Origin of the sequence: Streptomyces sp. NPDC046866 (assembly GCF_040704625.1) — a bacterium.
Taxonomy (GTDB): domain Bacteria; phylum Actinomycetota; class Actinomycetes; order Streptomycetales; family Streptomycetaceae; genus Streptomyces.
The window spans coordinates 1-55,885 of record NZ_JBEYXN010000027.1; the positions used below are offsets into that span (position 1 = coordinate 1).

Sequence of the window (55,885 nt, forward strand, 5' to 3'; positions counted from 1 at the left end):
CCTCCAACACCTCATCGCCACCTGGACCGGCACCTGCCCCACCTGTCGGCAGACCATCCCATGGCAGACCTACGACACCACCTAACAAAGCACTAGTAGTTGGCGGCGCGCCAGTGGGCGTCCAGTTCCGGGATCGGGTACGCGGTCATGTCCGCTCCTCGCTGCGGCGGTCCGGGCGTCTGCCGGCTGACCCGGCACCGACACCCTGCACCCGGTCCGACCCGCGGAGGCAGGGGAGGACCGGCCCTCGCAGAGGGACTGTCGGCCCTTCTTCGGTCCTGCCCCGGGGAGGGAAGGTGAAGCCGGTTGCACCGGTTCCCCCGGCCGGCGCAACACCGGCCCCACCATCCCCATGAAACCGGGAATCCGTGAGAGGACAGATACGTGAATCGCCCCCTGGTCGTCGGAGTCGACGGATCTCCCGAAAGTCTGGACGCCGCAGATTGGGCCGCACGCGAGGCCGTGCGCCGGGACTTGCCACTGCGCCTCGTACACGCCTGGTTGTGGCAGCCGCTCGACCTGCCCGTCACTCAGGACCGGGAGTCCGCGGCACGCCGCGCGCAGGACATCCTCAAGGCGGCCGAGGCCGACCTGGCCGACCGGTACCCTCAGCTGGAGCTGACGGCGGACGTACTGCAGGATGCGGCCGTGCCGGCCCTGCTGCGGGCCGGAAAGGACGCCGGGATGGTGGTCATCGGCTCCCGGGGCCACGGCGCCGTCTTGGGATTCCTGCTCGGATCCTACGGCCGGCAGGTCATCGCCGCCGCGGAGTGCCCCGTCGTCTCGGTGCGCGAGGCGAAGGGAGCGCCGGCTCCCGGCCCCGGGGAGGGTGAAGTCGTCGTCGGCCAGCAGGGCGGCGTGGCGGAGTGCGGCGACGTACTGCGGTTCGCCTTCGAGGCGGCAGCCGCCCGCGACACCACGCTGCGGGCCGTACGTGCTTGGAGTCTGCCCCCGATCTACGCCTACAGCCCGGGATCGATGTGGCTCGCCGACCAGTTCGGCGGCCTGGAGCCGTACGAGAAGGCGGCGCTGGAGCAGGCGCTGGAACCGTGGCGGCAGAAATACCCCGAGGTGGAGGTCGTCGAACACGTTGAGATGGGCAGCGGGGCGGAAGTGCTGCTGTCGGCGGCCTCCCGTGCCGAGCTGCTCGTCGTCGGACGGCAGGTCCGGCAGTCGGCGGTGGGGCCGAGGACCGGCTCCGTGGCCCACGCCGCGCTCCACCACGCACGCTGCCCGGTCGCCGTCGTACCGCATGTCTGAGTCCGTTGGCCGAGGCCATGACGTCTCGGGATTGTGTCGGCGCCGCGCATCTTCTGCGACAGCGCAAGGATCGATCTCTTCCTTCGCCTGCACCGGCGCTGCCTCCACGGGCGGCCGCGGTCACGCCTGACCGGAGTACCTCCGCTGGTGGCCAGGTCCATGTGGGTGCCGAAAGCCGATCGTGTCCTGGTGTGCAGGGGATGACCTGCCGAGGTCAGGAATCCGAGCCTTTCACGGGGACCCTTCGGCCCTGGTGCGCAGGCGCGGGCGCGAGGGAGGCTGGGGCCCACACATGAACGGACCGATCGTCCCGGCGGGAGGTGCGCGAGATGGAACTCGGGGCTATGGGGCGACCGTGCAGCATTGCTGAGGAGCTCACCCAGCACGGCCATCACGTGATCAGCGACGTGCCTGCCCCGGGACGTCCGTGTCGAGCAGACCCTCCATGCTCAGGCGGGGCGGATGGCCGAGCGCGGTCGCCGCCTCGCCGATCGCTCGCGCGGCGCGGGCCCGCAGGCCGGGGGCGGCCTCGCGGTCCTTTGCGCGCAGGCCGAAGATGGTCGAGCGGATGATCTTGATGGTCTCGTCCAGGTCATCCACGGCGCGGCCGACCCGCTCGGCGGCGCCATCGTGCTGGACGAGCCGGACGGCGCTCTGGAGGGTCATACCGGTGGCGAAGAGCCGCTGGATGGCAAGGTCGTGCAGGTCCCGGGCGATCCGGTCGCGCTCCTCCAGCAATATCAGCTGCTCGGCGTCCCGGCGCCGTTCGGCGAGCTCCAGGGCGAGCGCCGCCTGCCCGGCGTACGCGAGGAGCGGCTCCAGCTCGCCCTCGGTGAAGACAGGTTCTCCCACCGGGCGCGCGAGCAGCAGGACGCCCCGGCTCTCCCGGCCCGTCGTCCCCAGCGGTACGGCCACGGCCGGCCCGAATCCCTCGGCAGCCTGCGCGTCGGAGACGTACCGTTCGTCCCCTGACAGGGCGGCCGTGCTGACCGGCTCGGTCAGCACGTGCGCCTCGCCGGACAGCGTCCCGGCCCGTGGGAGGACCAGCCCGCGCCGGGCCCCGTAGTCTCCGCCCAGGGTGAGTTCGAGGACCAGGCTCTCGGCGCAGGGGACGGGCATGGCGATGTCGGCGATTACACGAGGCTGGAACAGGGCCGCGAACGCCACCCTCGGCTCAGGTGGTGACGGCACTCGGCCGCGCCTTGTTGCTGGACGCCGACGCCGTGGCGCATCTGCACCGACTGGCCAGCGCGGCCCCGCCGGTCCGAACACCCCGATCCGAAGCCGTGCCTCCGCCGCCCTGCGGACGCTCATCGCCAGCCATCAGCACGTTCGTCGGTGTACTCGCCCGGAACGCGGACTTCTCCCGGTTGTGGAACACCCACACCGTGCACGGCAAGACCCGAGCAGCCGAACACTTCCACCACCCAGACGTCGGCCCGCTCCATCTCACCTACCACGCCTTCGACGTGCGAGAGGCTCCCGGCCGGCAACTGATCGTCTACCACGCCGAACCAGACAGCCCCAGTGCCGGGGCCCTGGCCCTCCTCGGCTCCCTCCACGCCACACCCACACACGCCGCCACAGCACACTGACAGCTGCCCGTGGTGGCTTCAGTTCGGCGCGCGGCGGTCAGCGACAGAGGAGCGCCAGGACCTGCACTCGACGGGCAGTCCTGGCTGACACCGCTTATCGTCTGCGGGTGGCGCGGCTGCCCGGCTTCACTTCAGGTGCCGGGCGAAGAAACGGGCCCCGGCGTCCAGTTCGTGCTGCGGGACGCCGGTGTGCCCGCCCATGTTGGCGTGCAGGGTCTTCTCCTTGGAGCCGAAGGCGTCGAATAGGTCCAAAGCCGCCTGCCGATCGTTCCCCTCGTCGTCCCACTGCAGTAGGACCTGCAGCGGAACGGTGACCTTGCGGGCCTCCTCGAACATGGCGGCGGGCACGAAGCTCCCCGCGAAGAGACCGGCGGCCGCGATGCGCGGCTCGACCGCCGCCAGCCGGACACCGATTGAGATGACGCCCCCCTCGTACCCGACCGGGCCGCCGATCTCGGGCAGCGCAAGGAGGGCGTCCAGGGTGGCCTGCCATTCCGGGACGGCCTTCTCGACCAACGGGAGGATGAGGGCGTCGACGATCTCGCCGCTGACCGGCTCACCGGCCTCCATCATCCGGCGCAGGTCGGCGCGGGCCTGGTCGAGGACGGCCAGACGGGGCCGGTCACCGCTGCCCGGAAGCTCGACGGTGGCCACGGCGAAGTCGTACTCCGCCGCGTAGTACCGGGCCCGCCCTGCGAGCCGAGGGTACATCTTGCCCAGCCCGAGCGGCGGCGGGCTGATCAGTATCAGCGACGCCGGTTCGGAGGCGGACGCGGACTCGGGCGTCCACAGCAGGCCGGGGATCTCGCCGACGGTGAATTCGCGCTCGAGGACACCGTCGTCGAAGCGCTGCTCAGAAGTGAATCGCATGGTCGTGCCTTTCGGGAGTGCTCTTGAACGGCGCTCCCGGACGACCTATCGCCCGACCGTGACCCTGGAGGGGAGCACCCATGTCGATACTGCGTTCACGGGTACCACCTCCTTGTTCTCTCGCACGGCCTCGCGAAACCTAGCAGTGATCTTCGTGGTCCGCCAAACGGTTTCTTGCATGGCTCCGTGGGCGGATGCCCGGTGCTGCGTGGACGCCGAGTGACGACTGAGGCTCCGATCAGGCTCTGGGACGTAGTCTGAACTGACCAGGGCCAATCTTGGTGTGGTCGACAGTGCGGCGTCTCTCGCCCAGTCGCCCTCGCCGCCCGGGCTGTCGCCCGCATGGCACGGGCCCTCTCAGTGTCCATCAGCCGCAGCGCGGTGTTTCGGCTGCTCGATGCGTGGCCCGAACCCGAAGTCCAGTCCCCGCGAGTGGTTGGTGTAGATGAATGCGCCACGCCTCGAGGAGTACAAGCACTACCTGGACGAACGTTGGGACGAGGGCTGCACCAAAGTCAGCTACCCGGGTGAATGGGGCGCGACGAAGAAGCGTTGGCGTCTGGCCGTCGACCTGGCCGAGCGCGAGGCCCTGCCGTGCTACGCCGTGGACTGTCCGAACACCCCCCGGCCTACATGCCGGCCCACGCGTACGGCCCCTGTCACCCCCTCCGCCGTCCGGTGGGGCGGGCCCGGCGGCCCACCCCCTGGGGTGTCGCCCCGGGGTGAAGTAACCCCTACAGGAGGAACTGTCATGCCAGAGACGATCAGCAAGATCACCTTGACGCTTCAGACGGCGACGCAGGAGCGAGGGGAGCGAAACTTCAAACGGCGGGTCGGGGTGGAGGGCAACAGCAAGGTCTACCTCGGCATCGCCAGCCGGGAGTCCTCCTGCCGCCTGGCCGGCAACAGGGCGCCCATCCAGCCCGGCGACAGCAACACCATGGTGCGCTCTGGTTCGGGCATGCCCGCGGCGGCCGGCTGACCGGTCTGCAAAACCGTGTGCGAGCGACTGGGACGGGCTCTTACCCTCCGGGCATGGATCTTCGCGAAGAACTTCCGAGCGACAGAGAGTCTGTGCGGGACATCCACCTGCGGGCGTTCGGTGACCACGGGCTTGTCGTGGCTGACCTGGTCGATACCCTGCGGGGCACAATCACGCCCGCGGACGGTCTCTCACTGGTTGCTGAACTCGACGGGCAGACCGTCGGGCACGTCATGTTCACCCGCAGTCTGCTCGATGCCCCCCGGCGACTGGTTGAGGTGCAGGTGCTCAGCCCGTTGGCCGTCCTGCCCGAGCATCACAAACGCGGTATCGGCTCGGCCCTGGTCCGACACGGGCTGAAGACCCTCGCTGAGCGTGCCGTCCCCCTGGTCTTCCTGGAGGGCGATCCGGGCTACTACTCTCGCTTCGGTTTCGTGCCCGGTGGCGACCAAGGCTTTCGAAAGCCATCCCTGCGCATTCCAGATGGCGCATTCCAGGCCCTCAGGCTCCCGGAGTACGAGCCATGGATGACAGGGACACTGGTCTATGCAGAGCCGTTCTGGCGGCACGACGCAGTCGGCCTCCGCGACCCCAGCGCATAGTGCCCCGCGACCCTCGCCCCCAGTCGGGGGTGAGGCGCCGTGCGGATGCCGTTCACCGCCCTGCGCTACTTCGCACTGGACGGCACATACCATGCCGGCCACAAGGAGCAGGGCAGCATGAGCCGCCGCTACATCACCCGGCGGAACAAGCACGCCGCCGACACACGCCTACGCGAGGTAGTCGGCGGGGCGAACGTTGGCCTGATGCGGCACTAGGACACCGTCGCCCTGACTTGCAACGTCACGAACCCGAGCGTCCCACCGTATCCGCGCAGCCACTTCACAGCGCCCCGACCCGCGCGTGTGCACCGCCGGCGACCGTGTAGCCAATCTCCAAGTCGCCCCGGACCGGCCCGGCGGGAGACCGACACCTACCTCGAGCAGTACTGCAACAGGTTCACGTCTCTACGGACACGACGACAGTGCGCCAGAGAACGCCCCGCCGCCCGCCTCACCGCACCTGTGCGCCCTGGGGCGTAGTGGTCGGCGCACCGCGAGGGGTATTTCTGCCCTGTCAGGGCACACGAGGTCGGGCAGGGCGCGGGCGACGTCTGCCTGCCCGACGATTGGCGCCGCAGCGGCCGCGCCATCTGCCCGCTTCTTCTGTCGCGGCCGGGTCAGTTGGTCAGTTGCGTGATCGGTCCGCTCAGATCGCCGGTGACGACAAGGGCGAAGTCCTGCGGTCCGGCCAGCAGGTTGCGGGCGAAGACCTGGATGAGGTAGGTGCCGGCGGGAGGGGTATCGATGCGGACGACCTCTACGTTGTTGGTGCAGTCACTGCCGATCAGCGGGTTGGGCAGTCCCGTGTTCCCGGCGAGTTTGGTGCCGTCGGGGGCCTGGATGATCACGCTGATGTCGTTCTGGAGGCCGCGGCCGGGCAGGTCCGTGTACGCGAGGCAGAGCCGGAAGGGGGTGGCTGGTCCCGCGGTTACGTTGAAGCGCTTGCGTTCCCCGGTGCGCTGGAACTGCTTGGCCGGCTTCTGCCACGTGTCGACGAACTCGAGGTCGAAGTCCGCCGCCCCGTCGTGGGGGAGGGTGGTGGGCATGTGGATGGCGCCGAAGCCCTGGTGGTAGTGCGGGTCTTTGGCCGTCGAGTCAGGCCCTGACAGCCTGCGTGTGCCGTTGATCAGGGTGGCCTTGACGAGGGCTGCGCTGGGCTCGGTACTGCGCCGGTCGACGTAGTACTGGCGTACGAGTGCGGCGCAGCCCGAGACGAGCGGGGTGGCCATGCTGGTCCCGCCCATGTAGGCGTACCGGGGGTTCTGGGGGTGAAGCCCCCAGAAGTGCTTCGAGGGGGCGAGGGAGGACCGGGTGGACAGGATGTCGGTTCCGGGGGCCATGAGGTCCGGCTTGATGCGGAAGTCGTCACAGGGGCCGCGGCTGCTGAAGGCGGCAAGGGATTCGGGGTCGCCGGACACGCGTTCGGCGCCGATGGGCGGGTCGGGGTAGTCTCCCGGCCACAGGCTGTTGTAGGTGGCCTGGGAGAAGCCGCCGCTGGTGCGGTCGCTGCGGCTGGCTCCTACGGTGAGGGCGTTCTTGCAGGAGCCGGGTGAGCCGATGGATGCCCAGTCGACGAAGCCCTTGGGTGAGTTCAGGCGTACGCCGGCGGTTCCCTCGTTGCCGGCGGCGATGACGACGAGCATGTCGCGGCGTTGGTGGACGTAGGAGTCGACGTCGTCGGAGTCGATGGTGTACGCGGATCGGGTGGCGGCGCCCCAGCTGTTGCTGTGGATGCGGGCGCCGGCCTGGTAGGCGGGTTCGAAGAGATCGGCGAGGGAGAGGGGCAGTCCGCCGAGGTTTCCCGCCGCATCCATGATTGATTGGAAGTACAGCTTCGCTTCGGGAGCAGCGCCGCGGATCTGGCCCTGGGAGGCGGAGCCGTCTCCCAGCACGGAGCCTGCGACATGGGTGCCGTGCCCGTCCGGGTCGTCGCTGTCGCCGGGGCGGCCGAGCGCGACAACGCCGACGATGCGGCCCTGGAAATCGGGGTGGGTTTGGTCGAGGCCGGTGTCGGCGACCGCCACGGTCTGCCCCTTGCCGGTGAACGGGACACCGCTGCTGCCCGCCCCGTCGGGGACGATTCCCATCAGCCGGACGGCGAGGTCGTTGCACAGCTTCGGCGGGACGTACTCGACCATGTCCAGCACATCGGCGAGTTGGGGAATCTCCGTCTCCAGCGGGGACCCCTCGGGAAGCTTGAGCCGGATGCGGTGCGAGGCGGAGGCGATGAGGCGCAGGCCGGAAGAGGCCTCGTGCTCCTCGAGCCATGCCATGACCAACTCGCGGGCGCCGGGCGTCTCTGCCAGCCGCAGATCCCAGACGCGCCCGCCGGTGGCCGTCTTCGGCTCGCCTGCAGTGGGCGGGGCCGGCGATTCGGCCGCCCGCAGCCGGACGGGGGCGCCCACTCGGGGACCGTAGCGGTCGACGGAGACCACGAAGTCGAGGTTGGCCAGTTGGCCGGCCTGGGATTCGGTGGCGGCCGCGATGTAGGCGTTGACCGGGACGCTGCGCTGTAGCTCGACGCCGGTGGAGGCGATCTCGTCCCGGTACTGTTCGACGAGCGGTTCTCCGAGCTGGACGATCCACGAGGCGCGGTCGCCGGGGCCGACGGCCAGGACCTCCGCGTCGCCCTCCGCTTCGGGGGCGGCGGATCCGCCGGTCAGACGCCCGCGGGCCATGGCGGACGTCTCGCTGCGGACGTCGTCCAGTCTGCCGACGGTGAGTCCGGCGCTCTCCAGCTCAGGAATGTCACTCTCGGCAATATCTCCGACGACGTAGCTCTCGGTGGCGGTGGGGTTGCCGAGGATATTGAGCGCGGCCTGTTCCTCATGCTCGTGCATGAAGTATGCGATTACCCGCATGGCGGTTCCGTTTCCTGGGCGCGTTCGCGCGCCCGAGCAGGGAGGTGGGGTGCAGGGGAACGATCGCGGATCCACGCGGCGGACGCCGCGGCTGCCCCGGGCACCGGACGTCGGAGCCCAACTTAACTGCGGAGAGTGACGACGTGTGGGGAGGACACGCCTCCATCCGACGATTCGGGCGCAGGAGGCCGGAGGTATCGATTCAGCAACCGGCCGGACACGGTCGAACTCTCGAGCTCCCGCGGGCGAGCAGGCGGCACAGGGCCTCACGGGACTGCGGTCGGTGGTCGGGGGACAAGCCCGTCCCCAACCTCGCCTACCAAGCCGCCTGGCGTAGAGACCACACGTCCGCCGCCAGCCTGCTCCCACACGCCCTGACTGTTCTGCTCCGGCAGGTTGTGGACGGGTGATGCAGGTCTCGGCTGAGGGATCTTGAAATGGGTGAGGGCCTTCTGGCCTGGTGTGGATTGCGACATCTGCACCGGCCACCGGAAAGGCCCTCGTGCCCCACCGTAATGCCCCCTGACCGAGACCGGACGCCTGCGCCTGGCCCGCTGTGTGGTCGAGGACGCCTGGCCGCTTCGGCGGGCCGCCGAACGCTTCCCAGGCCGCGGCGCTGCTGCTGACGCCCCGATCATGCTGGGCTTCCCCGGCATCGGCTCCCAGATCGGCGCACGGTTCCTCGCGGAGATCGGCGATGACCGCACCCGGTTCGCCACCGTTGGCGGCTCGGCCGGCGCCGGCTGAAGATATCGACCGGCGTGAGCGCCAGCTGACGGCGATCTCCCGCCGTGTCACGTCCGAAGAGGCGGCCGCCCTGGCCACCTGCTTCGGCCCCGACGACTGCTACGGCGTCGCCTGGACGCTCGTGCACCTGATCGAGACGGCTCCCCATCCGGTGCCGCCGTGGGAGCATCCGGGTCCGGAAGCTGGCGACCGGGCCGAGGTTCTGCGCGGGCGATGGGGCGGCGGACCCCCTGCCGCTTGACGGCTCAACTCCATGAGGTGTCTTTCCACGCCATAGCCGGGGAAGAGGTCTGGCCTGTATCCGGGAGGCGGCGGCGTCGCCAGGGGTACATCCGCGGATTTGGCTGCCGAGCAAGAAGACAGGCAGGTGGAATCGAGCCCGGGCGTCGCTCGTAATCATGGGATGGGAAAGGGATGGACGGGCGCTGTTGCGGAGGCTGATCGACGGCGTGCTCCTCACGCTGTACATTCCCCGTCAAGATCATGATGTTCCGGTTCGGCCTTGGAACATCGATACACCCGTTGGCGCTGAGATTGATCATGGTTTGGGGTCCTGCTCGGCCTGCGGGCGCAGTTCGGTGTTGCGGCTGGGGCCGTGCCATTCCAGGCAGAGGACGGTGGCGTCATCGTCGAGCCGGCCGCCGTGGTGGTCCAGGACGGCGCGCATGAGACGGCGCAGGGTTTCGGGGACGGCCAGGCCGTCGGCGTGGTGGCGGATGATGAAGTCGGTGAACTGGTGCAGGCCGAACTCGCGGCCGCGGGCATCACGGGCTTCGATGACGCCGTCGGTGTAGAGCAGGACGCGGTCGCCGGGTTCGAGCTGTTCGCGGCACAAGGTGGCGGTGAGGCCCAGCTGGGTGCCGAGCGGGTGCGCCGGCGGGCAGGGCAGGGCGGCGGTCCAGCGTCCGCCGCGGATCAGGATCGGCGGATGGTGACCGCGGTTGATCCAGCTGAGCAGCCCGGTGACGGCGTTGAGGTCGGCCAGGATGGCGGTGGCGTAGCTGTTGTGGCCGAAGTGGTCGACCAGGACCTGCTCGACGCGCTCGCCGGTGGCGACCAGGTCGGTACCCTGACGGCGATGGTTGCGACAGGCCGCCACCGCCAGGTTCGCGGTCAGCCCGGCGTGGCTGTTGTGTCCCATGGCGTCGAATACGGCCACGTGCACCTGTTCGCCGGCGACCGCGTAGTCGAAGGCATCACCGCCGATCTCGTAGGCCGGTTCCATCGCGGCGGAGATCACCACGTCACGGTTGGCGAAGGAACGCGGCGGCATCAGATTCCACTGCAGCTCCGCGGCCACGTTCATCCGCCCGGTCCGCGCCAGGCGGGCGGCCGCGTCACTGCTGGGGCGCTTGCTGACCACCAGCATGCCCACCAGGGAAGCCACCGTCTGCAGATGCTCGACTCCCGCACCGCCGGTGAGGTCGGCCCGCAGGACGCCAAGTCGTTCGGTGCCGTCCAGCACGGGCACCCACCAGCGGCCGCGCTCTCCGCCGGACCCCCGCTGCGGCCGGTTGGAGACGAAGGCCCGGCCGGGCAGGGTGCCCTCCACCTCGAAAACCTCGCCGCCTTCAGCCGCGTCCAGTCCTCGGCCGGTCACTTCCCGCAGGATCTGCTCACGCAGGTCGGTCAGGTAGATCCGCGCATCTGCCATGCCGGCTTCCCCGGCGTGCCGGGCCACGAGCTCCGGCACCTGATCGAAGCCGGCCAGATGCCCCTCGGTGAGCATTCCAGTGAGCGCCTTCAGCACGCGTTCCGTGTTCACGCCGCTCACCTGATTTCCGCCTGGAAGGTTGTCCCCCTCCAGCATCCCAGGCTTCAGCTCAGGAAAGGGGGCACACACACCGCTGCCGAGGTAGCGCCCGGCGGATGCCGCCCCAGCGGCCCGGGGAAAGACGGCCGGGAGGGGCGCAGGCCGCTGGCCGCTGGCCGGTCAGGCGTGGAACGACGCCGTTGCGGGGCGGCGGGACCGGTTCATTGGAGTGCTCTGCCTGGACATGCGCAGGATCGTCGCAGTGCCGGCCGAGGAAGCGGAACAGCTGATCCAGGACCAGGTGTGGGAGGTTCGCCGGGTGACTGCGCACTCGCTCGGGAGGCCGAGGCCGGACTGCGTGAGGTTGTCGGCCCGCCGGACGTTCAGGAGGCGTTGTCGCAGATCAAGAGACTCGAACGCCCGCGTGAAACGCTCGCCGTGATGCCGCCGACGGTGGGGGCACCTTCGGCACTGTCCTCGCGAGCTCGGAGGCATACAGGGAGGCGGAAGATGCCGTCCGCCGACTTCAAGTCGTCCTTGCCCAGATCAGCCGCGCCAGTCCGGCAGTCGGCTGATCACGCTTCGATGACTGGTCTGCCGATCGCAGGGTGGACAGCTGGCAGGCAGTCCCCTGGGGGAGCCTAAATGGTGGAGCGGGCCTGGATCGGCAGTCGCCTGCGCTGTGCCGCAGTGTGGCGGCCGCGTGGCGGGCAGGGCTCCCTGGGAAGCCGGAGGGGGGTGACTGCCCAGGGAGGGCGCCGCTCGACTGCGGGGGAGCGGTGTGCATGCCGCTGCGACGTCTCATTGAACGATTCGCCAGTGCTCCGGTCACGGCTCGTGCCCCTCGGTGTGGTTGGCTCCCGTGCGCGCGCTGCGCCGGCGCTCGGTCGGCACGCAAACCTGCTCCCCCGGGTGCCACCATTGCGCTGCTGGGTTGAGAGTGGACGGACGCTTCCGGGGGAATGGTGGCGATCATGATCCTGAACCAAGGTGCTGACCGCGGTGATGACGTCGCCGAGGTCCTTGGCTTGTATCTGCAGATGGCGCGGGCACGCCTGGCCCGGCCCATTTCGAGTCTGTGGTCCGCGCGGCCCAGGCCACTTGCGGGCTCCTCACCGACGGGCACGAAGCCGTGGTGGCCGGCCCGGAGGGTGAGGATTTCACTGCCGATCTGCAGCGTGAGTACCTCACCCTGCCGGCAGTGATGATCACCGGGAGCCGCAACCACCGCGTGGTCGAGATGGCCGGCCCAGCAGGCAGCACTGGCTGGGCCGTCCTTCACCACACGGCCTGCCGGCAGCCGGCTGCGTCCACGACTGGCTTGGCACAAGCCTGGATCGACGAACGGCTCAGCGGCATCCTCCGCGCCGCATCCTGAGCCCGTGGGAGACGTGTACGCCTGGAAAAGCGGCCCTACGGATCGGATCGGGCTTGAGCACGCCCAGCCACGCCCAGCTTCGCGAGCGAGGCGAGCTGGTCGGCGGTGAGCTTGTCGCGCCTGCTCTTGGTGTTGGAGACGCATACGCCGAGCTTGACGGTCACCGGCTCCGCCTCGCCCTCGATCGAGACTTCTTCACCGTGGCGGCGCGGCACCCGCCGGTGGGCGCCTTCCCGCGTCCCACTGGTCAGGGCGCACCTACCACCGGGGAATCACCGCCAGGGTCTACGGCCAGGCGGTGCCCGTCGCCGTCACCGCCCTGGAGCAGCTCCAGGAGCACGGCGCCGACGGGGCGGTGTGGCGGCGGTTGGGACGGACCGGCGAGCAGATGTTGACGGCCGCGCTCGACAACCCCAACGGTGATGCCCCCTACCGCCCCGTCGGTGAACTTCTGCCCGCACCGCCTGCACACTGGCCGCTGCCTGCGCGTGCCGCCCGCTCCTCGGCGCGGGCGACGTGGTCGCGCCGGGAGGAGAGCACCGCGTGCGGCGGCGCCGGTACGGCCAGGGACCGCACCGTGTGCGGCATCTGCCACGCCGACGACGTCGCCCGCGAGGAAGCCGTCCGCCGCCAGGCCACCGCGCCGCCGCCCACGCAGGGCGACCAGGAGCCGGGATGGCCCACCCGAGGCCTCTTCCGCCGCGGAACCTGACCGCGACGCACGCTGGGGTAAGCCCAAGGGGAGCCTGGGCAAGCCGCCCCGAACACCAGCTTGCCCACCCCGGCCGGGGGCTTGTCGGCAGGGCAGCATCGGTCACGGTCCGCGGGGGCTTCCCGGCGAGGCCGGGGCGGTGACCGCGAGATCCGAGGTGCCGACTACGGGCGGTCTATACGGTGCTTGTGACGGTGACCGTGACGGTGACAGGTGCGGCCGTGCCGTGCCGCGCCAGGTAGGTCGTGACGGCGGTCCGCACGTCCTCGCGGAGTTGTCGGGCGACATCGACGACGCGGCGGTCCGCGTGGAGGATGCAGCGGACTTCCACGTTCCAACCGCCGTCCGCAGTGGGTTCGCAGCGGATGCCGGCGGCCTCGCGGTGCGGGGTGGTTCCTGGGGCCATGGCCCGGTGCACGGGGAAAGCTGCCAGCGCCAGCCGGTCGGCGAGGGTGGGCTGGAGCGCGGCCACGCCCGGAACCTCGAGGGCGGCCCTCGCTGCGGCTCGGTGGATGTTCTCGCGGTGGGGGGTGGTCATGGTCGGTTCAGCTCCGCCCGTGCGCCGCCGGTACGCGGGAGGGTTCCAGCACAGCGTTGATCTCCAGGTCCACGGTGGTGACGGCGAGGCCGAGGACGTGCTCGGCCGCGTGGAGGACGGCTCGGCGTACTTCCTGCGCTCGTCCTTGCAACGGCTGGTCGAGTGTGGCTGCCAACGTGATGGTGACGGCGTGGCTGCCCTTCGCGGGGGTCATGCGGCAGCTGGCGGCGCGGATGCCGGGCACTGTGTCGGCAGCGCGGCGCAGGACTTTCGCGGCGGCGCGCTCGGAGATGCGCAGGTCGTGGTCGGGGTCGTCCAGGAGCAGCAGGCTGCCCAGCCGAGCCTCGGCGCGGACCGCGTTGATGATCCGGGTGGCGAGGTTGTGGCTGTCGGACTGTTCCTCGGCGCGCAGAGCGCTGGTCGCCCGGTCCAGGGCTGTCAGTCCTTCGATGGCGTCGCGGCAGTAGGGGCAGCGGCTGCTGTGTGGATCTGCGGCGTCGGTCGCGTCGCGGGCCTGTTTCCAGGCACGGCCGAGAGGGCGTCCGCAGGGCAGCAGCTCGCCGCCGGCCAGCGCCTCGGCGTCGGAGCGCGGAGGCGCTTCGGCCCGGAGGGCACCGACCGTTTCGGGCGCGTCGCCGGAGGTGGGGTGCGGGTCGTCTAGCGCCATGGGCGCATCGCCTCCATCAGAGCGCGTCGTGCGCGAAAGAGTCTGCCGCGCACCGTTTGTTCGCTGCAGCCCACGATGTGGGCGATCTCGTCGTAGTGCAGGCCGTGCAGTTCCCGCAGGACCCAGCACACCCTCAGTTCGGGGCGCAATCCCAGGAGCGCTTTTGTCAGGGCGGCCGCCGCAGCGCCTGTTTCGGCGACTTGGGGCGGTGAACTCTCCGCGGCAGCGGGTTCGGGGAGGGTCTCCAGGGCCAGTGGGTGAGGTGGGTGGCGCAGTGTGTTGAGGCAGCGGTTCGTCACGATCCGGTACATCCAGGTACCGAAGGAGGCGCTGTGCCGGAATTCCGGCAGTCTCCTCCAGGCGCTGAGGAAGGCGTCCTGGACCGCGTCCTCGGCGTCCGTCCGATTGCCGAGGAGATGCTGGGCGAGGGCGAGCAGTCGGCCGCTGTGGCGGCGGACAAGGACGGCGAAGGCGTCTTCATCGCCTTCCGAGGCCCTCACCGCCAGCACGCCGTCGTCCAGGGTGTCGGCAAAGCCCTGCTCTGCGGCGACATCGGCGGACGGCGGCTTCGGCGGCCCCGTGGGGGGGCCTGCGCCGAGCGGGGGTGGGGCATCGCTCCGGTCACGCATCCGCCACTCGCTTCCTGCTGAAGACCTGCTGGAGACGCTGGTCGCGGCTTGCGTACGTACTCCTCGATGGTAGGCGGTGCGCGCCGCTCGAGCTGTGTGAGGAATGACGGTGCGAGGTGTCTTAAGGAATGAGCGCCGTACCGGCGCCCGGATGGACCTTCTGGGGAGGTATTCATGTCGGACACCACCAGCCCCGCCGGGGGCGGGAGTGAGTCACCTGCTGTGAGCAGCGCCCTCACGGGCCGCACCGGCGCAGGAACAGCCCCCGAGACGCGGGGCCGGACGACCATCGCCGACAGCGTGGTCGAAAAGATCGCGGGAATGGCCGCCCGCGAGGTACCGGGCATTCACAGCCTCGGCGCGGGTATGGCGCGCACGCTCGGGGCGGTGAGCGACAAAGTCGCCGGCGGCCGTCCCAGCGTCTCCCGCGGCGTGAAGGTCGAGGTGGGCGAACGGCAGGCCGCCGTGGATCTCGACGTGGTCGTGGAGTACGGGGTCGCCATCGCGGACATCGCCGCCGACGTCCGCACCAGCGTCATCACGGCCGTGGAACGCATGACCGGCCTCGAGGTCGTGGAAGTGAACATTGCGGTCGACGACGTCCACCTGTCCGGTGACGAGGACGAGGACGCAGGCGAGGGGCGCGTTCAGTGACCCTCGCATCCCGGACTCGCCGGGCGGAGAAACAACCGACGCGAAATTCAGGTGAGTGAAATGAGCGCAGCAACCGTGGGCCTGGTGGCCGGCATGGCCTTGGGCTTCGCCGCATTCTTCGGCGGCTTCTGGGCGTTTCTGCTCGTGGCGTTCCTGGGCTTGGTGGGCCTGATCGTCGGCCGCGTGCTGCAGGGTGACCTGGAGATGTCCGACTTCACGCGTTCCCGGAACCGGTTGTGAGCCCGCAACCTGCCCCCGCTGCGGCCGGGGAAGGTTCAGGCCCCTCCCGGCCGGTCCTGCCCGCGGCCGAACGCGGGGCCACGCTGATCCCGGACAAGGTGGTGGCGCGGATCGCGGTCCGCGCCGCACAGGAGGCACTGGCCACACAGACGGACACCTCAGCCGTTCACGCGAAACTGGCCGCTCCGCACGCGTCGGTCAGGACCGGCAGTGGCACGGCGCGGCTGGGAATGACGCTGGAGATGCCCTACCCGATGGACCTGGCCACTTCGTCCCGCCAGGTGCGGCAGTACGTCAGCGAGAGGGTCGCCCATTTGACCGGGATGCGCATCACCGAAGTCACTCTCGCCATCGAGCGTCTGGTCCCGGCCGAGGGCCTGAAACAGCGGCGCGTGGAGTGAACAGGTCTGTATCCCCCGGAAGGAGAGCCCGGCATGGAACGAGACCGAGACTGCCCGGTCGACGACCGGCAGCAACCCTCAGCGACCGACCGCCGGCAGTCCGCCTCGACCGAAGGGGAGCAGCCCACCTCGGCCGACGAGGTCACCTCCCGCACGGTGGGGCAGCTGGCCGAGCGGCCTTCCGCCGGCCCGCTGCCGACTGCCAGGCGCCCGTGGTCCGTACGCCGCATACCCGCCGCCCTGACGGCCCTGCTCGTCGCAGCTGCGGCCGGGACCCTCTTGTTCGACATCGTCCGGGTCCGGGTCGGCCAGCCGGCCGCAGCGTGGCGCACGCGCCTGGCCGGCGAACTGGCCACCCGCCCGCTGGATGACGTCTCGATACGGATCGGCGCGGCCGTCGTCGCCGTCCTCGGCCTCTGGCTGATCCTCCTGGCACTCACCCCCGGCCTGCGCAACCAACTTCCCCTGAAGCCTCCGGACGCCCGGATGCGTGCCGTACTGGACCGCGACGCGGCGGCACTCCTGCTGCGGGACGCCGCGATGCGCGTCCCCGGCGTCAGCGCTGCCAGGATCCGGGTCTTCCAGCACCGTGTCCGGGCGCGCGCCAGCGTGCGTTTCCGCCCCGCCGCCGAGGTCAAGAGCGATCTCGTGGTGGCGCTGCGGGAGGAACTCGACCGATGCGCCCTCGCTCACGCTCCCCGGCTCAAGGTGCGGGTCCGAGCCCGACCGAAATGATCTGAACCGACCTGCAATGTCCGTCCGCGGACGGACGCCGGCGAGCGTGGACAGGAGTGGATCCCATGAAGACGAAATCCGCCGTCAACCGAGTCCTGCTGTTCCTGGTCGGCATCGTCCTGTTCGCCACCGGCCTGCTGATACTGGCGGGCAGCTTCGACCTGTACCGGCGTCGGCACCTGACACCACCCGACGGCTGGCCCCTGACCACGCCCGGCGGAGTCCTGCTCGACGATGCCGAGCGCACCCGCTGGACGGACGAAGGATGGTGGTGGCCCGCCGTCATCGCCGTCCTGGCCGTCGTCCTCCTGCTCGCCCTGTGGTGGCTGCTGGCGCAACTGCGCCGCACCCGACGCGGCCACACCCCTGTAGGCGGTCCCCCTGTGGATGGGGTGGAACTGCGGGAGCGTGCCCTGCGCGACGCTCTCGCAGCCGACGCCCGGCACCTGCCCGGCGTGCACCGGGCCCGTGCCCGCATGGTCGGCCCGCCGAGCCGACCAGAAGCCCACCTCGACCTCACCCTCACCCCCGACAGCGACCCCGGCCCCGTGCTGAAGGCGCTGAGCGACGGGCCGCTGGAACGCGCCCGCCAGTCAACCGGTCGGACGCTTCCCGCGAAGACGCAGCTGCGGGTGACCCCGCACAAGGCCCACCGCGCCGAATAGCGTTCTCATCGGCCGGACCCGCTGAGAAGGCCCGACACCGGCTGCAAAAGACGGGCTCTGCCAGTGGACTACCCGCCCTGGCGGACCGTGTGGGGGCTCATGGCCCGCTGGGCCGCCTGCGGTGTCGTCGGCCAGGTCCGCGACGCGCGCTCTCCCACGGGATCGTGGGCGGACTCCGCCTATGCGGGCAAGGTCGTCATCTGGGCAGCCAGCACCCTTATGACCAGGCGGATCACCCGCAGCGGCCCCGGCACGTCGTCGTAGAGCCGCTGCGGACCTCTGAAGCACGGGGACATCGCGATCGCCGCCAGACGCGGGCAGGAGCCGCCTGATCTCCGGATCCTCACCGGCCTTCACCGCCGAGACGATCTGCTCGATCAGCCACCCGCCGTCCACGGACGCGTGAGATGGGCGGGACGGGGCCCAATCACGGTCGTCCGGCCCGTCCGGATCCACCCACTCAGAAGGCATCCCACATCCCCAACAGCCCCAGCCACTCAACCGTCACGCCTCCGGACCGGCCGCCTCACCCGCCACCAACCAGAGCAGGAAGCGAGTTGCCGCGGCCAGCCACCGCTCGACGCCGCCGCGCCGGCCGGCCGCGTCGCGGCCCCGGGGCGCCGTGCTCCGACGTCCGCGACGTTTCGACCTGCTCGTCGATGTCCACCAGAACTCCAGGGCCCGGGGCGGTGTGGTGTTGCTCGGGCTGGTGAGGTCGTACGGTCGGAAGGCGGGGCCGGCGGACGCCGGCCCGAGTTCGGATCGGGAGGCGCGTGTGGAGTCGCCGAGGGTGGCGCTGAGGGCGGAGCCGGACGGCGTGTGGGTGGTCGTCTGCTCCGGCGAGTTCGACCAGGACACGACGGGGAAGGTGGCAGCCGCCTGTGGGGGTGAGGCCGCCGACGCCCGGCTCCTCGTCCTCGACGTCACCGGCGTGACCTTCGCGGACTCTTCCTTCCTCAACGTCCTCATCCGGCTGCGCAATGCCCGCCCCGTGGTCTTGGCCGGGCCGTTGCCGCGCCAGTTGGAGCGGCTGTTGGAGATGACGGGCGTGCTGGCGCTGTTCACGATCCGTGACGGTCAGCCACCGGCGGCCTGACCACCTGGCCCCTGTCGGGAGATGTGGGCTGCTGGGTCGAGGAGGGCCCAGCCATGGGTCGTCCCGCACTTCCACGGGCAGGCCGGTCGTGTGGAGTGCTGCCGCCGTGGCGAGCGCGGTGGCGTGCTGCAGCCCCGGCAGCTCAGCGGGGGTGGGCCGGCGGCCGCGGCGGGGGCCCCGGCGGCGGAACGGGTGATCTCGAGCCGCGGTCCGGGGCGAGGAGCCGGGGCGGCAGCGCAGGGGTGTGCCGGATCAGGTGTGGATGCGGCTGTTGGGGCCTTCTCGGCCGTCGGCCTTCTCGTCGTTGAACCAGTAGTCGCCGGCGGCGAGGTAGCGGAAGGAGTGGGCGCTGTGGGCGGGCAGGGCGACGGTGGCAATGCGGGTGCCGTCGCCCTGTGGCCGGAGGGGGTGGGCGGCGGGATTCCAGTGGTTGAAGTCCCCGACCACGCTCACCGGCCCTCGGGGGGTGTCCTCGGGCAGGACGAAGGTCACCTGGGTCCGGCCCTTGAGCTGCTTGCGTTCCAGCACGGGAGTCTCCATCGAAGAAGGTGTCGAGGGGCTCGGGCATCCTCACCCTGGGCGGCGGCCGGCCTCGGCGGGCCGTGCCTCGCGCGACAGGCAGGTCACCCGCCCGGACCGCCGTGCCCGCGCCCGGGGAAGTACGCCGGTCCGGGGCTGGAAGTCCGCAGCGGGCCCGGCCGGGGTGGCTGTCGACCGGCCGGGCCCGCCATGCATGGACCTCTTGTCGCCCTGCCACCGTGACACGGGCACGCCGGCTCTGCCCGGGGGAATGGGCCAGCCGGGGTATGTGCCCCGCCATCACCTGGCGGCCCACTCGAAGCCGAGCGCGGCGAGCGACCTGCAGCCTGCGCGGGTGCAGGTCATGAGACGGAAGGGCGGCTGGTGTGGGTGGGGAGGCTGGCGATGATGGTTTTGCCGCCGCGGTGGAAGCGGACGAAGGTGGTAGGGGCGAGGGTTGTGACCACTCGCCAGCCGAATCCTCCGGGCGTGTGCGGGGAGGGCGGCCGGAGGTGGGGCTGGCGGGCAGAGCCGTCGGAAACCTCCACGACGACATGGCCGTCCGCGACAGTAACGGCGAAGCCGGTAAGGCCTCCTGCGTGCCGCAGCGCGTTGGAGACGAGTTCGCTCACCACCGTCAGGACATCGTCGACGAGCGCCGCTGGTATGCCGTGCTCGGCCATGACGAGACGGGCGCTGTCCCGTGCCTGCGCGCAGTTCATCCCGACCGGCACGCTTGTGATGTCTGGCGGCTGCTGCATGCAAGGCGCCTGCCCGGGGTCGTCGGGGAGATTCCGGCTGGTTTCCACGGGCGGTTCAGCGGGCGGGGTGGCGGATGGCGAAGAGGGCCAGTGCACCCGTCATCTCCATCAAACGGTGGAGCTGGTCCGGCAGCGGGCCCTGAAGAGCTACCGGGCGGTCGTTGCGGAGCCGGATCAGGGCGTTGAGGAAGCTGGAGTCGGCGAAGGTCACCTGCGTGACATCTACGACCATGGGTTCGCCCGGCGCGGCCTTGCCGCCGGCTTCGGCCAGCAGATTCGTGGTGTCCATGTCGAAGTCGCCGGAGCAGACGACCACCGGCACGCCGCCGGCCTCGCTCTTCACCGTTACCTTCGGTGTGATCACGCTGCCTCCCGGAACACGAATGGATCCAGGCGGCGATCTTACGGAACGTTCCGGAGGCGGCGGTACCCCGCCCAGCCCCCTGCTCCAACAGGACAAGACGGTGTTCTGCCCGGGTGCCGGCGGTGACCTCCGTATCGGGCGCGGGGCGCCGGCTGCCGTCATGGGCCCAAGCCGTGCTGGTCTCAGTAGCTGTTGTCGTACCGAGAGGTTCGCTTGGCGGTCGAACGAGGGTTCCCGGTCGGGTGTCAGTGGCACCACGTATGTTCAGCCACGCCGGTTATTGATGGAGATGCAGGGGTGCGCCATGGCGTGGGTGGGGAATGCACGGTTGATGGCAGGGCCGGAGGAGGCAGGGTTCCTGGAGTCGGTCTTCGTGCCGGGCGCACGTCTTGGGGCGCGTGCCGACGCCCCGCTGACCTTTGTCGAGGTGGTCGAGGTGGAGGAAGTCACCACGATCCGTGTCCCCAGCGGTCGGTTCATCGTCGACTCTCCATGGTCCGAGGACCATGGGCGCGAGATTATGGCCCGCATTCCCCCGGGCACCTACCGCGTCGAGGCGGCTTGGACGGAGGCGCCGTACGAGCATGGCGGCGAGTACTTCGACGGACGGGAATGTGCTGCCACCCGCTTGCGCGTCAGTGACGACCCGGTGGTCGTCTGGGAGGCGGGTGTAGGGGTGAACGACGACATCGGGGATGTGGACATCGCGGCAGCTGGGTTCCACTCTGACAGCGATGCCACGGGAGCCATCGCCGACGCCGAGGCTTGGGAAGGGCTAACAGCGCCATTCCACCACTTCCGACGTGTCACAGCCTCGTGGGGAACGACGCCCGCCCCGGACCGAGACACCGAGAACCTTTGCGACGGCTGGTTCGAGAAGAGCAGCAACGAGGGGTTCAAGGCCGACCTCATCGCGTTCGACGTCCCCGAAGGAGGGGCCCCGGTCTGGATCGGGCGTACTCGGACCGGCACCGTGGCCTCGATCATCGTGCCAGGCCAAATGGCCACGACCCCCCTGGCCTGAGCTTGGCGTTAAGTAGCCGTTGCCGCACCGAGAGGTTCGCTTGGCGGTCGAACGAGGGTTCCGGTCGGGTGGTGGGTCTTCGGGTGGCACGGGCGTGAAAGCAGAGCCTCCTGCAAGCTCGTGGGCCACCGAACCCGAAACCTCACCCGGCCGCCCGCCGCGGCGTGAACACCCCGGGACGCTCCTCGGCCAGCCAGCCCCGCTCCACCAGCCGCTTCACCTTTGACCGCACCCCCTAGACCTTCGCCGGTACTACCTCCAGGCCCAGCCTCCCGGCCAACGCCCCTGCCCGTAGCCCAGTCCCGCCCGCCTCCGCCTCCGCCTCCAGTACACCCACCAGTCGCTGGTAGTCCGGCGAGAGTGCCTCCACCGTCAGGCCCTCCTGCCAGTGCGGCACCACCGATCCCGCCACCGGGGCCCGGGCCACGGCAGGCGCCGCCTCCGGCGGCTGTTCGGCCTCCGGCTCCGGCGCGGCCAGAGCCTCGGCCAGCTCCATGCGGGCGATGGCCCGCCGCTCCAGCACCGCCTCCGCTTCCGCGAGTTCGGCCAGCACCCGCTCCGCCTGCTCGCGGAGCTCTTCGAGCCGAACCTGCGCGGCCGTCTCGCGTGCTTCCAGCAAGCCCATGACCGAAACCATCGACGACCCCCGGCATCCCCGACAACGTGACGGTCCTATCCTCCCTCACTGCCGCGGAGTTCATGCCTGACCAGGGGAAACCCACCGATCACGTCCGGAAAAACAACGGCTACTCAGCGGAGACCGGTCATCCGACGCGCTGGGTTGTCTCTCCGGCCTGTGCGGGTACGGCGGGCAGGGCGACCGTGCAGGAGGCGCAGCGTCGGGCCTGGGCGGGTACGGGGCTGAGGCATTCGGGGCAGTCCCGTTTCGGGGCCTGGACGTCCTGGTGCGGGGCGAGGCGTTCGTGCAGCTTGTTGATCGGCAGCACGACCAGGAAGTACAGCGCGCTGGCGATGAGGAGGAAGCTGATCGCGGCGTTGATGAAGGCGCCGTAAGGGAACGTGGTGGCGCCGACGGTGAAGGTCTTGCGGCTCATGTCGCCGGTGGCCCCGGTGGCCAGGCCGACCAACGGGGTCAGGAAGGCGCTGACGAATCCGTTCACCACGGCGGTGAACGCTGCTCCGATGACGATGCCGACAGCCAGGTCGACCACGTTGCCGCGCAGGATGAAGCTGCGGAAGCCCTTCACCTTTTCACCCCTTCATGGTCTTGACGTCGACGGGCGCACTGAGCGCGGTGAGCCCGCCTTGACCTCTGCTGCCCTGACACACCTCACACATGCCCCCTGGACGCGCCTCCCGGCAGCTGGCCCGCGCCGGCGCTCATGGATTCCTCTTCATGGAAATGTGCACGGTGTGCTCCAGCGCCTTGACCCGCGCCCGAACCTGGCGGTCACCCCCGCTGAGAGGTGGGGTCATCCCAGGTGCCGGACGAGGACGCGGGGTGCCGCCCGGACCAGGGCGGCTGCGGCCAGGCCGATAGCGGCGCCGGCCGCGACGTCGGAGGGGTAGTGGGCGCCGCTGTGGACCCGCTCGATCGCGACCAGCGTCATGGGGACGGCGCAGACGGCACCGGCCCGGGGCCAGGAAGGCGTGACGGCGGCGGTGAAGGCCACCGCGGCGGCGGTGTGGCCGGAGGGGAAGGAGGAGCTGTCTGGCCGGTCCTCGACGTCGTTGTGCGGGATCCACTCTTTGGGCGGTCGGCGCCGCTGGATGAGTTGCTTGGCCACCGCGTTGGCGAGCAGTTCCGCCACCGCCATGCCCGTGACACCGGCGGTCGCTGCCTTGCGGCCCTTCCAGCCGCCCGCGGCCGCCATGGCGAGCGCGGCCGCCCACCACAGCTTCGTGTGCTCGGCCGCTTCCTCGACCGGCGGCAGCAACGTGCGGGCCCAGGCCGACTCCCAGGCAGCCATCCGCCGGGTCAACCGGTGATCACCGTTTCGCAGCGATGCCAGAATCCTCATGCTGGGCCGCTTCCCCGCACGGGCCCGGCCTACGCAGTGCTGTACTCAGGTGGGGCGGTGGCAGTCTTCATCCGTCCACTTACGTGTGTCCCGGGGCGCGACATAGGGCTCCTCGTCCTCAACGGACCGCCCGCGATAGCGCGGTGGCAGCCCATCTCGGCGCAGAACTCCAGGCCGAGCAGAAAGATGATCACGCTGGCGAGGCTGCCGTAGGGAGGAGCAGCGTCGGTGACCGGCTCGGAGCGAACCGGCGGGCGGTGGTGGCGGCCTTATCGCCGCACCCGAGCCACCTCCGTGCGCCACTGCTCGTGCGCCTGGACTCACCGCTGCCGCTCGGCGGCGCGTTCGGACAGGTAGCCGGCGTGCAGGCGCAGAGCGGTGGCCGTGTGTCGGCCTCGGCGTCGGTCAGCAGGTCGTCCGGGTGCGGCTCCGTGGGCAGGACGGCACGGGGGATTGGGACGGGTGCGCGTCGACCTGTGCGGCGTCGTGGAGCAGGGGCCGGGTGGAGCCTGGGGCTGCGCGGCGGCGATGAAGGCGGCGTGGGGCTGGCGGCGCCAGGTGGAGGGAGACACCCCGGCGCGGCGATGTCGTGGATGTCGAGGCGGGGCGGCCGTGGGGGATCACATACGTCTCCTGGGCGGTGCGCGGCCGTTTCGCGGCCGGCGGGCGGCGTGTGGAGTTACCGGCGACGGGCGGGGAGTCCGGGCGGGAGGCGGTCGGACCCGCCGGGGAGCCGACCCGGCGGCGCCGCCGACCCACTGGGCGCCGGCTCCTGGGCCGGGCGGGCGTGATCCTCGCGGCAGTGGCGACCCAGGCCGTGGTGTCCACCCGGGCGCCTACCGCCGCGGTCCGACGCTGTGCACGCACCGAAGCCCGGTTTCGCGCTCGGCGACAGGAAACATATGGGCGGGCTACGCCGGGCGCCGGTCGCAGATGCACACGAATCCGCGGCGGCTCATCCGCGCCGTTGCGACGCGCTTCGACAAACGGGCCTACGTCTTCTACGGGACAGTCAGCGTTGCGTCGATCCGGCTCTGGCTCTGGTGAGTAGATCAAGTATCCCAAGATCCGGACGGGTCTGTCACCGTCCTCCGGGATGAGATTTTTTCGTGATTTCCACACCTAAGGTTGCGGATGACCAGCGAGAACCTCGATCTGACGTGGAGTCGGGATGGCATCTGACATTGCCGGAGTGGCTGCGGAGCTCAACAGGATGGTTGCGGCGGATCACCAGGCCGCGCGCAAGGCGAACAGTGAAGACCCGGCGGAGCAGTTGGCCTGGCGGCGCTTGACCGCGCAGCACGCGGACCGTCTCAGCGAGATCATGGACGCGCACGGATGGCCGACCGCGGAGCTGCTCGGTGAGGACGCGGCCCGGGCCGCGTGGCTGATCGCGCAGCACGCCGACCGGCAGCTCGACGTTCAGCGGCGCGCGCTGCGGCTGATGGAGCAGGCGGTGGCCGACGGCGCCGCCAGCCCGCGGGATCTTGCCTTCCTGCGGGATCGCACCCTTGTGAACGAAGGGAGGAAGCAGATCTACGGCACGCAGATCGCCGGCGTGCAGGACGGTGCGCCGATCCCGTGGCCCTGCGAGGAACCCGAGCGCATGGACGAGCGTCGCGCAGAAGTCGGGATCCCGCCGTTCGCCGAGTACATCGCTCAGTTCTCCCTCGCCTGAGTCAACCCGGCATCCGGCGGATCCCGCTCACGCCTCATCCGAGACCCTGGCCAGCGGTGGTGGGGACGAACGCGGCGTGGTCGTGGAGCCGGTGGTCAGGGGCGCAGGCCAGCATGCCTGAGCGCCACCCGGGACAGGTCCTCGATGACCTGCTCGTCCCCCCGGCGCCAGGCATCGGCGAGGCCCCCCGGCGGAAGGGGGATCTCGGCGAGGGCTTTCACCGGCCCGGTCAGAGCACGCAGGGCGAGCAGGTCGGCACCGCCGGGAACGTCGAGGAGGCCTTGGAGCAGAGCGCTGCGCCGGATCCAGCGCACCCGTGGTAGGAGCCACACCACCAGCACGAACAGCACGGAGGTGACGATCAGGGCGAACGCGGTGAGGTTGGCGATCCGTCCTACGGCGTCCTGCATGGACTGCCCGGCATCGGAGAGTCCGTTGCTGGCCTCGGCTGCGGACTGGAGCGGCTTCTTGAGGATGCCCCCGACCAGCGGAACGTTCGAGGCCGCATCCCCTGCATCTCCCAGGCCGGAAGCCAGACTGCCGCCCGCGTCCTCCACCTGCCGCCCCGGCTCGGCCAGCAGCATGATCCCGTCGTGGACGGCCAGCGCGAACCGCACCGCGGTCGCCAACAGGACCACAGCGATGAGATCGGCGAGGATCTGCCGGAAGCGACGTGCTCGAGTCTGGGCGTAAAGGCGCATCAGGGCGCTCCTGTTCCGGCGGCATCGAAGGACAAGACCGGTCTCCAACCGGCTGGGGCATCCATCCCGGACGGCAAGCCACAACCGCCACCCGACCGTACGCGGCACCCGCCCCATCCAGAACCTGTGGCACACCGGCGCGACTTAACTGGCCCGTAGCCGGACTTCGGCGGTTCTCCGGCCCGGTACGGGTGGGACGGCCGCTGTGGGCAGGCAGGCGCGCCTGGGCTTTCCGCTGTGTTTCCCTGCTGCCTGCGCCTGTCGCTCGGCGTCGCCGACGGCAGCGCCAAGACTCGTGCCTCACCAGGGTCCGCCGCGCTGGCAGCCTGGCGGCGAGGCGTTTGCGGGTTTCGAGGTAGGCCTTGGGCGGCGAGCCGGCCCGGACGCAGTGAAGTGCGGGCTGCTGGGCGCATTCGCGGTCCTGCTGCGCGGGGCGCGGCTGCTGGGCGGGGCTGGGGCGCTGGGGGCTGGGCCGGGCCTCGGGCACTGGGTCGGCGTGGTGGAGGTCCGGTCCCGCTGGGCGACCGCTGGTGCAGCGCTCATGGCAGTCTCCCGCTTCTCGGCAGGGCCCGGAGCCAGCGGCTCCGGGCCGTCTCGTCATCCATCGCCGACCCACTCGGCTCCCCGCGCGGCAGCACCCGCGCAGGCCTTCGCCGCTGAGAGGCGGCGGAGGTGCCCGGGCAGGCCGGGCGGCAGGAGGCAGGGGGGCAAGGGCGCAAGGGCGCAAGGGGGCAAGGGGGCAAGGGGGCAAGGGAAGACGGTAGTGCCGGGGCCATCCCGCAGAGGTCAGACCTGCCGTCACTGGCCGACGGTGAGCCGGTTGGAGGGGGCCGGAGATGCAGCAGCATTCATCGCCGCGGGTCTCGACGGCGAACCCGGCCGCCCCGAACACGGCGGCACCGTCGGCCCGATCCGCGGGTTTCCCGGTTCGCCGGCGCCGGACCGGCGCCGGCTGGCGTGGGGCGGCGGACAGGGGGCCCTGCTGCCGGGCTGCCTGCCCGGCGCCGGTGCCTCAGTACACGTATGGCGACGGAGGGGTCTTGGCCTTGCACGGCGTGGGAGAGAGCCGGCCGATTCAGGTGGAGGCAAGAACAGAATCGTCGAGGACGCGAGCTCCCGGGAGGCGGTGGCGCGCGGAGAACAGGGCCGCGTGCACGTCAGCGGTGCCGGTGGCTACGCAGAGGGCGCGCTCGGCGTCTTCGAGCTCCTTTCGCACGGGCGACTCGTCGTCGGCCGCTGCATCCAGTACAGCCAGCGCCCAGTATCGATCGACGAGACCGGGAAGCACGGCCGGGTGCGCCATCAGCATGGTGGGTTCCTTCCGTCGGGTTCGATCATGTGGCCGTCGCCTACCCCACTCGTCGGCTTCAAATCCCGGCCCCTGCGGAGCGCGCGCTCACAAAGGTGAACGCCGGCATCGGGGCGCTGTGTGATGTCCGCGGTGTTCATCCCGCCCCCGGTGTGGACGTTCGGCGCGGTGGGCGCTGCGGCGGCGCTGCTCAATCTTGCGCCGCGGGCCGCGCTCGATAGCCCAGTGGGCAGCGGTCGGCTATCGGCATCTGGGGGAGATGGAGCTGTGCGGGTGGATGCTTCATCAGCGGGTCGGGGTGTGTCCGGGCCGGGCCGGGGCCGGTGCCGGGGCACCTGTTATGTGGAGCTGGTGGGTGGTCCGCTGGATGGCCTGCTGCTCATGTGACCGGTGGGATCCGCAGGACGTCGTGGACGGTGGGGTGCTGATGTCGGAGCACGGCCAGTTCAGGCTTGGCCGGTCTCGCTGTCAGACGACCCGGCCGCCGGTCAGGCGGCCGGGTTGCCCAGCCGTGCGGATCTCTCCGCACCCAGTGCTGGAAGTACCGGGCAGCGCCCACCGCAGTGGTCCGGTCGAACGTACCGTCGGCGACATCCTCGCGACCCGCACCGGCACCACCGACCATCCCGCCGCCGATGACACCGCCGTGCCGTACGAGACGTACGCAATCCGACACCCGACGAGCGAGTGCCAGGCAGTCATGCCAAAGCGGCGCTTGTTGCAAATTCAATGGCTTTGTGAACTCCCGCCCGCCAGATGTCCCCGGTAGTCGTCACCCTTTCTGCCAGCCGGTCATACTCGGCCAAGGCATTCGCTATTTCGGCAGGCGCCTGTCTTCTGCGCGTGCGGATCCGCGGGTACCGCTCGCGCCAGGCTCGGATTGCTTCGATCGCGTCCGCGGAGGTGTACCAGCAGGCCGCACGGACTTGGTTTTCCAAGGCCACCGGCAATCGGAGGCTGACCCGCTCAGGGAAGTCTCGGTCGCGAGAGCCGGGCCAGCGGCCAGGGAAGCGTGCCGTCTCTGGATAGGCCGGCCAAAGGCGGTTCCAGCCCCGATCCTCGAGTTCCCGCCGTACCCCCAGCGTCGCGAGCGTGTCGAGCGTGTCGAGCAGGTCGCCACGGGCTCGTATGTCCGCCAGAACGCGCAGTTGTGTGGTCCGCGCCTCGGAGGCTGTCTCCCGGCGGCTCGGTTCCCCGTCGAGCCATCGGCCGCCCGACATGAGGCGATTACGGCGCTGTCGTTCCCTTGTCAGAAGATCACATAGCTTTCGGCGGGTGCCGAACGGCATGCACGCCGTCACTGGAACAGTACCGGCTCTTTCCATGGCTGCGATTATTGCCGAAGAAACTTGCAAGTTTCAGCTACTCAATTTATTGAATCCTGGGCCATTTTGAAAAGGTGCGGCACGCAAGTGAGGGGAGCATCCTGGCTGTTGAGTCGGTCGTACCGACCGCCCCACCTGCCACTCAAGTCACAAGAGGAGGCTGTTATGGGTGCTCAAGAAAACCCGACAGTGACGAACGAAAGGCTCAGCATTCACAACGAGGCCGACGCAGCCGCACTGTGGGACGAACTGGCGGCACGCCATGAAGAACTGCCCACACTGCTCAAGGGCCTGCAGAGTCGCCTGGGCCTCGCCAACCCCGAGGCTCTCGACGCCCTTGCCGGAGGAGTCGTCGGCTACAGCGGGGAGATGACCCTGAGCGGCAACGTACACCCGCCGGCGAGTCTTCCGACCACGGAACAAGACATGCAGGTGAACAAGGTCACCGCCACCCTCGTCGCCAAAACCTACGAGGGCGCCGGCAATCAACAGGTGGCGGCCTGTGCCACCGTCCTGCGGGGCGACCCGGCTGGGAAAGAGGAGGTCGACGCTTTCGTCCTCATCGGGCAGAAGGGCTCCCTTCTCGACACCGCCGACGAACTCGTAGCCGGTCCAGCAGGGACCCTGGTTCCCCGGGACGGCTGGTGGGACGCGCTCACGAAGTGCCTCGGAGGTTGTGGCTCCACGTGCCTCAGCGCCGCAGTGGGCTGTCCCAAGGCGACGTGGCAGATATTCCTGATCTGCCTCGCCGGCCGCTGCGGACTCTGCGTGGTCAAATGCGCCGCCTGTGCGACGTGCGACTGCACCTGGTGGTGCCGGATCGCCGCTGGATGCTGCCACCGCTGACAGAGGAGGTCTCGGCATGAACACGGTTCACTGGCTGCAAGTCCCGACGCTCCCGCCAGAGAGTGGGAGCGGCACACCCAGCCCCAAGTACGAGGTCGGTAGTGCGGTGGTGGTGTACGGCGAAGGCTCGGCGTATGTCGGCTTGGCCGACGAGGCCCTGGCCTCGGTGCTCCTGGCCCAAGAGGATGTGCATCTCCTCACCGCCGAGCGCAGAAGTCAGATACAGCCTGTACCAGGTCTCCCCATGACCTGGGAGCAGCTGGAGGACCAGGTATCCGCTCTGGGCGCCGGCCACCATCTGCACCGTCGCTCGATCGGGCTTGGCGACCTTATCGCGGCGATCACCAGACAGGTACGCATTTCCGAATGCGGAAGCTGCGCTCGGCGCCGCCATGGGTTGAACCGCATTAGGGTATGGGGCTGGTGGCGCGACCGCCCGGCCCAGGCCACCGCATAGGCAACGTTCCTTCCCCTGGAGGCCGTGACCGTCAACAGGCCCGCGCCTCCGCACCAGGGTGGTCCGGCCACGCGCCGGGCCATCCTGGTGCATGAGCGGCCAAACTGAGGTTGTTCCTGTTTGGCGAACAAGTCGATGTGTTGTTCAGGCTGCTGTGTACTCGGCTGGGCTTTGGTAGCCGAGGCTGCTGTGGAGTCGGCGGCTGTTGTACCAACCTTCGATGTACTCGAAGCGAGCGCTTCTGGCGGCAACGTGGGTGTGGCAGTTGTGTCGGCTGACCAGTTCGTTCTTCACGGTGGCGAAGAAGGACTCCGGCGCCGGCGTTGTCGGTGCCCGGCGGGCCTGGTACTGCGCACATCTGCCACTACGCGCTGACCGGTCACCGGCCTACGCGCCCAGCGGAAGTCGCGATCCGGCCCTGGATGAAGTGGACGACGCGGTGGACCAGTGGCAGACGTCGTCCAGCACCGAGCAGCGTGATCGCAATGCCTCTGGAAGCCACGACCGAGCTTGAGACCTCGTTGGCCAAAGGGCCGTGGCGCAACTCCTCGGAGTTAACAGAACAACCCCAAGCCAACGCGGCTGCTTGGCAGGGAAGGGGGTCGCTCACCCCTCGACGTACAGGAACTCCGGGCCGTAGGTTTTCGTGCTGCCGTCGGGCAGTTCCATCTGCACAAGCTTCCGCGCCTCTGCACGCATCTTGCGCATGTGGTTGATCGCCACGGGCAGCATGCCCGAGTCACCCGTCTGCCAAGCTGCCTGCAGTGTCCGCAGCATTGTGCTGAAGTGCGTGTTGAACGCGCCGAGCACTTGCTGAACTTCGGGCGTGGGCGCGTTCGGCCCGCTGTTGGCCCACCCGCCCTCGGGAACTCTGGCCATGGGGAAGGCCGGGGGCAACAGGATGTCGTCGCCTTTGAAGTCCCACATGACCGGGTCATCCGACACCTTGATCAGTTTCTTGCCGCGGAACATCTCCCGGAAGACGTAGAAGTGCGACAGCTCCCCGGGCTTGCCGGGGAAGGGGTTCTCGGGTGAGGCGGAGGTGCCCTCGCCCTGCTCCTTGATGATCTCGATGGCCTCTCGGACCTTCTCGATGGTGTCGAGCGGAACGATCTTGTTGCCCTGGCCGTGGCTCTCCAGGGAGAATTCGATCTGCCGGTCGCCGCTGATCAGATGCTGCTGATTTTCGAACGCCTCCGCGATTGCGGTGTAGAAGGCTCCGATGGTCGCGGAGCCGCCGGACCGGGCGACCGGATGCTCCGGGCGTTCGATTTCGGAGAACATCTCGACCGATTGCTTGGACAGGCCTTCGAGAAAGACGATGAGATCGGGACGCACGCCGCCCGGCAGCGCATGCTCGTACTTCGGCACCACCTTTGGATCAGCGAGGATCGGCGTTCCTCCGATGGTGGTGAGCATGTTGCACACGAGTCCCATATGGGTCATCTCGTCGAAGATGACCTCCCGGATGGCCTTGGCAATCGCCGCGCTGGGCTCCTTGACCGACCACAGGGCGCTCGCGTACGGACCGATGGTCGCGATCTCCACCATGATCGCCTGCTGAAGGGAGTCCTTCAGCCACTCCGCATCGCGCTCCGCGGGGAGGGTTCCCATCAGCTCGACGATGGCATTGCTCTCATACTCCAGGACCTGGGCCACGCCACGCCTCTCTCTTCTGTATGCAGACAGCAAGAAAGCCGTATCCGATCAGCGATTCGGTCAGGGGGTGTGTGCGCGAAACGCCTTGGCGGTTCACCCGATCGCGGCATCGCACTGCGCGTATGCCCCTTCATCCAGACACGCCGCAGATGTGGCGCACGCTATGGCGCTCCTGCTGGTACGTATAGGCAGAGTCAACTTGGAGGTGGTGCTGTGGTGAGTGCCGAGTGGGCATCAACTCCCGGCGTCCGGGAGAGCTGAGCGACTACGTCCAGGCGCTCGACCCTCTGCGCGCACGTCCGGCCGCCGATGCGGCGACCTGACCGGCTACGACTCCCAGGCCCAGGCCGCGCCGCACAGCGACGGCTCCGACGACCCGTGCGCATACGACAGCGGCCAGATCACCCTGGTGACACTCAGTACATGCCCTCCCCACGCCACGGGCGAGCCACGACAAACACCCGAGCTGATCGGGAATATCACGCTGAACAGCATCCTGACGGAGGTGTACGGCCAGCATGCGCACGCCCGTGTTCGAGCTCCATATCCGGCCCATGTTCCGCGCCACCGACAAGGCCCATATGGGGTTCGCAGTCGACCTGTGGGAATACGACGATGTCGTCGCAAACGCCGACGACATCCTGGAGCGGCTGCAGAGCGACATGCCGCCCACAGGAACCGGCGGACTGTGGCCGGAGGAGTGGATCACGCTCTTCAAGCGCTGGAAGGACGGTGCCCGCAAGCGCCTGGACCTCGGCACTGCCGCCTTCACCCTCCAGCAGACCGCCGCGAAGACCACCATCACCGCGACCGGCACCTTTCCGGCCGCCGACGTCGAGGGCTGGCTCCAGCTGGAGAGCGAGACGGATACCTCGAAGACGTACGTCCTGTACTTCGAGGCCCCGGACACCCCCGTCGGCGGCACACCCCAGCTCTTCACCCTGAAGGAGAGCTACCCCTCTACCGACACCCGGTCCGTCTTCATCCACAGCAGCTCCGGCACCCAGCAACTGCACTGACTGCGCCCCACCCCGACTCAGGCCCTGGGTGTAGGAGCGGAGATCTCGCCGTGGATCGAGGAACCCGAGGGCTGTGATACCCGCAAGAAAGTCATTTTGGCCGAGGCTGTTGAGGCACCGCTGGTTACGGCGGGCTGCAAGCTGACCGGGGGCAGCAGGCGCAGCCCGTACGACGACGTGGTCGTCACCGACGCCACCCGCCTCGACGTCGACCACTTCGTCCCGTTCGCCGAAGTCCACGACAGCGGGGCGGCGGCGTGGATGCCGGCACGCCGCGAGGCATATGCCACCGATCAGGGGCCGCGAATTCGCTGATCGCAGTCTCGTGCAGTTCGAACCGCTCGAAGGCAGACAAGGACCCAGCGGACTGACTGCCGGGGCGGAATCAGTGCAAGTACGCCGCCGACTGGGTCGCCGACAAGCTGCGCCGGCAGCCGGCCGCGGATGCCGGCGAACCGGACTCGCTGACTCGTCTCGCCGAGGCCACCGTCAGCTACGAGCAGGCTCCCTAGCTGCTACCTCTGCCGCCCTACCAGGCCGCCGCCGTGTAGCCGCGCCAACCGCCTATCACCACGGTGCGGTCAGGCGGAGGGCTCCTCGCGGTGGATCCCACCGACGGGACGTCGCCGTGGTCGGTCGAAGCGGATCGACGGATGGTGGTCGACCCGCTGCCGTACGCCGACGGCCTCCGGGTGGGGGACGACACTGGCGGCATCAGGCAGTTGGGGCTCGACGGGCGAACCGTGGAGGGATGTTCCCTGCCGGGTCGGCGCGTGGACGCACTGGCCGCGGCCAGCGACGGGGGCTGTTCTTCGCGGCGAAGGGCACCTTCGGCTCCTTCACCTCGAAAGCCTGTACAGCGTACCGATCGGCACAGACATGCCATACGCCTGACGACGCCCAGCAGGCCACGGGTTGATCATGGCCCGTCCGGCCACCGCTCGGGCCCTGGTGAAGGAGGCAGCGGGCCTCTGACCGGCAGGGCCACGACATGAGGGAATCCGGCTTCATGGCGTGCCTGTATGCCCGGCGGAGCCAGTTTCCGATACCGGGCACGGCCCGGCGCTCTCAGGGTTCGCCGTTTTCGCCCTCGTTTTCCTGGCTGTGATCGTCCTGGCGATTCCGGCGATCGCGGTCGGCTTCGTCGAGCTCTCGCATGCGGCGCTCGATGCGTTCCTTCAGGCTTTCCTGCTCCGGAGACTCGGGCTCGGTCTCGGGCTGCTGGATCCTGTCGCGCAGGCGATCCGCGCGCTCCTTGCGTTGCTGGGCGTCCTCGCTCACGACAGCCTCTCTGGCAGGTGGGACGAGGGTCGTCCGGGAACGATCGTCCTCACTTCGCCTTCTTCCCCTTGGCCTTGGTCTTGAAGGCCTTGGCCGCCGGGTTTGCCCCCTTCAGCCGCTCGATCTGGGCGCGCCATTTGTCGGCCTGGGCGCCGGTGGAGTCCTTGACGCGTGCGGTGAGGGTCCGCGCGGCCAGGTAGGGCTTGGAGGAGGGGCCGGTGGCGGCCAGGCGGCTGACGGTCTTGGTCTGGGCGTCGATGGCTTCGCGGATGCTGCCGCTGCCCGACAGTTTGCCGAGTCTGCGGAACGTCGGCTCCTTGCCCGAGAACCAGGTCTGCTGCCACCACTCGCCGGTGGCCGTGTCCTCCCAGCTGATGTATCCGCCGCGCAGGATCGTCCGGGGCGCCGTGATGTGGCCGCCGAAGCTGTAGCGCGTGCCCGGGACGGTGACCGGGTCGTAGAAGCGCGGGGTGAAGAAGTCGGAGACGAGCAGCCCGTTGACGGTGTAGCCGAACTCCTCGGCCTCCGAGGGGTCGGCGACCTCGACGAGGAACCGGGCCTGTCCCTGCTCGGGGTGGGGAGACTTGCCGGACACCAGGCGGTTCCCGAACGGGTCGGCCAGCATCTCCAGCATCTCGTGGCTTGCGGTCAGCGACCAGCTTTCGCTGAACTCGATCAGGGAGAAGGGCTGGCCGTTCTCGTCCGTGTGGTACCCCGCGGCGTCGGGAACGTCGTCAACCACGATCAGCGGCCAGTACCCGACGGGAACGTCCTCCAGCCTGTCGAAGGCGTCCACCGTCGCGTTCACTTGCCACAGCGGTGCGAAGTCACGAGTCGCCTGTTTCTGGAGCGCGGCGGCGACCCGGGTGATCTGCGAGGGGTTGATCTTGTTGATCTTGGTCTCGGAGACGAGGGCGAGCTGGTTGATGAGCATGGTCGCGGCTGACCTTCCGTTTCGGGGCAGCGGCGGCTTGGAACCACTCCGGCTCCCCACGCCGCCAGACCCGCCGAGCTTCACAGAACGCCGGCCCGATGATGCGCGCACACGTCCGAACGCGGGGAGATTTCAGTCGCATGGCGGTTTACGAAAAGCGGTCTGCTCTCGCGGGCGAGCCCGCTCCGGTGCCGACACCACCGCCCTCTTTGTCTGACCTGGGGCGATGCCGGGTGGCTCGTCGGTGCGCCGAACGCCGGCACCGACCGAGAGCAGCTTCCAGCCGTCGCGGCGGGGTCCGCTGCACAGCGCTGACTAAGAGGCAGCAAGCGCGTGCCGCGCCTGATCGTGACCTGCCGCGCGGCCGGGGAGTGCCGGGTTCAGATGGGTTGTGGTGCTTCCTTCGTATGGCGGACGCTGTGGCGCGGTGTGGGCGGGCGTGTTGGATGCTGGCTGCGATCCCTGGTGAGCGCGCGCGAGCAACGGAGGAGGCGGTCGTGGCACCTCTGACCCGGATCCGTCTGGAGGGCGGGGGCGGTGTGCTGGTGGAGGGGGCGGCCGGCCTTGAGGGGCCGGTGAAGGCCGGGCGGGCCGGGGATATCGTCCGTGAGCTCCCGGGCACGTTCCAAGATGCTCTGGAGCCGGTCACCCGGGCGGCGCAGACGGCCCTCGAGCAGCTGCGCAAGGCGCGGCCCGATGAGATCACGATCGAGTTCGGGGTGGACCTCGCGGTCGAGGCCAGCGCGGTGATCACCAAGGGCACGGCCACCTGCCATCTACAGGTGACCATGTCCTGGCGGAGCGGCCATGACTAGCGCAGGACGACGGGCGGAGCAGGAGACTCCGTCGGAGCTGCCCACGGCGGTGGCGCAGATCCTCGGGCCGGACGGGAGCGTGGCCGGGGCGGGCTTCATGGTGGCCGAGGACGTCCTGGTCACCTGTGCGCACGTCGTTCTGGCCGCCGGGAGCGGGCCGGGGGACCGGGTGCCGCTGGCTTTCCCCCGTGTGACCGGGGCGGACGGCCTGGAGGGGGAGGTCCTCCCCGAACAGTGGCGCGCGCCGGAGGACGAGGACGTCGCCTTCGTCCGGCTGCTCGGTACACCGGCAGGCATCAGGGTGCTGCCGCTGGGCTCTGCGGAGGGCTGCCGCGGCCATAAGATGCGGTCGTTCGGCTTTCCGGCCCAGGCGCCGCATGCGGGGCACCTGGGCTTCGGGACGGTGGGCGATCTGCTCGCGCCCTCGGGGCGCGACGGGGAGCGGCTCCAGCTGACCGATGCCAACGACCTCACCACCGGCTTCAGCGGCGGTCCCGTCCTTGACGAGGTGACGGGCCTGGTCATCGGCATGCTGACCGAGATCACGGCACCCGACATGTTCGACAAGGGGCAGAACATCGCCTATGTGACGCCGTCGCAGGTGCTGCGGAGCATCATGCCGGAGCTGGTCCCGCAGGATGTGTGCCCGTACCGGGGGTTGGAGCCGTTCACCGCGGAGCACGCCCGCTGGTTCCAGGGGCGAGAGGAGGCGGTGGGCCAGGTCCTGGCCGGCCTCGGCCTTCAGCAGCGGCTGACGCTGCTGCTCGGGCCGTCCGGGTCGGGTAAGTCTTCGCTGATCCAGGCGGGGGTACTGCCGGCGTTGGCGCGGGGAGAGGTGCCGGGAAGCGACCGGTGGCTGCCGGTGCTGGCCCGGCCCCGGCAGGACCTGCTGGCGGAGATCGAGCGGGCTGGCCTGCCCGGGGCCCGGCGTGACGGGATCACGGCGGCCGTCGGCCGGCGGCTGCGAAGCGAGCCCGATCACCACCGGGTTCTGCTGGTCGTCGATCAGTTCGAGGAGCTGCTGCTGCAGGGCGCCGATGCCGGGCTGGAGGAGTTCCTGGGCGCCATCGACGACATCACCCAGGCCGCCGACACGTTCACCGAGCTCAGCGTGATCCTGACCATGCGCGACGACTTCTATCCCCAACTGGCCGCACAGGCTCCACGGTTGCTGGAGGCCGCCACCCCCGGCCTCCTCAACGTGCCGGGCACGCTGAGCCGGAGGGAGCTCCACGACATCATCGTGCTGCCCGCCGAGAATGTGGGACTCCGCTTTCAGCCCGGGCTGCCCGAGCAGATCATCAGCGACGTCCTGGCGAGCAGCCCGGAACCGGCGGCCACCCTCCGGGCACCGGTCACCGTACTGCCTCTGCTTGAGATGACACTCAAACAGCTGTGGCTGCGCCGGCACGACGGCTACCTCACCCACGAGGCGTACCGGCAGATCGGAGCAGTCAGCGGAAGCCTTACCACATGGTGCGACAGCGCCCTCAACGAGCTGCCCCCCCGCCGGCAGCGCATCGCGAAGCGCATCCTCACCTCTCTGGTGCACCCCGCGGACCGCAGCCGCCGCACCCCTGCCGTCCGCACACAGGTCCCCCTTGACGAGTTGCGCGAGCTGACGGTCAGCTCTGACGGTGAATCTAAGGCAGACTTCGACGCTGTCATCGCAGCTCTCACCCACCATCGCCTCATCATCACGCATACGCTCCGCGACCCGGATCGGCCCGATGCCCCTTTGGGCGAGCCGGTGGCGGAGCTGATCCATGACGCGCTCATCCGCGACTGGAGTGCGCTACGGAAGTGGGTCCGTGAGGACCACCAGTTCCAGGAGTGGCTCAACCTTACCCGGGAACGGCAGCTCCGCTGGGTTGACAAGAAGGACCCGGGCGACCTGCTCGCAGGGACGGCACTCGCAGAAGGCGCCGAGTGGTCACGGGAGCGCGGCCTGCCGGAGGATATCGAGGCCTTTGTCTCCGCGAGCCGAAAACGCCAGAAGGCCATCGGTCGGCGGCGCAGGCATCTCATCGTCGTCCTTGCCAGCTTGCTGGGGCTCGCGCTGATTGCCGCCGGGATCGCGGTGCTGCAGTGGCGCACGGCGGTCGACGAGCGGCAAGCAGCCCTGTCACGACAGCTTGCGGCCCAGTCCGAGAGTCTCATCAGCCAGAATCCCGAACTAGCCTCACTGCTCGGCGTCCAGGCATACCGCATCAGCCCTACACCCGAGTCCGCGAAAAGTATACAAACCGCTGCAGGGCTCCCGTTCAATAAGCGCTTGTCTGGTTATCCTGACTCCGTTCTTTCGGTCGTATTCAGTCCCGACGGCCGCACTCTTGCAACCGCCAGCGGAAAGATAGTGCGTCTTTGGGACCTGACTGCCGAAAAAGTCCGCAGAACCCTGACCGGACACACTGACTGTGTGAATTCGGTCGCGTACAGTCCGGACGGCAAAATTATCGCCACCGGGAGCTGCGATAAGACAGCGCGCCTTTGGGAGGCGGATACCGGAAGAACCCTAAGGACTCTGCAAGGACACACCGGACCGGTGCTCGGTGTGGCGCTTAGCCCGGACGGTAAAACTCTCGTTACCTGCAGCGAAGACAAGACGGCACGCCTTTGGGACCTGGCTACCGGAAAAACCCGAACAACCCTGACTGGACACACGGACTGGGTGGAAGCGGTGGCGTTCAGCCCCGATGGAAAAACTGTTGTTACGGGCAGCGACGACAATACAGTGCGGCTGTGGGACGTGGCTACAGGGAAAACTAGCAGGGCCTCGACGACCGGCCACACTGCTGGGGTGTTCGGGGTGGCGTTCAGCCCCGACGGTAAAATCCTCGCCACAGGAAGCGAGGACAAGACAATACACCTGTGGGACCTGACCACTGGAAAAACCCGCAGAATCCTGATCGGGCACAATAACTCGGTGAATTCAGTGGCTTTCAGTCCCGATGGTAAAACTCTCGCGACCGCAAGTGGGGACCACACAGTAAGGCTCTGGGACGTGGCCACTGGCGTGACCCTCGCAACGCTGATCGGACACACCGACTTGCTGTATGCCGTGGCTTTCAGTCCTGACGGCCGCACTGTGGCTACCGGCAGCGACGACAAGACTGCAAGGATCTGGAGTGTGCCGACCGGAAATACCCTACTCGGTCACACCGGTTCGGTGATTGAGGTCGCGTTCAGCCCCGATGGCAAGACTGTCGCCACCGGCAGCTCCGACAAGACAGCCCGGCTGTGGAACGCAGCCACCGGAAGAACCATGAGAACCCTGACTGGATACACCGACCCGGTGACTGGGGTGGCCTTCAGTCTCGACGGTAAAATCCTCGCCACTGGAGGTTATGGTAATGCAGTAAAACTATGGGACGTGGCAACCGGAAAACTCCTCAGGACTCTCATCGGGGGCATAGGTGCCGTGAATGCTGTTGTGTTCAGCCCGGACGGAAAGGCCCTCGTCATCGGTAGCGACGACGCGACGCTATACCTTATGGATGTGGCTACAGGAAAAAAGCGTAGAACCCTGGCCGGACCCACTGATTCGGTACTTGAGGTGGCGTTCAGCCCCGACGGAAAGACTGTCGCCGCAGGTATCTCTGATAAGATAGTGCGCCTGTGGGATGCGAGCACCGGGCAAATGCTCAAAACCCTTAACGGGCACGTAGATCTCGTTAATTCGGTGGCGTTCAGCCCTGACGGCAAGACCCTCGCCACCGGTAGTTTCGACCGGACTGTGCGGCTGTGGGACGTGGCCACTGGAAAAACGCGAAAAACCCTTATCGGGCATAATAACTCGGTGAATTCGGTGGCGTTCAGCCCTGACGGCAAGACCCTCGCCACTGGTAGTTTCGACCGCACCGTGCGGCTGTGGGATTCAGCGACTGGAATAACCCGCAGAACCCTGACCGGACATGCCGGACCGGTCATTTCAGTGGCGTTCAGCCCCGATGGCAAGACCCTCGCCACCGGCAGCTCCGACAACACAGCACGGCTGTGGAATGTTGTACTCCCCCAACTTCCCGCAGCGATCCAGAAAATCTGTGGCGCCGTCCACCGCAACCTCTCCCCACTGGAACGCACGGCATACCTGCCAGGCCAGTCCGTAGGCCCCGCCTGCCCGACCGAACATTAATGGTCGCGCAGACGCAGGGTCCTGTTCACGACCAGCTCGGCGCGTACGTCACCGGTCTGCTGGGCCGCTGCACCACCGCGTGCGACATCAGACCCACCCTGACCGAGGACCGCGACCACCCCGACCGGCACGGCCTGACCGGGGGCGGCGTGATCGAGGACGGTGCGCGCCTCGCTGGCACGGTCACCGTCCAGCCCGGCGCCTGCATCGAGTCCGGCGCCCGCGTCGTGGATCGATCCGGGTCTGCGGGACGCAGTCATAGCCGCCGGCGCCTTCGTCCGCGAGTCACCGCGCATGACAAGGCCGCCGAGATGGCCCAGGAGGACGAGCACTTCCTCCGCCTCACCGAGGCCGGAGCCCTCCGGCCCAACTACCGCGTCGACGCCGGGGCTTGGGCCGGAGGTCGGTGGCTCGCGGTCGGCTGGGTCGACGGCGTCCCGCTCTGGAGGGCGCTCGCCGTGGCCCGCGGCCCGGAAGGCGACCGCCCGCCGGTCTGGCCCTGGCTCCAGCTGATTGCACACCTAGGTGCAGATCCGGCAGGCTCGCGGCCTCGGCCGCTGAGAGGTGAAGCACGTCGGGGCCTGAGACTAGCAGCCCGCCCGGGAGCAGTGCGACCAGGGCCAGGCTGCCCTGGCCGACTAGCGGGCCGCCGAGCAGGGGCAAGCCAAGAGGAAGGCCGCAGCGGCGCAGCGGAGGGCTTAAACCACTAGGACGAGAACCCTGGACCGGTCACCCGTTTGGCGCTCACGATGCGCAGGTCTATCGGTGTGCGAAGAGAATCGTTCTGGTGGCTGCGGCTCCGAATCCTGCTCCACTCACATGGAGGGTACATGCGGTACCTCAACCACCCTCTTCTAGCGTGCGCCATGACAGCAATCGCGCTCCTGACGGCCTGCGGCAGCCAGGAAGGCGGAGCACTGGCAGGAGCAGCGGCACAGCCGACAGGTAGCGGATGGATCGAGTCCTGGACGAACCAGGTCAAGCAGAACCCGGCTCAGGACGTGGGAGCCCAAGACCTCCCCACCCCGTCGTTCCAGGAGCTGATCGCTGACTGGCGTACCCAACAGGTGGTAGAAGCCGCACTCGCCGAGGATTTCCGCAATGCCGCGCCCCCGCTCGTCGCCGGCTCGCGCATCAAGGGCTGGATTTTCTTCAACGCAAGCGACCTGGACACCTTCGCCAGTGGTGCCTGCTCGGACGCGAAAGGAGCCGCTATAGCGCTGGCCCGGAAGCTGCCCGGCCTGTCCGCAGAGCACGCTCCCCTCATCGATCGGACCATGCAACTGATCCCCCACCACTGCGGGAGGCTAGATCCAAGCGTGCTGGATGCGGCAAGTAACGTCTTCTTCACGACCATGGTCCACAATGAGCAGATATCAAGTACTGAACGGCAGACGAGCGCGACGCCGGCCCCAGCGCCGTCAAGCACGGCAGACCAAGTCCGCTACCAGGCTGTGTGCGCAATGGGGCAAGCGCTGGGCCAATACCTCAACGGGCGTGCCAAGGATGAGAGAGCCAAGGCATTCGGGGTCGTGGCCCTCGCCGCAGCTGGGGTGTATTGCCGTGATGCACTGAAGGGGCTGTTCGACTAACGAGCTCGTGCATGGTTGGCGTGGCGGTGGCCAGGCCACGTCGTTGGTCTCTTCGTGGTGGGGAATCCTGCTCCAACGCCGAGGGCTGGGCTGATTGAACGGCTCGGCCTGGGAGTGGTGCCGAACTCCAGCGTCGTTGATCGCCCTCACGGAATGTGTGCCAGAACCCACAACCGTGCATAAAACCAGTTGTGGACAGCACCCACTGCGGCGCCACGATTCCGGCGTGCGCACGGTGCTGGGTGGGGTGTTCGGGGATCACTGAGGCAGCGACGGGCGCGGCGTCTTCGGCAGGGAGCTTGAGCCAGCCCTGGCCGCGATCGACGCCGAGAACCAGGCGGTGGTGGCGGATACGTCACGGTGGCGCTGATGACGCCGCTGACCAAGGACGGCAAGAGCCTGACGGGGGACCGTGCGGTGCCTCAGGTCGAGAGGGCCTTCATCGTCCAGCACGAGGCGAACAAGGACAAGGCGTATCCCAGGATCCGGCTGGTGGGGGCCAACTGGACAACAACGAATCGGACTAGCAGGCACGTGAGAGCGGCCTCCCCTTGGAGGATGAGGGGAGGCCGATCTGTACAAGCGGTATGCGCGGCGGCTGGTTCAGATGACCCTGGACGTGGTGGCGCGCTGGGTCCAGGTTCGGGGGTTGTCAGTACTCTCCGTGCTGCTCGCCCTTGTAGTGGCCGTCCTTGAGGCCGCCGTCGTTGATGCAGGTGTTGCCGAAGGCGGGGTTGAGGAGCCCGACGATGTTGACGGTGTTGCCGCAGATGTTGATCGGAATGTGGATGGGGACCTGGACGACGTTGCCGGACAGGACACCGGGGGAGCCGATGGCAGCACCCTCAGCGGTGGCGTCGGCGGCGGCCATGCCGGCCCCGCCTGCCAGGAGGGCGCCAGCGGCGGCGGTAACGGCTACGGCCTTGGCGATACGCGACATCGAAATCTCCTTGAACACGCGATTTGCTGGGGATACAACAGCACGACGTCCCCCACAACCGCCCCCGTCGCCTGGCCGTCACGGGCATTGGGCCGAATCAGGGACCTGCCACCGGTGCGGCTGTCGAACCGCCCGCTCTCGCACGTCTCCGCTCACTGCCTGTTGGCTGCGTAAGATCCAGGGCTGGTTCGGGGCGGCCAGCGGCGAGCCGGGTACGGGTAGGCGTTGGCCCGATTGTCGGGGCGTGGCTGCAACTCGACGTCTCGCATGTGCTGCGGCGTGCGCTACCCCGCAGCCCCAGGGCCCGTTCGGCCCGACTCCCGAGCAGAGGAAACCCGAGCTCACCGCTTGATCGCCGGGCCTGTGCCGGGGCTTCCGTTGTGGGCAATCCGGCAGTCGCTGATCGTGTCGTCATCGCCGGGGCTACGGGCGCGGCTAGGGTCTGTTGCGAAAGTGGATCTTGTTCGTTGATGATCACCTGTCGTGGGACGTGGTGATCTGACGAATGGCCAGTGGGCCCCCGGCTTGAGCCGTTGCTGCCGACGGGCATCAAGCCGGGCCGTCCGCAGGTATGGACGCGGCGGCAGTTGATAGACGGCATACGGTGGCGGACCCGGACCGGTGCTCCGTGGCGGGACGTGCCCGAACGCTACGGGCCATGGGACCGGGTCTACGACCTGTTCCGGCGCTGGCAGCGAGACGGGACGTGGGCCCGGATCCTCACCCAGTTCCAGGCCGAAGCTGACGCCAAGGGTCTGATCACCTGGGACGTGAACGTTGACTCCACCGTCTGCCGGGCCCACCAGCACGCCGCCGGAGCTGCGAAAAGGGGGACCTGCAGAAGGAGCCGCCCGGCGGCGTCTTCGTCGAGCCCGCCGACCACGGTCTCGGACGCTCCCGCGGCGGACTGACCAGCAAGATTCACCTCGCGGTCGAGCAGGGACAAAAGCCGCTGTCGGTGGTGATCACGGCAGGGCAGCGGGGTGACTCCCCGCAGTTCGAACCCGTCCTGGAGGCGATCCGGGTGCCCCGGGCCGGGCGCGGAAGGCCGCGCAAGCGGCCGGACCGTGTGCGGGCCGACAAGGCGTACGACTCCCGGAGCAACCGCTCCTACCTGCGCAGACGCGGAATCAAGCCAACGATTCCGGTCCCTGCGGACCGGGTCCGCAACCGGCTGAAGCGTGGCTCGCGCGGCGGCCGCCCGCCGAAGTTCGACAAGGACGACTACAAGCAGCGGCACGCGGTCGAGTGCGGGATCAACCGCCTCAAAACGCCACCGGGCTGTCGCCACCAGGTACGACAAACTCGCCGTCCGCTACGAAGCGACCGTGCTGGTCGAGTGACGTCGGGCGGCAGAACATAGACGATCAGCCCCCGTACTGCGTCCGCCGCGCCGCCCGCCTTGCAGGACGCCCCCAGAGGCGACGCGCCCACCCCGTAACGGCAGGTGGCGGCGTGGCTTCTCTGCACTTTCCTCGGATGCGTCTGGATCAGATGAAGCCTCGCGTGTTCCACCGAGTGGTGGCCGCTGGTCGCTGAGCCGCGGGAAGCAGCGTAGAGAGGAGGTGAGCGGTTTGCGCCGTTCCCCGGTGGCGATCCCGGGCACGTGAGCGACGAAGCACAGGAGGGGCCATGTCCAGTTCCGAGACCGAGTGCCGCGGTCCTGGCGGCGCTGCGGTGCACGAGCGGGGAAGCGCGTCGAGCGGGCCGTTCGACCGGACCACTGCGGTGGGCGCTGCCCGGTACTTCCAGCACTGCGTGCGTTCCGGTGATTTGGATGCCGCGATGGACTGTTTCGACGCCGATTCCATCTACGTCACAGGCGCCGGGGCGTACGTGCGGGGGTTGGAGGAGATCCGCAGGGCGGTCTCGGTGTACGTGAGCGCACGGCCGGATCTGCGGGCGCATCGCTGGGCCGGTCTTGCCACCGGGGACATCGTCGCTTGGGTGGATGAGTGGACCATCAGGGCGACCTTGCCCGACGGCACGGCGCTCGACATGAGCGGCGTGTCGTCCGACGTGCTGCGCCGCCGCCCCGACGGCACTTACATCTACCTGGTCGACAACCCCTACGGCCACCGGTACCTCGACGCCTGACATGCTTGCGGCCGGCAGTACTGTCGGCCGCGCCGACCCACCGTTCACCGGCTCCTCCACAACCACCGGCATGTGCACCGGCCCGTGGCCCGCGGCGCGCTCCGCACGGCGTCTGCGCCACCCGATGGTCTTCCGGGCGCCCCAGAGGAGCAGTGCCAAGAGGATCCCCGATACGACATTCTCGACGATGTTCATGCATCCACCCTCCCAATGCCCAACCGCCGAAATAGACAGACAGCCGCGATGGACGAAAGTCTCCGGAGGCCCGGCCGGTTCGCCCGCAGACGGCAGCGCCATGCCCCGGGGCCGCCCGCCAGCCGGGTACTGGTTCACCCTCGAATGCGTCGTCATCCTCGAAGCCGGCCAACCAAAAGCGTATGGAGCGGCACTGCTGTCCTCGTTTGGCGCACTCGCCCGCTTCGCCCGTGCCGACCTGCGCCCCTTCGGCCTCGCCGACCTCGTCCGTCTTCCCCATCCGGGCGCCGGCTGTCAGTCCGTCCTGTTTACCGTCGACTCCCCGGCTCGCCTCGCCGAAAGGTTAGGGTGCGGGTAGCCCGTGCCGATGTGGCGTGTGCGGGCGAGGCCCGGCGCCCAGTTCGATGGGGGCAGTACCGCCGGGCCGTCCCGCTCTCTCGGCTTTGTCCGTCTGCCCGCGTTTTCTTCCTCGCCGCCGTCATTGGCTTTAAGGCACCTTCAGGCGGGGTGCCCGTCACTCATCTCGCTGACTGCGACGGCGACGACCTCACGTCCCAGCAGCGGACCGGCCGCAGCAGCGCAGCGCCCCGGCTCACGGCATGCGGCGCTGCGCCTTGTCTCGGCCAGTACGCCGCAGCCGACGACCCGGGGCGAGGCAGAGTTGCTGGCAGGCCTTCCGCGGGCGACCCGGGTACCGGCCACTGGCACGGCGGTGAGGAGCTCATCGGCACGCGGCCACCAGTGGACGTTCCTGACCAACCACGCACGGGTGCTGCTGTGGCTCGCGCGGGACCCGGAAGTCCGGCTGCGGGATGTCGCCGCCGGCAGCGGCATTACCGAGCGGGCGGTGCAGATCATCATCGCGGACCTGGAGGCGGCCGGATACATCACCCGGACCCGGGTCGGGCGCCGCAACTGCTACACCATCGACCCGACCGTCGCGCTGCGCCACCCGGCCGAGGCCGACCATCGCGTCGGTGACCTCCTGGGCGCCCTCCTCCAACGCGAGGACACCGCGGACCCCGTCCCGTCGAGGCGGAGGCGGCGACGCGGTGACCCAGGAGACGCTGCCGCCCAGGGTGCGCGAGGCCATCGCGGGCGTCGTCGAGGCGGTGAGCGCCGGGGACGACGCCCGGATCGACCGGCTGCTGGAGCAACTCGTCCGCGTCGCTCCCCCCAATGTGCTCTACGAGCTGCGAAGGCAGCTCGCCAGGGGTTCAGGGCCGCCGTAGAGGGCGGCATGCGGGGCTCGCTGCCCGATCTTTGCCGTCCACGTCGTGCAGCACGAAGTAGACGGGGCCGGCGGAGGAGTTAAGGCGGAGTTGTCCGCCGCGGCGAAAGCCGCCGCTGGCCGCACGGCCGAGCTGCTAGACGCCGCACCGGTGCCGCAGGAGGATTCGGCGCCGCTGGTGAACGAGTGGCGGCGATGGGCGGCCAAGTACCTTCAGGGCGCGATCGCCGCCGAGGAGGGCATGAGCAAGCATGGCGAGCGGAACCCGGTGTTCGGGCGGGTGACGGCCGCCGCGGCGAGGCTGCTGCGGACGAAGGAGACCGAGGGCCTGACCACCGTCTGCCTGCCCCTGGGCGCCACCGACGAGACGGACCGACCATCGGCGCGCTGTCCGCGACAGCCCCCGGAACCCTCATCGACATGGCCATGCAGAACGGCTTCGGTCCCGACAAGGCGATGGCCCTGAGCCTGTTCGTCGCCAAGGTCCACGGCCTGGCCGTCGCCGAACACGCCCGCGGCCAGGGCATCGCCGGCGCGCTGCTCAAGCGGGCCTGGCAGGTCTACCAGCAGCTGGGCTACTACTTGGTGTACGGCTCGTACGAGGCCGATCGCGATCGCGGCGCCTTCTACACCCGACACGGATGGACCGTCCACGCCCCCGGAGAGCCTTCTCCCTCGACCCATCGCCCTACCGTTCCGACTCCGGGGGCGACGACCAGTGCATGTTCACCCGCTGGCGCCCCCCGCCGCTGACGAGCGGGCCGGTGGGTGACCCGGACGGCTAGGACGGCGTTGAAGAAGGCGTGACCACGACGATGCGGCTCCCACCCGCCACCGGCGCCCAGCGCACCGGGAGCGAAACGGTTCCGCGCCCCGAGGAGCCGATCTTCACCGCGCTCGCCGCCCGGTGGGAGACCGAGGCCCGCACTCGTGCCCGGCCGGGCGGATGAGGAGTGGACGGTCCTCGCCCGCCGCTACCCCTGGCCCATACGCTGACCGCGCGGTGGGGGCACGGCTCCCACCGCCACCCGCACGCACCCCCAAAGGAGCCCGCCGGCGGCCGTACGGCGCCATGCGCTCCCGGGCTGCCGGACCATCACCGTGGTTGGGCCCCGGTCCGGCAGCCCCACCAGTCCACCATCCCCGCCGGGGTCGGACGCAACGACGCCCGACAGCAGGAGGGCCCTGACCGCTCGGGGATGATCAGGACCTTCGTGACGGGGAAGCTAACCGAGACCCCCCCGGTCCAGCCCGGCCGCCTTAGCGGCGACGTGGGGGCGGACCGACCAACCGCTGCCGCCGTTCTGCTGATGCGCTTTCCTCTTCGGGGTGGGCGACGGCTCCTCCACATCCGCCGGGGAGCCCGCGCGGCCGAGCCCTGCATCGCCGAGCACGCACGGAAACTGATGGTCCCAACCACGGGATCCCGCAGGCGCTTCACCCCGAACCGCCTGCGGCCCGACCTGTCCCTCACGATGCTCAGTCGATGCCAGGGTGGGCGAGGGCTGCGAGTTGTTGAGGGGTGAGTCGGTCGTCGGCGTTGTTTCCGGTTGACGATCCACACCCCAGTGCTCGCCCGGGGAGGCCGCCGCCTTCCCGGGCGATGTATTGCGTGAGGGCCTGGGGCTTCCGAGCCCCGTCGGGACGTGGCGTTCGGGCCCGGCTCCACGGCGGCCGTACGGGCCCGTAGGGCCGCCGTGGGCTTCACCCGAGCGAGGCCAGTCGGCGTTGCTGCTCCTCGGCGGTGTCGTCGTTGAACCAGTAGTCGCCGGCGGCCAGGTAGCGGAAGTGGTGGGTGCTGTGGGCGGGGAGGGTGACGGTGACTGCGCGGGTTCCGTCGCCGCGCGCGGTGAGAGGGTGGGCGGCGGGGTTCCAGTGGTTGAAGTCGCCGACGACGCTGACCGGACCGGCCGGGCTGTCTTCGGGACCGCCTTCGGAAGCCCGCCCTGTGGATCAGTAGGCGTCGTACTCGCCGAACCAGTCGACGATGTAGTGGACCTCCCGGCTGCTCTGGTTCCAGAGGTCGATGACACCGTGAGGGCCGGTCTTGGCCTGGACCAGGTTGGAGACGTCCTTTCCCGCCGTCCAGTTCAGCGCGGAGGTGGTGGGGCGGGGCGGTTTGACCGCGTACCCGTACTGGTATGCGTGGGCCGAGTTCGGGTCGGGGGCGACGGAGAGGTGTCCCGCTCCGGTCGTGGTGGTGACGGTGAGGTTCGTGACGTGGGCCTCGATGGGGAGGTCGTCGCGGTTCCCCGAGTTCAGGTGCAGGGCGTAGTAGCCGCCGGAGAGACAGGGCCAGGTGTTGGGAGGCAGGCTCCTGGAGTCGAGGTGACGGAACGGGCCTCCTTCCGGCGGGAGGCCGCGCCTCCACGTGGCGAAGGCCGCCTTGCTGCCGGCACCGTAGTAGCCGACGACGTCGATGATCACGTCGGTTCCGGCCCAGGCGCCGTTGCGGACGTTGATCTTTCCGTCGGTGCTGACCGGGACGATGACGGAGTTGGCGACGGTCTGTGAGGCAGTGAAGTTCAAACTGGAGGTGGACGGGGCGGGCTGACCGCTCGGAAAGACCGTCAGGTGCCCCGCCTCCCGGGGGTTGGTGACCGTCACGTTGAGCGCCACGGCGGTCGCCCCGGCGGGGATGCCGTTCCGGCCGGTGATCTGGACTCCGAGGGTGTCCTGTCCGGCGACCTGCCCGCGCGCCGCGCCGAGGCCTTCGCGGGTGTCGACGAAACGGACCGGGTTCAGCGCGGTGTAGCCGTCGGCAGCCGCACGGTCGAAGTAGCCGGTGACGTCCGCGATCAGGTCCACGGCGTTCCAGCCGCCGTTGTACAGCTCGATGTACCCGTCCTTGCCGACCGGCACGATCACTTGGTTCGGGACGGTCTGGCCTGCGGTGTAGTTCACGTTCGAGGTCTTCGGCCTGTCTCTGCCCGAGGGATATACGCTGACGTGCCCCCCGGCGGTGGCATTGGTCGCCGTGACGTTGAGGACGACCGCGGTGACCCCCGCGGGCACGTTCGCGTTGCCCGCGATCTTCAGCCGTACCGGCGTGTACGCACCGACCTTCGCCTTGGCCGAGCCGATTCCGGCCCGGGTGTCGAGCAGCCGGGTGGGAGCATGCGCTGCGAAGAAGGAACCCGGCGTCGCGAACGGGAGCCGGTTGACCGCCTGGACGTTGTTCACAGTGTCCGTGGCCGTCACGGTCACGGTGTACTCGCCCGGCCGGGGGTAGGTGTGCCTAACGTCGTACAGAATCTCACCGCCGGTGACGGTGGCCGTGTGCGTCGTGCCGTCCCCCCAGGCAATGACGACCTCGTGGGGGACGGGCGCCCCTTGGTAGAGGTTGACGCCGACGGAGATGCTGCGCGCAGTCCTGGCTTCGCCCCACATGTAAAGTTCAAGGTTCGAGGCACCGGCGGAGGCCTGTGCTGACCCGCCCCGCGCGGTGTCGGAGGGCAGGACCGTACGGACCGTGTTCTCGCCCGGGCTGCGGAAAGTCCCGGCGTCATCGGCGGCAGCAGCCCCGTCGGGAGCAGCTTCAGGGGGCGGTGCGGAAACCCCGGGCGCTGCAGGGCCGGTGGCCTGCGCCACGCCCGGTATGAGACCCACGCCGACTGCGAAAGCGGCAGCTGGGACAACGAGTCGGCGACTGCGCACCGGCCCCCCAATTTCGTTGTTGATCGAACGAGCTCGAAAGCCTGTACAGCGTACCGATCGTCACGGACACGCCATACGCCTGCCCGACACCCAGCAGGCCACGGTTTGATCACGCCGCGTCCGGCCGCCGCTCGGGCCGGGCTGGACGCCGAGGACGGCCTGCCCCGCGACGGGCGGGGCTGGGAACACACCTTCGACGCCAACGAGCGGATCGAAGCCCCCGGCCTGAAACTCCGACTGCTCCACCCCCATGCTCCGGCACTCCTTCCCGCCGAAGTGGTACGCGATCGGCCGACTGCTCTTCGCCACTCCGCGCGGTCACCTCAGCGAGGACGAGCAGCCCGACTTCCGCGAGCAGTTCGGCAGCGTCTCGCATCTGGTCCAGACGATGCTGGGGCACCGTCGGGTGGAGACCACGAAGAACGTGTATCCCGAGCCGTTTCGGACACTGGAGGTCGAACCTCTGCTGCCCCCTGGCCGCCGGCGCGGAGGACGATGGAGTCATGGGCGAGCACGACGAGGACCAGGACGCCGTCGCCGAACCGGCGCGGCCGCCGCTGCCCAGGCCCGGGAGGCGTCGGCGGGCTGCGCGGCTCGCTGGAGGCAGCGGGGCGAGATACGTCGGCTTGTCGCGGTCGTTGTCATGGTCCTTGCTAATACGTGCTGCACGGTGCGCTACAAAGCGTGGGTCGTAGGCGGGATACCGCCGCGGCGCCCCGAGCGGTCAGTGGCGCGGCCAGGTCTGACCCGCACACCACCCCTCCTGCCGAGCCGGGGCCGCGCCACAGGTAGCGGCCCGGGCCCGGCACGTCTCACGCCTGCGAAACCTCCGCACGGCTCGCGAGCGGTACGGAGCGCCGCTGGCCGTGCCGGTCCGGACGTGGTCGTTGGCCGGTGTGGCGGTCGGCGGACTGTCCGAGCGGTGGGGTAAGCCTGCTGCTGCCCGCGCCCCGCGCCCCGCGGCCGATGCCGATGCCGATGCCGATACCGGCGGCTATGAAGAGGATCAGCGCGGTGCGCTGCGACAAGAGCGCCGGCTTCACGGCGGGGGCGGGCGGAGCGGGGACCTGGTCGCCGTCTGCTCGCGCGGCCCTGCAGGTCAGGAGCAGGGTCTGCGACTGGCCGCGGGCCCGTTCGATGTCGTATGACAGCTGCCCGGCGGCAGCGTCCGGCGTGCCCGGCGCCGGGGTGGCGTGCAGGCGCACCGTGAAGTCGACGGGGGTCAGGCCAGCCCGTCCGTCACGGCCCGGGCCGGTATGTGGTCCAGGCTGTGGCCGGACTTGACCCTCTCCTCGACCTCGGCGCGCGGCCGGTTGCGGCGTCCACGGTGAGCCGGAAGCAGACCGGCCATGCGCCGGCGTGGCGACCTCAGGGGTCCCTTCCAGGCGGCGGGAACCCGCAAAGCCGCCCGACATGCCGTGGCCACGAGTTCGTAACGAGCCATTGACAGTGGCTTCGGCTGGAGGCAGTCTCATCTTCACACGGTTGGCTAAACGATTAGGCAAGCCGTTATCGACCAATTTGAGAAGGTTCAAGGATGCGCCGGATCGGAATCAAGGACGTGGCTGCGGCGGCAGGTGTGTCGACCGCGACCGTCTCGCATGTCCTGAACCGGGTCGAGGGCAAGCGGATCAGCGAAGAGACGCGTCAGCGCGTCTGGAAGGCTGCCGATGAGCTCGGGTACGCGCCCAACGGACTGGCTCGCGGGCTGAGGACGCAGCGGTCGCAGACCATCGGCTTCGTCAGCGACCAGATCGCCACCACCCCCCACGCGGGCCGGATGATCCTGGGAGCCCAGGAGGCCGCCGCGGCCGAGGGTGTGGTTCTGCTGCTGGTCAACACCGGCGGGGATGCCGAACTGGAACGCACAAGCATCGAGATGCTGCTCCAGCGGCAGGTGGACGGGGTGGTGTACGCGGCCATGTACCACCGCATCGTGGAACTGCCCGGCGCCCTGCACGCCACGCCGACCGTGCTGCTCGACGCGGGCTCGGCCGATCCTGCCGTCCCCTCGGTGGTACCCGATGAGGTCCAGGGTGGCTACGCGGCGGTGCGCGAGCTGACCGATCACGGCCATCGCCGGATCGGAGTGACCGTGCAGACCGTCGACCTTCCCGCCCGACGGGGCCGCCTGGAGGGCTACCGCAAGGCGCTGGCGGAAGTCGGCGTCGCCTACGACCCGTCGCTGGTCGCTGCCGAGACGGCGGTGCTGTTCAACACGGTCGGCGGTGACGTGGAGGCGGGCTACCGGGCCGCGCGGCGGCTGCTGACGGCGGAGCACCGCCCCACGGCGTTGTTCTGCTTCAACGACCGGATGGCTGCCGGTGCTTACCGAGCTGCTGCCGAGCTGGGGCTGTCCATCCCCGGTGACCTGTCGGTCATCGGGTTCGACAACCAGGAGCTGGTCTGTGAGTCGGTTTACCCGCAGCTGAGCACGGTTCAGCTGCCGCACTACGAGATGGGGGCACGGGCTGTGGCTCGGTTGTTCGCTCTCACCAAGTCTCCGGGCCGGCCACCGGGTCCGGACATGAAGGAATTGCTGCCTTGCCCGCTGGTGGCGCGGGCATCGGTCGCTTCGCCGCCCCGACTCTGACCCCAGGACGGCGAAGCACTTCACACCGTGACAGGCGACCGTTGCGACCGGTCGTCGGTCCTGTCAGTACATGGAACACAGTGAGGGTACACAGATGTCGCCCGAGATTTTCGATGAGCGCTCCAGGCGGCATTCCCGCCTGATGTCCGACAGCGCCTCGGAGTACTGAGCCGCGCTCTTCCCGCCGTCCCTGTGCCGGCACTTCAGACCGCCTTAGCACCCTTAGCCGTCGGCATCACGCCGTGCCGGCCCTCCCATGCTCTGCCGTGAGGGCTGGCAGCGGTTGCCGGGGGCAGGCGTTTTCACCGAGTCCCCGAGGGGATCGTGGCCGGCTGCGTCCGGCGCCCGTCGTCCTCGCATGCTCTGCTGCACATACCGAAAGGCACGCGTGTGTCCACCGCGCCCTGCGATCCGTACCGGCCGATCGCGCATCTGCGCCCGCCCCGGAACTGGATCAACGACCCCAACGGGCTGGTCTTCCATGACGGCCACTATCACGTCTTCTACCAGTACAACCCCTCTGGCGCGACGCACGCGAACATGCACTGGGGTCACTTCCGCAGCCCCGACCTGCTGAGCTGGGAACCGCTGCCGATCGCCCTCGCCCCGGCCCCCGGCGGCGTGGACGCGGACGGGTGCTTCTCCGGCAACGCCGTCTCCGACGGCGACCGCCTCGTCGTCTTCTACTCCGCGAACCGCTGGGAGCGCTCGCCCCAGCACCAGCCGGTCGCCACCGCGACCTCCCTGGACGGCGGCCGGACCTTCACCCCACACAACGACCTGGTCATTCCCGCATGGCCCGACGACTGCACGATGTACCGCGACCCGTATGTGTGGCGGGACGGCGGGCGGTGGCGGATGCTGGTCGGCGCCGCCCTCGCGGACGGCCGGGGCGCGGCCCTGCTGTACGAGTCGGCGGACCTGGAGACCTGGACCTATCTGGGCCCCTTCGAGGGGCGCGAGCAGGAGCCGGTCGGCGGCACCGGCCTGCACACCGGCGAGGGCTGGGAGTGCCCCCAGTACCTGCCGCCGCGGTCCGGACACCGCGGTGCCCTGATCTTCAGTGCCTGGAACGACCACGACGGCGACCGCTGCGTCACAGCCTTGATCGGGGAGGAGAACGGGGACGCCTTCGAAGCCGGCCGGCCCGTTCTCGTCGACTACGGACCGGACTGCTACGCGCCCGCCCTCTTGCGTGCACCGGGCGGCCGATGGCTGCTGTGGGGCTGGTCCGCAGAGGCCCGCGAGGAAAGCTGGGCGGTCGCCGAAGGATGGGCTGGGGTGCTCACGCTGCCTCGCGAAATCCAGGTCGGCGGCGACGGTACACTCCGGCAGCAGCCGGCGGCTGAACTGCTCGCCCTGCGAGGCGGGCACGCCGTCCATGCCTCGGGCGAAATGCACGGCCCGGATCCGGTGGACCTCGGTTCCATCGGCCGCGCCTTCGACCTGGTGGCCCGCCTGGAGCCCGCCGAAGGGGCCGGTCTGCGACTGCTCACCACCCCCGACGGCTCCGAATACCTCGACATCCGCTGTGACGCCGCCACCGGCGAGCTGGTCGTGGACCGCGAGCACGCCTCGCTGGACGCCCGCGCACGGGCCGGTTCCTACCGGATGCCCTGCCCGGTCGGCCGACCGGTCGAGTTGCGTGTGGTCGTCGACCACTCCGTCGCCGAAGTCTTCCTGACCTCCACCGGTCAGGTCCTCACCCTGCGCTTCTACCCAACCGGCGACGGCCCGTGGCGCTTGCAGGCCCGCAGCGCACTGGACACGCGCCTGGGCTACAGCGTCGATGCCTGGAACCTGCGCCCACTGGTCGTCAAGGAGCCGAGCGCCGACACCGGACTGCTGCACGAGCAGTCCCGCTGACCGATCCGTCGTCACGCCGCCGTGGCCCCGGCCTGGGGCGATCCGAATCCCCCATGCACCTGCGCACCACCCACCCTCACCCGCACCGACACGGAGGAACCCACCATGAACAGCCCGAGCAGGAGATCACGCCGGACAGCCTGTACGGCCCTGGCCCTCACCCTGCCTCTGGCGGCACTGGCTGCCTGCGGGGGCGGCAGCAACACCGACACCTCCGCCGAGGAGGGCAGCGGAACCGGCACCATCACCGTCTGGGCCCACCAGGGACAGGCCAGTGAGTCGACCGCCCTGCAGAACGCGGTGAAGTCGTTCAACTCCTCCCAGAACAAGGTCCAGGTCAAGCTGACCCTGATTCCGGACACCGACTACACCAAGGCCCTCACCGCGACCGACGCCTCCAAGCTGCCGGACGTGATGGAGTTCGACGGTCCGACCATGGCGAACTTCGTCTACAACAAGAAGCTCGCCGCGATCGACGACTACGTTTCCGTCAAGACCATGGCCAACGCCACGGACGCCATCAAGGTCCAGGGCGAGATCAACGGCAAGCACTACGGCCTGGGCATGTACGACTCCGGGCTCGGTATCTACGGCAACAAGAAGCTTCTGGACGCGGCCGGGATCAAGTACCCCACGGGGCTGTCCGACGACTGGACCGCGGCCGAGTTCACAGCCGCCGTCACGAACCTCGCCGCCAAGGACCCCGACGGCAAGAGCCTGGACCTCCAGGAGAGCGGCGGTTACGCCAACGAATGGGGCACCTACGGCTTCGCCCCGATCATCTGGTCGGCCGGCGGCTCGCTGCTGAAGAACGGCAAGGCGGAAGGCGTCCTGGACACCCCGGCCGTGGCGTCGGCGCTGAAGACGTTCCAGGGATGGAAGAAGTACACCGACCCCAACACCGACGGCAACGCCTTCGCCAAGGGCCGCGTTGCCCTGAGCTGGGTCGGCCACTGGATGTACCCCACCTACAGCAAGGCCCTCGGCGACGACCTGGTCGTCCTGCCGCTGCCCGACTTCGGCAACGGCCCCAAGACCGGTCAGGGCTCCTGGCAGTGGGGCATCGGTGCCCACACCAAGAACGGCAAGGCCGCCGGCGCCTTCCTCGACTCCCTCCTCAACGACGCCAACGTCACCGCGATGACCACAGCCAACGGTGCCCCTCCCGGGACCGCGTCCGTGCTCGCCAAGAGCGACCTGTACAAGCAGGGCGGCCCGCTCCAGCTCTTCGCCGACCAGCTCGCCAAGCCCTGCGGCGACTCCCACAGCGACAAGTCCTGCGTCGCCGTGACCCGCCCGGTCACCGCCGGATACCCCACGGTCACCGCCAAGTTCAGCCAGGCGCTGGCCGGCATCTACGGCGGGGCCGACCCGGAGACCGCCCTCGAGAAGGCCGCCCGCGCCATCGACCAGGACTTCTCGGACAACGCCGGCTACAAGCTGCCGTAGCCGGCGGTCAGTCGCCATAGCCGGCATCCAGCAGCCGGGAGAGGACCCCTACCGTGACCACCGTGAGCCCCGCACCCGCCGCCCCCGCAGGAAGGAAACCGCCCCCGCCATCGACCTCCCGGACTCGCAGACGACCCGGGCGCAGGAACCGCGACTGGCTGCGCGGACTACTGATGTCGGCGCCCGCCCTCGGCGGACTGATCGCCTTCGTCGGCGTACCTTTCGTCTACGCGGTCGTGCTCTCCTTCTACAACGTCCGCCTCGGCTCCCCGCTGCCGCCCCGCTTCTTCGGCATCGAGCAGTACCGGCGCCTGTTCACCGACCCCGACGTGTCCGGCCCGTTCCTGCGGGCCCTGCTGAACAACCTCACCTTCACCGTGGTCGTGGTCCCCGTACAGACCGGCCTCGCGCTGGCACTCGCGATCCTGCTCAACCGCAAACTCAAGGCCATCGGCGTCTTCCGGTCGCTGTTCTTCCTGCCGGTCGTCTTCCCCATGGCCCTGGTCGCCGTCATCTGGCGGCTCATCCTCGCCCGCAGCGGCGACGGCCTGCTCAACTCCGCTCTGGACGCAGTGAGTTTCGGCAACTGGGGGGCCTTCGACTGGCTCGGCGACGGTCTGACCGCCATGGCCTCGATCATCGTGCTGTCCATCTGGCAAGGCGTCGGCTTCCAGATGGTCATCCTCCTCGCAGGACTCCAGCAGATCCCCGGCGAGCTCTACGAGGCCGCCGAACTCGACCGGGCCTCCCGCTGGCAGCAGTTCCGCCACGTCACCCTGCCCGGCATCCGCGGCACCCTCGCCTTCGTCGCCATGCTCACCTCGGTGCTGTCCTTCCGCGTCTTCGACCAGGTCTACGTCCTCGTCAAGGGCGGCGGACTCGACGAGGACGCCACCCGCACCGTGATGTACCAGGCCGTCACCACCGCCTTCGACCAGAACAACATCGGCCAGGCATCCGCGATCACCGTCGTCTTCTTCCTGATCGTCGTCGCCCTGACCCTCATCCAGCGCCGCGTCGTCCGCACCGGCCACGAGGACTGATCCCCATGGCCCAGACCCGAAACTCCCT

At 69.2% G+C, this 55,885-nt stretch carries 53 protein-coding genes and 9 pseudogenes (1 of these 62 cut by a window edge); 36 read left to right on the forward strand and 26 right to left on the reverse strand.

Annotated features, from left to right (window positions below):
* Positions 1-384 precede the first annotated feature (384 nt).
* Positions 385-1,260, forward strand: a complete 876-nt coding sequence (locus AB0953_RS29435) for a universal stress protein (protein WP_366862615.1) — start codon at positions 385-387, stop codon at positions 1,258-1,260.
* Positions 1,261-1,613: 353 nt separating this feature from the next.
* Here the strand turns inward: AB0953_RS29435 and AB0953_RS29440 are convergent.
* Positions 1,614-2,394: pseudogene (locus AB0953_RS29440) on the reverse strand (histidine kinase); the annotation flags it as partial.
* On the opposite strand from AB0953_RS29440, the pseudogene AB0953_RS29445 reads away from it, so the two are divergent.
* Positions 2,395-2,855 (forward strand): annotated as a pseudogene (locus AB0953_RS29445) (hypothetical protein); the annotation flags it as partial. It abuts the pseudogene before it with no gap.
* A 126-nt stretch (positions 2,856-2,981) separates the two neighbouring features.
* Here the strand turns inward: AB0953_RS29445 and AB0953_RS29450 are convergent.
* Positions 2,982-3,725, reverse strand: a complete 744-nt coding sequence (locus AB0953_RS29450; RefSeq protein ID WP_366862616.1) for an alpha/beta hydrolase — start codon at positions 3,723-3,725, stop codon at positions 2,982-2,984.
* Between the two features lie 751 nt (positions 3,726-4,476).
* Here AB0953_RS29450 and AB0953_RS29455 point away from each other — a divergent pair.
* The 3 genes and pseudogenes from AB0953_RS29455 to AB0953_RS29465 all read left to right on the forward strand — a co-directional run.
* A complete protein-coding gene (locus AB0953_RS29455) occupies positions 4,477-4,707 on the forward strand; it encodes a hypothetical protein (protein ID WP_366862617.1) in 231 nt (76 codons plus the stop codon).
* Positions 4,708-4,760: 53 nt separating this feature from the next.
* Complete coding sequence (locus tag AB0953_RS29460) at positions 4,761-5,309, forward strand: N-acetyltransferase (RefSeq protein ID WP_366862618.1); 549 nt, start codon at positions 4,761-4,763, stop codon at positions 5,307-5,309.
* Between the two features lie 51 nt (positions 5,310-5,360).
* A pseudogene (locus AB0953_RS29465) lies at positions 5,361-5,525 on the forward strand (transposase); the annotation flags it as partial.
* Positions 5,526-5,926: 401 nt separating this feature from the next.
* Here AB0953_RS29465 and AB0953_RS29470 read toward each other — a convergent pair.
* On the reverse strand, positions 5,927-8,170 hold the full coding sequence (locus tag AB0953_RS29470; RefSeq protein ID WP_366862619.1) for a S8 family serine peptidase: 2,244 nt from the start codon (positions 8,168-8,170) through the stop codon (positions 5,927-5,929).
* A gap of 697 nt (positions 8,171-8,867) precedes the next feature.
* On the opposite strand from AB0953_RS29470, the gene AB0953_RS29475 reads away from it, so the two are divergent.
* Positions 8,868-9,158 carry a hypothetical protein gene (locus AB0953_RS29475; protein WP_366862620.1) on the forward strand — a complete coding sequence of 97 codons (291 nt, stop codon included), beginning with the start codon at positions 8,868-8,870 and terminating at the stop codon, positions 9,156-9,158.
* Positions 9,159-9,455: 297 nt separating this feature from the next.
* Here AB0953_RS29475 and AB0953_RS29480 read toward each other — a convergent pair whose 3' ends face one another.
* Positions 9,456-10,682, reverse strand: a complete 1,227-nt coding sequence (locus tag AB0953_RS29480; RefSeq protein ID WP_366862621.1) for a PP2C family protein-serine/threonine phosphatase — start codon at positions 10,680-10,682, stop codon at positions 9,456-9,458.
* 1,123 nt (positions 10,683-11,805) lie between these two features.
* Between AB0953_RS29480 and AB0953_RS29485 the strand changes: the two genes are divergently transcribed.
* Positions 11,806-12,048 (forward strand): hypothetical protein, encoded by a 243-nt coding sequence (locus tag AB0953_RS29485; protein ID WP_366862622.1) that lies wholly within the window; start codon positions 11,806-11,808, stop codon positions 12,046-12,048.
* A gap of 35 nt (positions 12,049-12,083) precedes the next feature.
* Here the strand turns inward: AB0953_RS29485 and AB0953_RS29490 are convergent.
* Positions 12,084-12,284, reverse strand: a pseudogene (locus tag AB0953_RS29490) (hypothetical protein); the annotation flags it as partial.
* A 62-nt stretch (positions 12,285-12,346) separates the two neighbouring features.
* On the opposite strand from AB0953_RS29490, the gene AB0953_RS29495 reads away from it, so the two are divergent.
* Positions 12,347-12,760, forward strand: a complete 414-nt coding sequence (locus tag AB0953_RS29495; protein ID WP_366862623.1) for a hypothetical protein — start codon at positions 12,347-12,349, stop codon at positions 12,758-12,760.
* A 175-nt stretch (positions 12,761-12,935) separates the two neighbouring features.
* On the opposite strand, the gene AB0953_RS29500 is transcribed toward AB0953_RS29495, so the two are convergent.
* The 3 genes from AB0953_RS29500 to AB0953_RS29510 are packed head-to-tail and all read right to left on the reverse strand — an operon-like array spanning position 12,936 to position 14,594.
* Positions 12,936-13,298 carry a hypothetical protein gene (locus AB0953_RS29500; RefSeq protein WP_366862624.1) on the reverse strand — a complete coding sequence of 121 codons (363 nt, stop codon included), beginning with the start codon at positions 13,296-13,298 and terminating at the stop codon, positions 12,936-12,938.
* Between the two features lie 7 nt (positions 13,299-13,305).
* Positions 13,306-13,965, reverse strand: coding sequence for a hypothetical protein (locus AB0953_RS29505; protein WP_366862625.1), 660 nt, complete (start codon positions 13,963-13,965; stop codon positions 13,306-13,308).
* Positions 13,956-14,594: a sigma-70 family RNA polymerase sigma factor gene (locus AB0953_RS29510; protein ID WP_366862626.1), complete on the reverse strand. Its 639-nt coding sequence runs from the start codon at positions 14,592-14,594 to the stop codon at positions 13,956-13,958. The genes AB0953_RS29505 and AB0953_RS29510 overlap by 10 nt, the downstream gene beginning before the upstream one ends.
* Before the next feature lie 174 nt (positions 14,595-14,768).
* Here AB0953_RS29510 and AB0953_RS29515 point away from each other — a divergent pair, with 174 nt between their 5' ends.
* From AB0953_RS29515 to AB0953_RS29545, 7 genes and pseudogenes are all read left to right on the forward strand, one after another.
* The gene (locus tag AB0953_RS29515) at positions 14,769-15,248 is read left to right on the forward strand and encodes an Asp23/Gls24 family envelope stress response protein (protein WP_366862627.1); all 480 of its coding nucleotides are present in this window, start codon (positions 14,769-14,771) and stop codon (positions 15,246-15,248) included.
* 60 nt (positions 15,249-15,308) lie between these two features.
* Entirely contained in the window at positions 15,309-15,488 is a 180-nt protein-coding gene (locus AB0953_RS29520; RefSeq protein WP_366862628.1) for a hypothetical protein, read from the forward strand.
* Between the two features lie 98 nt (positions 15,489-15,586).
* Complete coding sequence (locus tag AB0953_RS29525; protein ID WP_366862629.1) at positions 15,587-15,889, forward strand: hypothetical protein; 303 nt, start codon at positions 15,587-15,589, stop codon at positions 15,887-15,889.
* A 33-nt stretch (positions 15,890-15,922) separates the two neighbouring features.
* The gene (locus AB0953_RS29530) at positions 15,923-16,624 is read left to right on the forward strand and encodes a DUF6286 domain-containing protein (protein ID WP_366862630.1); all 702 of its coding nucleotides are present in this window, start codon (positions 15,923-15,925) and stop codon (positions 16,622-16,624) included.
* Between the two features lie 65 nt (positions 16,625-16,689).
* Positions 16,690-17,289 (forward strand): alkaline shock response membrane anchor protein AmaP, encoded by a 600-nt coding sequence (amaP, locus tag AB0953_RS29535; RefSeq protein ID WP_366862631.1) that lies wholly within the window; start codon positions 16,690-16,692, stop codon positions 17,287-17,289.
* A gap of 33 nt (positions 17,290-17,322) precedes the next feature.
* Positions 17,323-17,436, forward strand: a pseudogene (locus AB0953_RS29540) (transposase); the annotation flags it as partial.
* A gap of 628 nt (positions 17,437-18,064) precedes the next feature.
* On the forward strand, positions 18,065-18,385 hold the full coding sequence (locus AB0953_RS29545) for an STAS domain-containing protein (protein WP_366862632.1): 321 nt from the start codon (positions 18,065-18,067) through the stop codon (positions 18,383-18,385).
* Positions 18,386-18,637: 252 nt separating this feature from the next.
* Here the strand turns inward: AB0953_RS29545 and AB0953_RS29550 are convergent, their stop codons facing one another.
* The 3 genes from AB0953_RS29550 to AB0953_RS29560 all read right to left on the reverse strand — a co-directional run bounded on the left by AB0953_RS29550 (position 18,638) and on the right by AB0953_RS29560 (position 20,029).
* Positions 18,638-18,913: an isoamylase early set domain-containing protein gene (locus AB0953_RS29550; RefSeq protein WP_366862633.1), complete on the reverse strand. Its 276-nt coding sequence runs from the start codon at positions 18,911-18,913 to the stop codon at positions 18,638-18,640.
* A 353-nt stretch (positions 18,914-19,266) separates the two neighbouring features.
* Complete coding sequence (locus tag AB0953_RS29555; protein ID WP_366862634.1) at positions 19,267-19,665, reverse strand: ATP-binding protein; 399 nt, start codon at positions 19,663-19,665, stop codon at positions 19,267-19,269.
* 55 nt (positions 19,666-19,720) lie between these two features.
* Positions 19,721-20,029 (reverse strand): STAS domain-containing protein, encoded by a 309-nt coding sequence (locus AB0953_RS29560; protein WP_366862635.1) that lies wholly within the window; start codon positions 20,027-20,029, stop codon positions 19,721-19,723.
* Between the two features lie 304 nt (positions 20,030-20,333).
* Between AB0953_RS29560 and AB0953_RS29565 the strand changes: the two genes are divergently transcribed.
* Positions 20,334-21,053 carry a DUF4241 domain-containing protein gene (locus tag AB0953_RS29565; protein ID WP_366862636.1) on the forward strand — a complete coding sequence of 240 codons (720 nt, stop codon included), beginning with the start codon at positions 20,334-20,336 and terminating at the stop codon, positions 21,051-21,053.
* 235 nt (positions 21,054-21,288) lie between these two features.
* Here the strand turns inward: AB0953_RS29565 and AB0953_RS29570 are convergent, their stop codons facing one another.
* From AB0953_RS29570 to AB0953_RS29585, 4 genes and pseudogenes are all read right to left on the reverse strand, one after another.
* Positions 21,289-21,678, reverse strand: coding sequence for a hypothetical protein (locus AB0953_RS29570; RefSeq protein WP_366862637.1), 390 nt, complete (start codon positions 21,676-21,678; stop codon positions 21,289-21,291).
* Between the two features lie 139 nt (positions 21,679-21,817).
* Positions 21,818-22,261: a large conductance mechanosensitive channel protein MscL gene (gene mscL, locus AB0953_RS29575; RefSeq protein WP_366862638.1), complete on the reverse strand. Its 444-nt coding sequence runs from the start codon at positions 22,259-22,261 to the stop codon at positions 21,818-21,820.
* A 225-nt stretch (positions 22,262-22,486) separates the two neighbouring features.
* Positions 22,487-22,984, reverse strand: coding sequence for a phosphatase PAP2 family protein (locus tag AB0953_RS29580; RefSeq protein WP_366862639.1), 498 nt, complete (start codon positions 22,982-22,984; stop codon positions 22,487-22,489).
* A 96-nt stretch (positions 22,985-23,080) separates the two neighbouring features.
* Positions 23,081-23,217: pseudogene (locus tag AB0953_RS29585) on the reverse strand (ribonuclease BN); the annotation flags it as partial.
* 989 nt (positions 23,218-24,206) lie between these two features.
* Here AB0953_RS29585 and AB0953_RS29590 point away from each other — a divergent pair.
* Positions 24,207-24,713 carry a DUF6624 domain-containing protein gene (locus AB0953_RS29590; RefSeq protein ID WP_366862640.1) on the forward strand — a complete coding sequence of 169 codons (507 nt, stop codon included), beginning with the start codon at positions 24,207-24,209 and terminating at the stop codon, positions 24,711-24,713.
* A gap of 95 nt (positions 24,714-24,808) precedes the next feature.
* Here AB0953_RS29590 and AB0953_RS29595 read toward each other — a convergent pair whose 3' ends face one another.
* On the reverse strand, positions 24,809-25,414 hold the full coding sequence (locus AB0953_RS29595; RefSeq protein WP_366862641.1) for a hypothetical protein: 606 nt from the start codon (positions 25,412-25,414) through the stop codon (positions 24,809-24,811).
* A 1,075-nt stretch (positions 25,415-26,489) separates the two neighbouring features.
* A complete protein-coding gene (locus tag AB0953_RS29600) occupies positions 26,490-26,723 on the reverse strand; it encodes a DUF5133 domain-containing protein (RefSeq protein ID WP_366862642.1) in 234 nt (77 codons plus the stop codon).
* A gap of 1,490 nt (positions 26,724-28,213) precedes the next feature.
* Here AB0953_RS29600 and AB0953_RS29605 point away from each other — a divergent pair.
* A complete protein-coding gene (locus AB0953_RS29605; protein WP_366862643.1) occupies positions 28,214-28,894 on the forward strand; it encodes a hypothetical protein in 681 nt (226 codons plus the stop codon).
* A gap of 16 nt (positions 28,895-28,910) precedes the next feature.
* Positions 28,911-29,351 (forward strand): hypothetical protein, encoded by a 441-nt coding sequence (locus AB0953_RS29610; RefSeq protein ID WP_366862644.1) that lies wholly within the window; start codon positions 28,911-28,913, stop codon positions 29,349-29,351.
* Between the two features lie 144 nt (positions 29,352-29,495).
* On the opposite strand, the pseudogene AB0953_RS29615 reads toward AB0953_RS29610, so the two are convergent.
* Positions 29,496-29,669 (reverse strand): annotated as a pseudogene (locus tag AB0953_RS29615) (IS3 family transposase); the annotation flags it as partial.
* A gap of 288 nt (positions 29,670-29,957) precedes the next feature.
* Complete coding sequence (locus tag AB0953_RS29620; protein WP_366862645.1) at positions 29,958-31,010, reverse strand: ferritin-like protein; 1,053 nt, start codon at positions 31,008-31,010, stop codon at positions 29,958-29,960.
* A 518-nt stretch (positions 31,011-31,528) separates the two neighbouring features.
* Between AB0953_RS29620 and AB0953_RS29625 the strand changes: the two genes are divergently transcribed.
* Together AB0953_RS29625 and AB0953_RS29630 are read left to right on the forward strand one after the other, a co-directional pair.
* Positions 31,529-32,029, forward strand: a complete 501-nt coding sequence (locus AB0953_RS29625; protein ID WP_366862646.1) for a hypothetical protein — start codon at positions 31,529-31,531, stop codon at positions 32,027-32,029.
* A gap of 96 nt (positions 32,030-32,125) precedes the next feature.
* Entirely contained in the window at positions 32,126-32,344 is a 219-nt protein-coding gene (locus AB0953_RS29630; protein ID WP_366862647.1) for a hypothetical protein, read from the forward strand.
* A gap of 753 nt (positions 32,345-33,097) precedes the next feature.
* Here the strand turns inward: AB0953_RS29630 and AB0953_RS29635 are convergent.
* Positions 33,098-33,310, reverse strand: coding sequence for a hypothetical protein (locus AB0953_RS29635; RefSeq protein ID WP_366862648.1), 213 nt, complete (start codon positions 33,308-33,310; stop codon positions 33,098-33,100).
* Between the two features lie 49 nt (positions 33,311-33,359).
* Positions 33,360-34,244 carry a hypothetical protein gene (locus AB0953_RS29640; RefSeq protein ID WP_366862649.1) on the reverse strand — a complete coding sequence of 295 codons (885 nt, stop codon included), beginning with the start codon at positions 34,242-34,244 and terminating at the stop codon, positions 33,360-33,362.
* A 497-nt stretch (positions 34,245-34,741) separates the two neighbouring features.
* Between AB0953_RS29640 and AB0953_RS29645 the strand changes: the two genes are divergently transcribed.
* Together AB0953_RS29645 and AB0953_RS29650 are read left to right on the forward strand one after the other, a co-directional pair.
* Positions 34,742-35,059, forward strand: a complete 318-nt coding sequence (locus tag AB0953_RS29645) for a CU044_2847 family protein (protein ID WP_366862650.1) — start codon at positions 34,742-34,744, stop codon at positions 35,057-35,059.
* A gap of 97 nt (positions 35,060-35,156) precedes the next feature.
* The gene (locus AB0953_RS29650) at positions 35,157-39,194 is read left to right on the forward strand and encodes a trypsin-like peptidase domain-containing protein (protein ID WP_366862651.1); all 4,038 of its coding nucleotides are present in this window, start codon (positions 35,157-35,159) and stop codon (positions 39,192-39,194) included.
* On the opposite strand, the gene AB0953_RS29655 is transcribed toward AB0953_RS29650, so the two are convergent.
* Entirely contained in the window at positions 39,191-39,526 is a 336-nt protein-coding gene (locus tag AB0953_RS29655; protein WP_366862652.1) for a hypothetical protein, read from the reverse strand. The genes AB0953_RS29650 and AB0953_RS29655 overlap by 4 nt on opposite strands.
* A gap of 534 nt (positions 39,527-40,060) precedes the next feature.
* Here AB0953_RS29655 and AB0953_RS29660 point away from each other — a divergent pair.
* Positions 40,061-40,786, forward strand: coding sequence for a hypothetical protein (locus tag AB0953_RS29660; RefSeq protein ID WP_366862653.1), 726 nt, complete (start codon positions 40,061-40,063; stop codon positions 40,784-40,786).
* Between the two features lie 652 nt (positions 40,787-41,438).
* Here the strand turns inward: AB0953_RS29660 and AB0953_RS29665 are convergent.
* Positions 41,439-41,726, reverse strand: coding sequence for a chaplin (locus AB0953_RS29665; RefSeq protein WP_366862654.1), 288 nt, complete (start codon positions 41,724-41,726; stop codon positions 41,439-41,441).
* A gap of 483 nt (positions 41,727-42,209) precedes the next feature.
* Between AB0953_RS29665 and AB0953_RS29670 the strand changes: the two are divergent.
* From AB0953_RS29670 to AB0953_RS29700, 7 genes and pseudogenes are all read left to right on the forward strand, one after another.
* A pseudogene (locus AB0953_RS29670) lies at positions 42,210-43,069 on the forward strand (IS5 family transposase).
* 289 nt (positions 43,070-43,358) lie between these two features.
* Positions 43,359-43,823, forward strand: a complete 465-nt coding sequence (locus AB0953_RS29675) for a nuclear transport factor 2 family protein (RefSeq protein WP_366862655.1) — start codon at positions 43,359-43,361, stop codon at positions 43,821-43,823.
* 295 nt (positions 43,824-44,118) lie between these two features.
* A complete protein-coding gene (locus tag AB0953_RS29680) occupies positions 44,119-44,376 on the forward strand; it encodes a hypothetical protein (RefSeq protein WP_366862693.1) in 258 nt (85 codons plus the stop codon).
* Between the two features lie 354 nt (positions 44,377-44,730).
* Positions 44,731-45,006, forward strand: a pseudogene (locus AB0953_RS29685) (helix-turn-helix domain-containing protein); the annotation flags it as partial.
* Positions 45,007-45,070: 64 nt separating this feature from the next.
* Positions 45,071-45,250 carry a hypothetical protein gene (locus AB0953_RS29690; protein ID WP_366862695.1) on the forward strand — a complete coding sequence of 60 codons (180 nt, stop codon included), beginning with the start codon at positions 45,071-45,073 and terminating at the stop codon, positions 45,248-45,250.
* Positions 45,251-45,669: 419 nt separating this feature from the next.
* On the forward strand, positions 45,670-46,002 hold the full coding sequence (locus tag AB0953_RS29695) for a GNAT family N-acetyltransferase (RefSeq protein WP_366862656.1): 333 nt from the start codon (positions 45,670-45,672) through the stop codon (positions 46,000-46,002).
* Between the two features lie 50 nt (positions 46,003-46,052).
* Complete coding sequence (locus AB0953_RS29700) at positions 46,053-46,199, forward strand: hypothetical protein (RefSeq protein WP_366862657.1); 147 nt, start codon at positions 46,053-46,055, stop codon at positions 46,197-46,199.
* 1,003 nt (positions 46,200-47,202) lie between these two features.
* On the opposite strand, the gene AB0953_RS29705 is transcribed toward AB0953_RS29700, so the two are convergent.
* The 3 genes from AB0953_RS29705 to AB0953_RS29715 form a co-directional block, all read right to left on the reverse strand.
* Positions 47,203-48,639 carry a PKD domain-containing protein gene (locus tag AB0953_RS29705; protein WP_366862658.1) on the reverse strand — a complete coding sequence of 479 codons (1,437 nt, stop codon included), beginning with the start codon at positions 48,637-48,639 and terminating at the stop codon, positions 47,203-47,205.
* 1,079 nt (positions 48,640-49,718) lie between these two features.
* Complete coding sequence (locus AB0953_RS29710) at positions 49,719-50,111, reverse strand: hypothetical protein (RefSeq protein WP_366862659.1); 393 nt, start codon at positions 50,109-50,111, stop codon at positions 49,719-49,721.
* 17 nt (positions 50,112-50,128) lie between these two features.
* A complete protein-coding gene (locus AB0953_RS29715; protein ID WP_366862660.1) occupies positions 50,129-50,257 on the reverse strand; it encodes a hypothetical protein in 129 nt (42 codons plus the stop codon).
* Positions 50,258-50,443: 186 nt separating this feature from the next.
* Here AB0953_RS29715 and AB0953_RS29720 point away from each other — a divergent pair, with 186 nt between their 5' ends.
* The 5 genes from AB0953_RS29720 to AB0953_RS29740 form a co-directional block, all read left to right on the forward strand.
* Positions 50,444-51,499 carry a LacI family DNA-binding transcriptional regulator gene (locus AB0953_RS29720; protein WP_366862661.1) on the forward strand — a complete coding sequence of 352 codons (1,056 nt, stop codon included), beginning with the start codon at positions 50,444-50,446 and terminating at the stop codon, positions 51,497-51,499.
* A 390-nt stretch (positions 51,500-51,889) separates the two neighbouring features.
* Positions 51,890-53,365, forward strand: a complete 1,476-nt coding sequence (locus AB0953_RS29725; protein ID WP_366862662.1) for a glycoside hydrolase family 32 protein — start codon at positions 51,890-51,892, stop codon at positions 53,363-53,365.
* A gap of 105 nt (positions 53,366-53,470) precedes the next feature.
* Positions 53,471-54,814 carry a sugar ABC transporter substrate-binding protein gene (locus tag AB0953_RS29730; RefSeq protein WP_366862663.1) on the forward strand — a complete coding sequence of 448 codons (1,344 nt, stop codon included), beginning with the start codon at positions 53,471-53,473 and terminating at the stop codon, positions 54,812-54,814.
* A gap of 173 nt (positions 54,815-54,987) precedes the next feature.
* A complete protein-coding gene (locus tag AB0953_RS29735) occupies positions 54,988-55,857 on the forward strand; it encodes a sugar ABC transporter permease (protein WP_366862664.1) in 870 nt (289 codons plus the stop codon).
* 5 nt (positions 55,858-55,862) lie between these two features.
* Positions 55,863-55,885, forward strand: partial view of a carbohydrate ABC transporter permease gene (locus AB0953_RS29740; RefSeq protein ID WP_366862665.1) — the 5' end (the start) only. 820 nt of this gene lie beyond the right edge of the window; only the first 23 of its 843 coding nucleotides appear in the window; it begins with the start codon at positions 55,863-55,865; its stop codon lies off the right edge, out of view.

Bases quoted from the DNA above. Each gene is read 5' to 3' on its own strand.
- AB0953_RS29695 (WP_366862656.1), top strand. From the start codon at position 45,670: ATGGCCATGCAGAACGGCTTCGGTCCCGACAAGGCGATGGCCCTGAGC.
- AB0953_RS29500 (WP_366862624.1), bottom strand. From the start codon at position 13,298: ATGACCACCCCCCACCGCGAGAACATCCACCGAGCCGCAGCGAGGGCC.
- AB0953_RS29660 (WP_366862653.1), top strand. From the start codon at position 40,061: ATGACAGCAATCGCGCTCCTGACGGCCTGCGGCAGCCAGGAAGGCGGA.
- AB0953_RS29715 (WP_366862660.1), bottom strand. From the start codon at position 50,257: ATGGCCGGTCTGCTTCCGGCTCACCGTGGACGCCGCAACCGGCCGCGC.
- AB0953_RS29665 (WP_366862654.1), bottom strand. From the start codon at position 41,726: ATGTCGCGTATCGCCAAGGCCGTAGCCGTTACCGCCGCCGCTGGCGCC.
- AB0953_RS29640 (WP_366862649.1), bottom strand. From the start codon at position 34,244: ATGCTCATCAACCAGCTCGCCCTCGTCTCCGAGACCAAGATCAACAAG.
- amaP (WP_366862631.1), top strand. From the start codon at position 16,690: ATGAAGACGAAATCCGCCGTCAACCGAGTCCTGCTGTTCCTGGTCGGC.
- AB0953_RS29605 (WP_366862643.1), top strand. From the start codon at position 28,214: ATGGGTGCTCAAGAAAACCCGACAGTGACGAACGAAAGGCTCAGCATT.
- AB0953_RS29610 (WP_366862644.1), top strand. From the start codon at position 28,911: ATGAACACGGTTCACTGGCTGCAAGTCCCGACGCTCCCGCCAGAGAGT.
- AB0953_RS29720 (WP_366862661.1), top strand. From the start codon at position 50,444: ATGCGCCGGATCGGAATCAAGGACGTGGCTGCGGCGGCAGGTGTGTCG.
- AB0953_RS29705 (WP_366862658.1), bottom strand. From the start codon at position 48,639: ATGTGGGGCGAAGCCAGGACTGCGCGCAGCATCTCCGTCGGCGTCAAC.
- AB0953_RS29455 (WP_366862617.1), top strand. From the start codon at position 4,477: ATGCCAGAGACGATCAGCAAGATCACCTTGACGCTTCAGACGGCGACG.
- AB0953_RS29530 (WP_366862630.1), top strand. From the start codon at position 15,923: ATGGAACGAGACCGAGACTGCCCGGTCGACGACCGGCAGCAACCCTCA.
- AB0953_RS29515 (WP_366862627.1), top strand. From the start codon at position 14,769: ATGTCGGACACCACCAGCCCCGCCGGGGGCGGGAGTGAGTCACCTGCT.
- AB0953_RS29565 (WP_366862636.1), top strand. From the start codon at position 20,334: ATGGCGTGGGTGGGGAATGCACGGTTGATGGCAGGGCCGGAGGAGGCA.
- AB0953_RS29730 (WP_366862663.1), top strand. From the start codon at position 53,471: ATGAACAGCCCGAGCAGGAGATCACGCCGGACAGCCTGTACGGCCCTG.
- AB0953_RS29460 (WP_366862618.1), top strand. From the start codon at position 4,761: ATGGATCTTCGCGAAGAACTTCCGAGCGACAGAGAGTCTGTGCGGGAC.
- AB0953_RS29590 (WP_366862640.1), top strand. From the start codon at position 24,207: ATGGCATCTGACATTGCCGGAGTGGCTGCGGAGCTCAACAGGATGGTT.
- AB0953_RS29580 (WP_366862639.1), bottom strand. From the start codon at position 22,984: ATGGCTGCCTGGGAGTCGGCCTGGGCCCGCACGTTGCTGCCGCCGGTC.
- AB0953_RS29505 (WP_366862625.1), bottom strand. From the start codon at position 13,965: ATGGCGCTAGACGACCCGCACCCCACCTCCGGCGACGCGCCCGAAACG.
- AB0953_RS29570 (WP_366862637.1), bottom strand. From the start codon at position 21,678: ATGGGCTTGCTGGAAGCACGCGAGACGGCCGCGCAGGTTCGGCTCGAA.
- AB0953_RS29470 (WP_366862619.1), bottom strand. From the start codon at position 8,170: ATGCGGGTAATCGCATACTTCATGCACGAGCATGAGGAACAGGCCGCG.
- AB0953_RS29680 (WP_366862693.1), top strand. From the start codon at position 44,119: ATGCCCCGGGGCCGCCCGCCAGCCGGGTACTGGTTCACCCTCGAATGC.
- AB0953_RS29475 (WP_366862620.1), top strand. From the start codon at position 8,868: ATGACCGCACCCGGTTCGCCACCGTTGGCGGCTCGGCCGGCGCCGGCT.
- AB0953_RS29650 (WP_366862651.1), top strand. From the start codon at position 35,157: ATGGTGGCCGAGGACGTCCTGGTCACCTGTGCGCACGTCGTTCTGGCC.
- AB0953_RS29625 (WP_366862646.1), top strand. From the start codon at position 31,529: ATGCGCACGCCCGTGTTCGAGCTCCATATCCGGCCCATGTTCCGCGCC.
- AB0953_RS29600 (WP_366862642.1), bottom strand. From the start codon at position 26,723: ATGCTGATGGCGCACCCGGCCGTGCTTCCCGGTCTCGTCGATCGATAC.
- AB0953_RS29735 (WP_366862664.1), top strand. From the start codon at position 54,988: ATGTCGGCGCCCGCCCTCGGCGGACTGATCGCCTTCGTCGGCGTACCT.
- AB0953_RS29450 (WP_366862616.1), bottom strand. From the start codon at position 3,725: ATGCGATTCACTTCTGAGCAGCGCTTCGACGACGGTGTCCTCGAGCGC.
- AB0953_RS29595 (WP_366862641.1), bottom strand. From the start codon at position 25,414: ATGCGCCTTTACGCCCAGACTCGAGCACGTCGCTTCCGGCAGATCCTC.
- AB0953_RS29675 (WP_366862655.1), top strand. From the start codon at position 43,359: ATGTCCAGTTCCGAGACCGAGTGCCGCGGTCCTGGCGGCGCTGCGGTG.
- AB0953_RS29510 (WP_366862626.1), bottom strand. From the start codon at position 14,594: ATGCGTGACCGGAGCGATGCCCCACCCCCGCTCGGCGCAGGCCCCCCC.
- AB0953_RS29520 (WP_366862628.1), top strand. From the start codon at position 15,309: ATGAGCGCAGCAACCGTGGGCCTGGTGGCCGGCATGGCCTTGGGCTTC.
- AB0953_RS29555 (WP_366862634.1), bottom strand. From the start codon at position 19,665: ATGCAGCAGCCGCCAGACATCACAAGCGTGCCGGTCGGGATGAACTGC.